The organism is Gottfriedia sp. OAE603 (assembly GCF_040543965.1).
GTDB lineage: Bacteria > Bacillota > Bacilli > Bacillales > Bacillaceae_G > Gottfriedia > Gottfriedia solisilvae.
Map to the genome: position 1 here is coordinate 642,501 of NZ_JBEUNN010000001.1, position 56,923 is coordinate 699,423.

56 protein-coding genes, 16 tRNA genes, 2 rRNA genes and 3 riboswitches (2 of these 77 only partly in view) are annotated in these 56,923 nt (G+C 34.2%); of the genes, 52 read left to right on the top strand and 22 right to left on the bottom strand.

Annotated features, from left to right (window positions below; all coding sequences use genetic code 11):
• The 24 genes from ABID96_RS03150 to yhbH all read left to right on the top strand — a co-directional run.
• Positions 1 to 1,650: ribosomal RNA gene (locus tag ABID96_RS03150) — 23S ribosomal RNA — on the top strand; it begins 1,289 nt to the left of the window's first position.
• A 130-nt stretch (positions 1,651 to 1,780) separates the two neighbouring features.
• Positions 1,781 to 1,896, top strand: a 5S ribosomal RNA gene (gene rrf, locus ABID96_RS03155).
• 9 nt (positions 1,897 to 1,905) lie between these two features.
• Positions 1,906 to 1,980, top strand: a tRNA-Asn gene (locus tag ABID96_RS03160).
• 4 nt (positions 1,981 to 1,984) lie between these two features.
• A tRNA-Ser gene (locus ABID96_RS03165) sits at positions 1,985 to 2,076 on the top strand.
• A 27-nt stretch (positions 2,077 to 2,103) separates the two neighbouring features.
• Positions 2,104 to 2,178, top strand: a tRNA-Glu gene (locus tag ABID96_RS03170).
• Between the two features lie 12 nt (positions 2,179 to 2,190).
• Positions 2,191 to 2,266 (top strand) — tRNA-Val (locus tag ABID96_RS03175).
• 50 nt (positions 2,267 to 2,316) lie between these two features.
• Positions 2,317 to 2,393, top strand: a tRNA-Met gene (locus ABID96_RS03180).
• 3 nt (positions 2,394 to 2,396) lie between these two features.
• A tRNA-Asp gene (locus ABID96_RS03185) sits at positions 2,397 to 2,472 on the top strand.
• A gap of 8 nt (positions 2,473 to 2,480) precedes the next feature.
• Positions 2,481 to 2,556 (top strand) — tRNA-Phe (locus ABID96_RS03190).
• A 30-nt stretch (positions 2,557 to 2,586) separates the two neighbouring features.
• A tRNA-Thr gene (locus tag ABID96_RS03195) sits at positions 2,587 to 2,659 on the top strand.
• 10 nt (positions 2,660 to 2,669) lie between these two features.
• A tRNA-Tyr gene (locus tag ABID96_RS03200) sits at positions 2,670 to 2,754 on the top strand.
• A gap of 8 nt (positions 2,755 to 2,762) precedes the next feature.
• Positions 2,763 to 2,836, top strand: a tRNA-Trp gene (locus ABID96_RS03205).
• Between the two features lie 14 nt (positions 2,837 to 2,850).
• Positions 2,851 to 2,926 (top strand) — tRNA-His (locus ABID96_RS03210).
• 63 nt (positions 2,927 to 2,989) lie between these two features.
• A tRNA-Gln gene (locus ABID96_RS03215) sits at positions 2,990 to 3,064 on the top strand.
• 3 nt (positions 3,065 to 3,067) lie between these two features.
• Positions 3,068 to 3,142: transfer RNA gene (locus ABID96_RS03220), tRNA-Gly, on the top strand.
• Between the two features lie 6 nt (positions 3,143 to 3,148).
• Positions 3,149 to 3,219 (top strand) — tRNA-Cys (locus ABID96_RS03225).
• 15 nt (positions 3,220 to 3,234) lie between these two features.
• Positions 3,235 to 3,318, top strand: a tRNA-Leu gene (locus ABID96_RS03230).
• A 94-nt stretch (positions 3,319 to 3,412) separates the two neighbouring features.
• Positions 3,413 to 3,495, top strand: a tRNA-Leu gene (locus tag ABID96_RS03235).
• 536 nt (positions 3,496 to 4,031) lie between these two features.
• Complete coding sequence (gene queG / locus ABID96_RS03240) at positions 4,032 to 5,156, top strand: tRNA epoxyqueuosine(34) reductase QueG (protein ID WP_192600793.1); 1,125 nt, start codon at positions 4,032 to 4,034, stop codon at positions 5,154 to 5,156.
• Between the two features lie 77 nt (positions 5,157 to 5,233).
• Entirely contained in the window at positions 5,234 to 6,148 is a 915-nt protein-coding gene (locus tag ABID96_RS03245; protein ID WP_192600794.1) for an amidase domain-containing protein, read from the top strand.
• Positions 6,149 to 6,210: 62 nt separating this feature from the next.
• Complete coding sequence (gene trmL / locus ABID96_RS03250) at positions 6,211 to 6,705, top strand: tRNA (uridine(34)/cytosine(34)/5-carboxymethylaminomethyluridine(34)-2'-O)-methyltransferase TrmL (RefSeq protein ID WP_192600795.1); 495 nt, start codon at positions 6,211 to 6,213, stop codon at positions 6,703 to 6,705.
• Between the two features lie 442 nt (positions 6,706 to 7,147).
• Positions 7,148 to 9,043, top strand: coding sequence for a PrkA family serine protein kinase (locus tag ABID96_RS03255; RefSeq protein WP_192600796.1), 1,896 nt, complete (start codon positions 7,148 to 7,150; stop codon positions 9,041 to 9,043).
• 103 nt (positions 9,044 to 9,146) lie between these two features.
• Complete coding sequence (locus tag ABID96_RS03260) at positions 9,147 to 10,049, top strand: aldo/keto reductase (RefSeq protein ID WP_192600797.1); 903 nt, start codon at positions 9,147 to 9,149, stop codon at positions 10,047 to 10,049.
• A 278-nt stretch (positions 10,050 to 10,327) separates the two neighbouring features.
• Entirely contained in the window at positions 10,328 to 11,515 is a 1,188-nt protein-coding gene (gene yhbH, locus ABID96_RS03265) for a sporulation protein YhbH (protein WP_192600798.1), read from the top strand.
• A gap of 337 nt (positions 11,516 to 11,852) precedes the next feature.
• On the opposite strand, the gene ABID96_RS03270 is transcribed toward yhbH, so the two are convergent.
• Positions 11,853 to 12,206 carry a winged helix-turn-helix transcriptional regulator gene (locus tag ABID96_RS03270; RefSeq protein WP_192600799.1) on the bottom strand — a complete coding sequence of 118 codons (354 nt, stop codon included), beginning with the start codon at positions 12,204 to 12,206 and terminating at the stop codon, positions 11,853 to 11,855.
• Positions 12,207 to 12,325: 119 nt separating this feature from the next.
• On the opposite strand from ABID96_RS03270, the gene ABID96_RS03275 reads away from it, so the two are divergent.
• From ABID96_RS03275 to ABID96_RS03290, 4 genes are all read left to right on the top strand, one after another.
• Positions 12,326 to 12,874: an NADPH-dependent FMN reductase gene (locus tag ABID96_RS03275; RefSeq protein ID WP_192600800.1), complete on the top strand. Its 549-nt coding sequence runs from the start codon at positions 12,326 to 12,328 to the stop codon at positions 12,872 to 12,874.
• Positions 12,875 to 13,453: 579 nt separating this feature from the next.
• Positions 13,454 to 14,842, top strand: a complete 1,389-nt coding sequence (locus ABID96_RS03280; protein ID WP_192600801.1) for a PepSY-associated TM helix domain-containing protein — start codon at positions 13,454 to 13,456, stop codon at positions 14,840 to 14,842.
• Between the two features lie 110 nt (positions 14,843 to 14,952).
• Positions 14,953 to 15,339 carry a FixH family protein gene (locus tag ABID96_RS03285; protein WP_192600802.1) on the top strand — a complete coding sequence of 129 codons (387 nt, stop codon included), beginning with the start codon at positions 14,953 to 14,955 and terminating at the stop codon, positions 15,337 to 15,339.
• A gap of 160 nt (positions 15,340 to 15,499) precedes the next feature.
• Positions 15,500 to 16,078, top strand: coding sequence for a hypothetical protein (locus ABID96_RS03290; protein ID WP_192600803.1), 579 nt, complete (start codon positions 15,500 to 15,502; stop codon positions 16,076 to 16,078).
• 57 nt (positions 16,079 to 16,135) lie between these two features.
• Here ABID96_RS03290 and ABID96_RS03295 read toward each other — a convergent pair whose 3' ends face one another.
• Entirely contained in the window at positions 16,136 to 16,588 is a 453-nt protein-coding gene (locus ABID96_RS03295) for a MarR family winged helix-turn-helix transcriptional regulator (RefSeq protein ID WP_192600804.1), read from the bottom strand.
• Between the two features lie 119 nt (positions 16,589 to 16,707).
• On the opposite strand from ABID96_RS03295, the gene ABID96_RS03300 reads away from it, so the two are divergent.
• Together ABID96_RS03300 and ABID96_RS03305 are read left to right on the top strand one after the other, a co-directional pair.
• Positions 16,708 to 17,148 (top strand): GNAT family N-acetyltransferase, encoded by a 441-nt coding sequence (locus ABID96_RS03300; RefSeq protein ID WP_192600805.1) that lies wholly within the window; start codon positions 16,708 to 16,710, stop codon positions 17,146 to 17,148.
• Positions 17,149 to 17,166: 18 nt separating this feature from the next.
• Complete coding sequence (locus ABID96_RS03305; protein ID WP_192600806.1) at positions 17,167 to 17,808, top strand: YczE/YyaS/YitT family protein; 642 nt, start codon at positions 17,167 to 17,169, stop codon at positions 17,806 to 17,808.
• Between the two features lie 108 nt (positions 17,809 to 17,916).
• Here the strand turns inward: ABID96_RS03305 and bioA are convergent, their stop codons facing one another.
• Complete coding sequence (gene bioA, locus ABID96_RS03310; protein WP_192600807.1) at positions 17,917 to 19,278, bottom strand: adenosylmethionine--8-amino-7-oxononanoate transaminase; 1,362 nt, start codon at positions 19,276 to 19,278, stop codon at positions 17,917 to 17,919.
• 121 nt (positions 19,279 to 19,399) lie between these two features.
• Between bioA and ABID96_RS03315 the strand changes: the two genes are divergently transcribed.
• The 5 genes from ABID96_RS03315 to ABID96_RS03335 all read left to right on the top strand — a co-directional run bounded on the left by ABID96_RS03315 (position 19,400) and on the right by ABID96_RS03335 (position 23,478).
• The gene (locus tag ABID96_RS03315) at positions 19,400 to 19,972 is read left to right on the top strand and encodes a biotin transporter BioY (RefSeq protein ID WP_192600808.1); all 573 of its coding nucleotides are present in this window, start codon (positions 19,400 to 19,402) and stop codon (positions 19,970 to 19,972) included.
• Position 19,973: 1 nt separating this feature from the next.
• The gene (gene bioD, locus ABID96_RS03320) at positions 19,974 to 20,672 is read left to right on the top strand and encodes a dethiobiotin synthase (RefSeq protein WP_192600809.1); all 699 of its coding nucleotides are present in this window, start codon (positions 19,974 to 19,976) and stop codon (positions 20,670 to 20,672) included.
• Positions 20,673 to 20,685: 13 nt separating this feature from the next.
• Positions 20,686 to 21,681 (top strand): biotin synthase BioB, encoded by a 996-nt coding sequence (gene bioB / locus ABID96_RS03325; RefSeq protein ID WP_192600810.1) that lies wholly within the window; start codon positions 20,686 to 20,688, stop codon positions 21,679 to 21,681.
• Positions 21,682 to 21,816: 135 nt separating this feature from the next.
• A complete protein-coding gene (locus ABID96_RS03330) occupies positions 21,817 to 22,668 on the top strand; it encodes an alpha/beta fold hydrolase (protein WP_192600811.1) in 852 nt (283 codons plus the stop codon).
• Positions 22,669 to 22,773: 105 nt separating this feature from the next.
• Complete coding sequence (locus tag ABID96_RS03335) at positions 22,774 to 23,478, top strand: polysaccharide deacetylase family protein (protein WP_192600812.1); 705 nt, start codon at positions 22,774 to 22,776, stop codon at positions 23,476 to 23,478.
• 68 nt (positions 23,479 to 23,546) lie between these two features.
• Here ABID96_RS03335 and ABID96_RS03340 read toward each other — a convergent pair whose 3' ends face one another.
• Both ABID96_RS03340 and ABID96_RS03345 read right to left on the bottom strand, forming a co-directional pair.
• On the bottom strand, positions 23,547 to 24,923 hold the full coding sequence (locus ABID96_RS03340; protein ID WP_192600813.1) for a DUF4179 domain-containing protein: 1,377 nt from the start codon (positions 24,921 to 24,923) through the stop codon (positions 23,547 to 23,549).
• Positions 24,904 to 25,443 carry a sigma-70 family RNA polymerase sigma factor gene (locus ABID96_RS03345; RefSeq protein WP_192600814.1) on the bottom strand — a complete coding sequence of 180 codons (540 nt, stop codon included), beginning with the start codon at positions 25,441 to 25,443 and terminating at the stop codon, positions 24,904 to 24,906. Before ABID96_RS03345 ends, ABID96_RS03340 begins: the two co-directional genes overlap by 20 nt.
• Positions 25,444 to 25,780: 337 nt before the next feature.
• Between ABID96_RS03345 and ABID96_RS03350 the strand changes: the two genes are divergently transcribed.
• On the top strand, positions 25,781 to 27,103 hold the full coding sequence (locus ABID96_RS03350) for an ArsB/NhaD family transporter (RefSeq protein ID WP_192600815.1): 1,323 nt from the start codon (positions 25,781 to 25,783) through the stop codon (positions 27,101 to 27,103).
• 169 nt (positions 27,104 to 27,272) lie between these two features.
• Here ABID96_RS03350 and ABID96_RS03355 read toward each other — a convergent pair whose 3' ends face one another.
• Positions 27,273 to 27,524 carry a hypothetical protein gene (locus ABID96_RS03355; protein ID WP_192600816.1) on the bottom strand — a complete coding sequence of 84 codons (252 nt, stop codon included), beginning with the start codon at positions 27,522 to 27,524 and terminating at the stop codon, positions 27,273 to 27,275.
• Positions 27,525 to 27,831: 307 nt separating this feature from the next.
• On the opposite strand from ABID96_RS03355, the gene ABID96_RS03360 reads away from it, so the two are divergent.
• Positions 27,832 to 28,287: a DUF4183 domain-containing protein gene (locus tag ABID96_RS03360; RefSeq protein ID WP_377896627.1), complete on the top strand. Its 456-nt coding sequence runs from the start codon at positions 27,832 to 27,834 to the stop codon at positions 28,285 to 28,287.
• A gap of 83 nt (positions 28,288 to 28,370) precedes the next feature.
• On the opposite strand, the gene ABID96_RS03365 is transcribed toward ABID96_RS03360, so the two are convergent.
• From ABID96_RS03365 to ABID96_RS03380, 4 genes are all read right to left on the bottom strand, one after another.
• Positions 28,371 to 28,751, bottom strand: coding sequence for a DUF4183 domain-containing protein (locus tag ABID96_RS03365; RefSeq protein ID WP_087999628.1), 381 nt, complete (start codon positions 28,749 to 28,751; stop codon positions 28,371 to 28,373).
• Between the two features lie 211 nt (positions 28,752 to 28,962).
• Complete coding sequence (locus ABID96_RS03370) at positions 28,963 to 29,109, bottom strand: hypothetical protein (protein ID WP_158093232.1); 147 nt, start codon at positions 29,107 to 29,109, stop codon at positions 28,963 to 28,965.
• Between the two features lie 206 nt (positions 29,110 to 29,315).
• Positions 29,316 to 29,885 (bottom strand): bifunctional transcriptional activator/DNA repair enzyme AdaA, encoded by a 570-nt coding sequence (locus ABID96_RS03375; RefSeq protein ID WP_192600817.1) that lies wholly within the window; start codon positions 29,883 to 29,885, stop codon positions 29,316 to 29,318.
• Between the two features lie 21 nt (positions 29,886 to 29,906).
• Complete coding sequence (locus ABID96_RS03380) at positions 29,907 to 30,677, bottom strand: isocitrate lyase/PEP mutase family protein (protein WP_192600818.1); 771 nt, start codon at positions 30,675 to 30,677, stop codon at positions 29,907 to 29,909.
• 334 nt (positions 30,678 to 31,011) lie between these two features.
• Here ABID96_RS03380 and ABID96_RS03385 point away from each other — a divergent pair, with 334 nt between their 5' ends.
• The 4 genes from ABID96_RS03385 (at position 31,012) to ABID96_RS03400 (ending at position 35,019) form a co-directional block, all read left to right on the top strand.
• On the top strand, positions 31,012 to 31,467 hold the full coding sequence (locus ABID96_RS03385; RefSeq protein WP_192600819.1) for an SRPBCC family protein: 456 nt from the start codon (positions 31,012 to 31,014) through the stop codon (positions 31,465 to 31,467).
• Between the two features lie 160 nt (positions 31,468 to 31,627).
• Positions 31,628 to 32,008, top strand: coding sequence for a MerR family transcriptional regulator (locus tag ABID96_RS03390; protein WP_192600820.1), 381 nt, complete (start codon positions 31,628 to 31,630; stop codon positions 32,006 to 32,008).
• Between the two features lie 2 nt (positions 32,009 to 32,010).
• Positions 32,011 to 33,672 carry an acyl-CoA dehydrogenase family protein gene (locus ABID96_RS03395; RefSeq protein ID WP_192600821.1) on the top strand — a complete coding sequence of 554 codons (1,662 nt, stop codon included), beginning with the start codon at positions 32,011 to 32,013 and terminating at the stop codon, positions 33,670 to 33,672.
• Between the two features lie 174 nt (positions 33,673 to 33,846).
• On the top strand, positions 33,847 to 35,019 hold the full coding sequence (locus tag ABID96_RS03400; RefSeq protein WP_377896629.1) for a murein hydrolase activator EnvC family protein: 1,173 nt from the start codon (positions 33,847 to 33,849) through the stop codon (positions 35,017 to 35,019).
• Positions 35,020 to 35,094: 75 nt separating this feature from the next.
• Here ABID96_RS03400 and ABID96_RS03405 read toward each other — a convergent pair whose 3' ends face one another.
• Entirely contained in the window at positions 35,095 to 35,643 is a 549-nt protein-coding gene (locus ABID96_RS03405) for a hypothetical protein (protein ID WP_192600823.1), read from the bottom strand.
• A 116-nt stretch (positions 35,644 to 35,759) separates the two neighbouring features.
• On the opposite strand from ABID96_RS03405, the gene ABID96_RS03410 reads away from it, so the two are divergent.
• The 4 genes from ABID96_RS03410 to ABID96_RS03425 all read left to right on the top strand — a co-directional run bounded on the left by ABID96_RS03410 (position 35,760) and on the right by ABID96_RS03425 (position 39,590).
• Positions 35,760 to 36,059, top strand: a complete 300-nt coding sequence (locus tag ABID96_RS03410) for a metal-sensing transcriptional repressor (protein ID WP_087999636.1) — start codon at positions 35,760 to 35,762, stop codon at positions 36,057 to 36,059.
• A gap of 15 nt (positions 36,060 to 36,074) precedes the next feature.
• Positions 36,075 to 38,465 carry a heavy metal translocating P-type ATPase gene (locus tag ABID96_RS03415; protein WP_192600824.1) on the top strand — a complete coding sequence of 797 codons (2,391 nt, stop codon included), beginning with the start codon at positions 36,075 to 36,077 and terminating at the stop codon, positions 38,463 to 38,465.
• Between the two features lie 14 nt (positions 38,466 to 38,479).
• The gene (locus tag ABID96_RS03420) at positions 38,480 to 38,680 is read left to right on the top strand and encodes a cation transporter (protein WP_192600825.1); all 201 of its coding nucleotides are present in this window, start codon (positions 38,480 to 38,482) and stop codon (positions 38,678 to 38,680) included.
• Between the two features lie 94 nt (positions 38,681 to 38,774).
• A complete protein-coding gene (locus tag ABID96_RS03425; protein ID WP_192600826.1) occupies positions 38,775 to 39,590 on the top strand; it encodes a hypothetical protein in 816 nt (271 codons plus the stop codon).
• Positions 39,591 to 39,635: 45 nt separating this feature from the next.
• Here the strand turns inward: ABID96_RS03425 and ABID96_RS03430 are convergent, their stop codons facing one another.
• Genes ABID96_RS03430 through ABID96_RS03450 form a run of 5 tightly spaced genes read right to left on the bottom strand, consistent with a single transcriptional unit; the run spans position 39,636 to position 43,333 of the window.
• Entirely contained in the window at positions 39,636 to 40,649 is a 1,014-nt protein-coding gene (locus ABID96_RS03430; RefSeq protein WP_192600827.1) for a ThiF family adenylyltransferase, read from the bottom strand.
• Complete coding sequence (locus tag ABID96_RS03435) at positions 40,646 to 41,413, bottom strand: thiazole synthase (RefSeq protein ID WP_192601996.1); 768 nt, start codon at positions 41,411 to 41,413, stop codon at positions 40,646 to 40,648. Before ABID96_RS03435 ends, ABID96_RS03430 begins: the two co-directional genes overlap by 4 nt.
• Before the next feature lie 2 nt (positions 41,414 to 41,415).
• Positions 41,416 to 41,619 carry a sulfur carrier protein ThiS gene (thiS, locus tag ABID96_RS03440; RefSeq protein ID WP_192600828.1) on the bottom strand — a complete coding sequence of 68 codons (204 nt, stop codon included), beginning with the start codon at positions 41,617 to 41,619 and terminating at the stop codon, positions 41,416 to 41,418.
• 23 nt (positions 41,620 to 41,642) lie between these two features.
• Positions 41,643 to 42,734, bottom strand: a complete 1,092-nt coding sequence (gene thiO, locus ABID96_RS03445; RefSeq protein ID WP_192600829.1) for a glycine oxidase ThiO — start codon at positions 42,732 to 42,734, stop codon at positions 41,643 to 41,645.
• Positions 42,731 to 43,333, bottom strand: a complete 603-nt coding sequence (locus tag ABID96_RS03450) for a thiamine phosphate synthase (RefSeq protein WP_192600830.1) — start codon at positions 43,331 to 43,333, stop codon at positions 42,731 to 42,733. Before ABID96_RS03450 ends, thiO begins: the two co-directional genes overlap by 4 nt.
• Before the next feature lie 118 nt (positions 43,334 to 43,451).
• Positions 43,452 to 43,561: riboswitch (TPP riboswitch) on the bottom strand.
• A 256-nt stretch (positions 43,562 to 43,817) separates the two neighbouring features.
• Positions 43,818 to 43,933: riboswitch (TPP riboswitch) on the top strand.
• Positions 43,934 to 44,065: 132 nt separating this feature from the next.
• On the opposite strand from ABID96_RS03450, the gene thiC reads away from it, so the two are divergent.
• The 3 genes from thiC (at position 44,066) to ABID96_RS03465 (ending at position 46,894) form a co-directional block, all read left to right on the top strand.
• Positions 44,066 to 45,841 carry a phosphomethylpyrimidine synthase ThiC gene (gene thiC, locus ABID96_RS03455; RefSeq protein ID WP_192601997.1) on the top strand — a complete coding sequence of 592 codons (1,776 nt, stop codon included), beginning with the start codon at positions 44,066 to 44,068 and terminating at the stop codon, positions 45,839 to 45,841.
• Between the two features lie 19 nt (positions 45,842 to 45,860).
• On the top strand, positions 45,861 to 46,031 hold the full coding sequence (locus ABID96_RS03460; RefSeq protein ID WP_192600831.1) for a hypothetical protein: 171 nt from the start codon (positions 45,861 to 45,863) through the stop codon (positions 46,029 to 46,031).
• Positions 46,032 to 46,354: 323 nt separating this feature from the next.
• The gene (locus ABID96_RS03465) at positions 46,355 to 46,894 is read left to right on the top strand and encodes a DoxX family membrane protein (protein ID WP_192600832.1); all 540 of its coding nucleotides are present in this window, start codon (positions 46,355 to 46,357) and stop codon (positions 46,892 to 46,894) included.
• Positions 46,895 to 46,961: 67 nt separating this feature from the next.
• Here the strand turns inward: ABID96_RS03465 and ABID96_RS03470 are convergent, their stop codons facing one another.
• From ABID96_RS03470 to ABID96_RS03485, 4 genes are all read right to left on the bottom strand, one after another.
• Entirely contained in the window at positions 46,962 to 47,087 is a 126-nt protein-coding gene (locus tag ABID96_RS03470; RefSeq protein WP_087999644.1) for a YjcZ family sporulation protein, read from the bottom strand.
• Positions 47,088 to 47,626: 539 nt separating this feature from the next.
• Positions 47,627 to 47,848: a hypothetical protein gene (locus tag ABID96_RS03475; protein ID WP_192600834.1), complete on the bottom strand. Its 222-nt coding sequence runs from the start codon at positions 47,846 to 47,848 to the stop codon at positions 47,627 to 47,629.
• A 141-nt stretch (positions 47,849 to 47,989) separates the two neighbouring features.
• Positions 47,990 to 49,396 carry a branched-chain amino acid transporter BcaP gene (bcaP, locus tag ABID96_RS03480; RefSeq protein ID WP_192600835.1) on the bottom strand — a complete coding sequence of 469 codons (1,407 nt, stop codon included), beginning with the start codon at positions 49,394 to 49,396 and terminating at the stop codon, positions 47,990 to 47,992.
• Positions 49,397 to 49,712: 316 nt separating this feature from the next.
• Complete coding sequence (locus tag ABID96_RS03485; protein WP_192600836.1) at positions 49,713 to 50,759, bottom strand: putative sulfate exporter family transporter; 1,047 nt, start codon at positions 50,757 to 50,759, stop codon at positions 49,713 to 49,715.
• 112 nt (positions 50,760 to 50,871) lie between these two features.
• Here ABID96_RS03485 and ABID96_RS03490 point away from each other — a divergent pair, with 112 nt between their 5' ends.
• Positions 50,872 to 51,762: a LysR family transcriptional regulator gene (locus ABID96_RS03490; RefSeq protein WP_192600837.1), complete on the top strand. Its 891-nt coding sequence runs from the start codon at positions 50,872 to 50,874 to the stop codon at positions 51,760 to 51,762.
• A 37-nt stretch (positions 51,763 to 51,799) separates the two neighbouring features.
• Here ABID96_RS03490 and ABID96_RS03495 read toward each other — a convergent pair whose 3' ends face one another.
• Positions 51,800 to 51,979 (bottom strand): H-type small acid-soluble spore protein, encoded by a 180-nt coding sequence (locus tag ABID96_RS03495; RefSeq protein WP_087999650.1) that lies wholly within the window; start codon positions 51,977 to 51,979, stop codon positions 51,800 to 51,802.
• Positions 51,980 to 52,253: 274 nt separating this feature from the next.
• Here ABID96_RS03495 and ABID96_RS03500 point away from each other — a divergent pair, with 274 nt between their 5' ends.
• On the top strand, positions 52,254 to 53,213 hold the full coding sequence (locus ABID96_RS03500; RefSeq protein WP_192600838.1) for a LacI family DNA-binding transcriptional regulator: 960 nt from the start codon (positions 52,254 to 52,256) through the stop codon (positions 53,211 to 53,213).
• An 81-nt stretch (positions 53,214 to 53,294) separates the two neighbouring features.
• Here the strand turns inward: ABID96_RS03500 and ABID96_RS03505 are convergent, their stop codons facing one another.
• Positions 53,295 to 54,185 (bottom strand): LysR family transcriptional regulator, encoded by an 891-nt coding sequence (locus tag ABID96_RS03505; RefSeq protein WP_192600839.1) that lies wholly within the window; start codon positions 54,183 to 54,185, stop codon positions 53,295 to 53,297.
• Between the two features lie 128 nt (positions 54,186 to 54,313).
• On the opposite strand from ABID96_RS03505, the gene ABID96_RS03510 reads away from it, so the two are divergent.
• Entirely contained in the window at positions 54,314 to 55,585 is a 1,272-nt protein-coding gene (locus ABID96_RS03510) for an APC family permease (RefSeq protein WP_192600840.1), read from the top strand.
• Positions 55,586 to 55,792: 207 nt separating this feature from the next.
• Positions 55,793 to 55,946: riboswitch (FMN riboswitch) on the top strand.
• Between the two features lie 238 nt (positions 55,947 to 56,184).
• Positions 56,185 to 56,923: the 5' portion of a bifunctional diaminohydroxyphosphoribosylaminopyrimidine deaminase/5-amino-6-(5-phosphoribosylamino)uracil reductase RibD gene (gene ribD, locus ABID96_RS03515; RefSeq protein ID WP_377896634.1), read on the top strand. Its footprint extends 347 nt past the window's final position; 739 of the gene's 1,086 nt are visible here — the first part of the coding sequence; it begins with the start codon at positions 56,185 to 56,187; its stop codon lies beyond the right edge, outside the window.

The following is a 56,923-nucleotide window of genomic DNA, read 5'->3' on the forward strand; positions in this document are numbered from 1 at the left end:
TAGAAGTGAGAATGCCGGTATGAGTAGCGAAAGACGGGTGAGAATCCCGTCCACCGTATGCCTAAGGTTTCCTGGGGAAGGCTCGTCCTCCCAGGGTTAGTCAGGACCTAAGCCGAGGCCGACAGGCGTAGGCGATGGACAACAGGTTGATATTCCTGTACCACCTGATTTCCGTTTGAGCAATGGAGGGACGCAGAAAGATAGGGTAAGCGCGCTGCTGGATATGCGCGTCCAAGCAATTAGGCTGATGTGTAGGCAAATCCGCACATCGTAAGGCTGAGTTGTGATGGCGAGGGAAATATAGTACCGAAGTTCCTGATTCTACGCTGCCAAGAAAAGCTTCTAGCGAGGAAATAGGTGCCTGTACCGCAAACCGACACAGGTAGGCGAGGAGAGAATCCTAAGGTGAGCGAGAGAACTATGGTTAAGGAACTCGGCAAAATGACCCCGTAACTTCGGGAGAAGGGGTGCTCTTTTGGGTGCAAGCCCGGGAGAGCCGCAGTGAAAAGGCCCAAGCGACTGTTTAGCAAAAACACAGGTCTCTGCGAAGCCGTAAGGCGAAGTATAGGGGCTGACGCCTGCCCGGTGCTGGAAGGTTAAGAGGAGGGGTTATCCCTTACGGGAGAAGCTCTGAATTGAAGCCCCAGTAAACGGCGGCCGTAACTATAACGGTCCTAAGGTAGCGAAATTCCTTGTCGGGTAAGTTCCGACCCGCACGAAAGGCGTAACGATTTGGGCACTGTCTCAACCATAGACTCGGTGAAATTATAGTACCTGTGAAGATGCAGGTTACCCGCGACAGGACGGAAAGACCCCGTGGAGCTTTACTGCAGCTTGATATTGAATTTTGGTACAGCTTGTACAGGATAGGTAGGAGCCTGAGAAGCCGGAGCGCCAGCTTCGGTGGAGGCGTCGGTGGGATACTACCCTGGCTGTATTGAAATTCTAACCTAGAGCCGTTATCCGGCTCGGAGACAGTGTCAGGTGGGCAGTTTGACTGGGGCGGTCGCCTCCTAAAGAGTAACGGAGGCGCCCAAAGGTTCCCTCAGAATGGTTGGAAATCATTCGAAGAGTGTAAAGGCATAAGGGAGCTTGACTGCGAGACCTACAAGTCGAGCAGGGACGAAAGTCGGGCTTAGTGATCCGGTGGTTCCGCATGGAAGGGCCATCGCTCAACGGATAAAAGCTACCCCGGGGATAACAGGCTTATCTCCCCCAAGAGTCCACATCGACGGGGAGGTTTGGCACCTCGATGTCGGCTCATCGCATCCTGGGGCTGTAGTCGGTCCCAAGGGTTGGGCTGTTCGCCCATTAAAGCGGTACGCGAGCTGGGTTCAGAACGTCGTGAGACAGTTCGGTCCCTATCCGTCGTGGGCGCAGGAAATTTGAGAGGAGCTGTCCTTAGTACGAGAGGACCGGGATGGACACACCGCTGGTGTACCAGTTGTTCTGCCAAGAGCATGGCTGGGTAGCTATGTGTGGAAGGGATAAGTGCTGAAAGCATCTAAGCATGAAGCCCCCCTCAAGATGAGATTTCCCATAGCGTTAAGCTAGTAAGACCCCTGAGAGATGATCAGGTTGATAGGTCAGAGGTGGAAGCGTGGTGACACGTGGAGCTGACTGATACTAATCGGTCGAGGACTTAACTAACAAGTTTGATAATGACATTATCTAGTTTTGAGGGTACAAAAAATCATTCAATCGTTAAAAAATATTAGCAAAAAGTCATTGACTTTAGTAGATATTTTGATATAATGATTAATGTCCCAAGGAAATTGAATCAAGTGATGATAGCGAAGAGGTCACACCCGTTCCCATACCGAACACGGCAGTTAAGCTCTTCAGCGTCGATGGTAGTTGGGGGTTTCCCCCTGTGAGAGTAGAACGTCGCTTGGTTCTGATTATTCCGCAGTAGCTCAGTGGTAGAGCACTCGGCTGTTAACCGAGTGGTCGTAGGTTCGAATCCTACCTGCGGAGCCATTTTGGAGAGCTGTCCGAGTGGCCGAAGGAGCACGATTGGAAATCGTGTAGGCGGGTAACCCTGTCTCAAGGGTTCAAATCCCTTGCTCTCCGCCACATTTAAATTAGGACTTCCAATAAATTGGCCCGTTGGTCAAGCGGTTAAGACACCGCCCTTTCACGGCGGTAACACGGGTTCGAATCCCGTACGGGTCACCACTTTTATATTATGGAGGATTAGCTCAGCTGGGAGAGCACCTGCCTTACAAGCAGGGGGTCGGCGGTTCGAGCCCGTCATCCTCCACCATATTATTAAATGAATATTCATGGAACTAAACTAATTAGTATCCACATTATCGCGGGGTGGAGCAGTCTGGTAGCTCGTCGGGCTCATAACCCGAAGGTCGCAGGTTCAAATCCTGTCCCCGCAACCAAATGGTCCCGTGGTGTAGCGGTTAACATGCCTGCCTGTCACGCAGGAGATCGCCGGTTCGATCCCGGTCGGGACCGCCATTTAAGTTGGCTCGGTAGCTCAGTCGGTAGAGCAGAGGACTGAAAATCCTCGTGTCGGCGGTTCGATTCCGTCCCGAGCCACCATCTTATTTTAAAAGATAAAAAATAAAAAATGCCGACTTAGCTCAATTGGTAGAGCAACTGACTTGTAATCAGTAGGTTGGGGGTTCAAGTCCTCTAGTCGGCACTCTTTAACCGGAGGGGTAGCGAAGTGGCTAAACGCGGCGGACTGTAAATCCGCTCCCTGTGGGTTCGGCGGTTCGAATCCGTCCCCCTCCACCATTTATTATAGGGGCATAGTTTAACGGTAGAATAGAGGTCTCCAAAACCTTTGGTGTGGGTTCGATTCCTACTGCCCCTGCCAATTTAATAATAATGGCGGTTGTGGCGAAGTGGTTAACGCATCGGATTGTGGTTCCGACACTCGTGGGTTCGATTCCCATCAGTCGCCCCATATAAATTATTGTAGCAATTAAGTGATATAAGTATATATTACTTTATATAATATATAAATTGATGGGCTATAGCCAAGCGGTAAGGCAACGGATTTTGATTCCGTCATGCCCTGGTTCGAATCCAGGTAGCCCAGCCACATGCGGAAGTAGTTCAGCGGTAGAATACAACCTTGCCAAGGTTGGGGTCGCGGGTTCGAGCCCCGTCTTCCGCTCCATATTACGGCGGTATAGCCAAGTGGTAAGGCAGAGGTCTGCAAAACCTTTATCATCGGTTCAAATCCGGTTACCGCCTTTTTAATTTTCCCATGCCGGGGTGGTGGAATGGCAGACACACAGGACTTAAAATCCTGCGGGGGTTGACCCCGTGCCGGTTCGAGTCCGGCCCTCGGTATCAAAAAAACCTCTTACAAATGTAAGAGGTTTTTATATTCAGATATAATTGGACAATTAATAGGTCATATACTATAATTGTTGTATATCGTTTTGGCGGTGTGGTGGAATGGCAGACACGGTAGACTCAAAATCTATTGTCTTCACGGACGTGCAGGTTCAAGTCCTGTCACCGCTATCATATAAAATAGAAAGAAGGATTTTGCTGTATGCAAGATCCTTTTTTTGTTTTATTTAGGAGTAAGTTGAAAAGAAGAAGATTTGTTAATGGGATAAAGGGGATTGCTCTACTTAATAAGTATTTATTCTGGCGGAAAATCATAATCGTTACACTTCCAAATAATCGTATTGATTACTTATTTTTACCAATATTTACTAAGACTAAAATTCGACAAAATATGATTTTTTTCTTGAGTTACTGACATATGTATGTTAAATTTATATACATAGTTCAGCAATCACTACTATTTACCTATAACTTATAGATATATAGTTAGTTGTATGAGCATTCAAAGATTTATTATAACTTGATAACAACGCAGTGTATTGATTCCATAGGAGAACGATACATTGCGTTTTTTTATGGTTAGATAAATAAATATCTAAAATATGTATTCTAGTGTATGATCATTTTATCTGTACTTTTTAAACTATGAACTTTCTGACTAGAATAGTTAATATATACTCGTACTAAAGAACTGTAAGGTGATAGGGATGAACATAAAAGAATTTCAAAAAGAATTGATATTATATAGTAAGGAAATAGGCATTGATAAAATTGGATTTACTACAGCAGATCCTTTTGTTACTTTGAAAAGTAGATTATATGAACAACAAGAATTAAACTATCAATCAGGTTTTGAAGCAAAAGATATTGAACGTAGAACAGATGCCAGAAAAATAATGAATGAAGCACATTCAATAATAGCGATAGCATTAGCTTATCCCTCTAAAATGAAAGATGCCCCGAAAAGTAAAAAGGGTTCTACTAGGGGGATATTTTGTCGTGCTTCATGGGGAGAAGATTATCACACTGTTGTTAAAAAGAAATTGTTACAGCTTGAGTCATTTATTTTATTACATTATCCAAATGCAAAAGTTCAATCTATGGTAGATACAGGTGAGTTAGTGGACCGAGCAGTAGCTGAGCGAGCAGGGATTGGCTGGAGTGCTAAGAATTGTTCGATTATCACACCAGAGTATGGGTCTTATGTTTATTTGGGCGAGATGATAACCTCGTTACCATTTGAGCCGGATACACCAATTGAAGATCAATGTGGAGAATGTACAAAATGTATGGATGTATGTCCAACAAGCGCAATTGTCGCTCCAGGACAGTTAAATGCTAAAAACTGTATTGCTTTTTTAACGCAATCAAAAGAAATGATTCCACTAGAGTTCCGAAAAGAAATAGGTAATCGTATTTATGGCTGTGATACATGTCAAACAATTTGTCCAAAGAATAAAGGTGTTAATTTTACTCACCACGAAGAGATGGAACCAGATCCTGAAACGGTTAAACCTTTATTACGTTCAGTATTGAAAGTAAGTAATAGGGAATTTAAAAGACAGTTTGGTCAAATGTCAGGTTCATGGAGAGGGAAGAATCCAATTCAACGAAACGCTATTATCGCATTAGCTCATTTTAAGGATGATACAGCATTAGATGACTTAAAGAATCTTGCTATTCATGATGTAAGGCCAGTTATCCGAGGAACAGCAATTTGGGCTATTTCAGAAATAGATCGTGAAAATGGAGCAATTTTTATAAATGAATGTCTCAAAACTGAAACAGATGAAATAGTAATAGAAGAAATTAATCGTATTCTTTCAAAGTAATAATAGAAGAGAGGTATAATCTCCTTCTTCTCAACATCGTATAGAATATAAGCGAATGTTGAGAAGGGGGGATTTTCTTGTTAAATCGAGACCTTTTTGAACGCTATGTTAAAGAGCGTTTACAATTATACTTTGGAGATGGATCAAGAAGCCATCTCATTCAAGAAAGTGAATTTTTAGCAATTCAACGTAAAGTTGAATTATATCATCAACGAAATATCTCACTTGTAAAAGCATACGGGAATGTAGAAGTAAAAAATATATGGACCGATGATGACATCACATATGTTAATTATACTTTGCATATTCGCTATTTTTTAAAACAAACAGACTTATATTTTGAAGAAGAACAACAAGAAAGACAGATGGCTTTAAATCATCATGAAATGGTGTATGATATAGAATTTCCTATTAAATATGAAGATGATCCTAATGAAATTGAAATAAAAGAAGATGAACAAGACACAACAATGGATCGGAATAATATATACAATCGATTCAATGCTGTTAAATATGCTGAAACATGGTGGGATGGGCATAATAAAGAGTACCCTCTGTACGCGAATGATTGTACAAATTTTATTTCGCAATGTTTAAGAGCGGGTGGATTGAAAATGAATGGTATGCCTAAAAACGCAGTTGGATGGTGGTATAAGAATTATTCTGCAAGTAGCTATAGTTGGAGAGTGGCACACGCATTAAGAAAATACTTACCTAAATCACAAACGGGGATTAAAGCCGAAGAGGTAGGAAATCCAAAGGAATTAAGTTTAGGTGATCTGATTTTATATGACTTTGAAGGCGACGGCAGATGGAACCATTGTACAATTGTGGTTGCCAAAGACGAGAATGGGGAACCTTTAGTAAATGCGCATACTCAAAATAGTCGAAAACGTTATTGGTCTTATTACGATTCAACAGCTTACACTGACAATATAAAATATAAATATTTCCATATCGTAGATGGATTAAATAAACCTAATATGGAATAATTCCATTCATAATACTGAATTGGTATAATAGAAGACATTGAAACAATTATAGAGGTGAAAACATGGGAATACACGTTGTATTATATCAACCACAGATTCCAGCAAATACAGGCAATATCGCACGTACTTGTGCAGGAACAGATACTAGTTTGCATTTAATTCGTCCATTGGGTTTTTCAACAGATGATAAAATGCTAAAAAGAGCAGGACTAGATTATTGGGAGCATGTGGATATTCACTATCACGATTCGTTAGATGAATTATTTTCTAAATATGAAAATGGAAAGTTTTATTTCATAACTAAATTTGGAGAAAAAACATATTCTAATTTTAATTATTCGAATCAGGATGATGAAATATTTTTCGTATTTGGTAGAGAGACGACGGGCTTACCAAAAGAATTAATCGAAAAAAATATGGAAACATGTTTAAGAATACCCATGACAGATCACATTCGTTCATTAAATCTATCTAATACAGCTGCAATTTTAATTTATGAAGCATTAAGACAACAAGATTTTCGTGAGTTGTTAATGGTAAAAGATTACTCGCAATAAAACAAAAAGTCACCGTTTTAGGTGCTTTTTTTTTACAAAAAAAGGTGCATTTTTTTTACAAAAAAAGATGCTTCATTAATATAGGATTTTAGCGTAACATAACTTTTAAATCCTTATTAAGAAGCATCTTCTACTTATTATTTGTTTTTTAGTCCAGGTCTGTCATTATAGCCAGCTGAAAAAATTGCAGATAAAAATGCAGCTATAACTAATAAAATTAATGTTAATCTCATCAGTATGTATCCTCCCAATTGAAAATTTCCCAATTCCCTAAACTTATTATACAAAAAAAACGTAGAAATATGAAAGTAAAATTATGTATTATGTGAAATTAGTCTCGATTAAAAAATATTTTCCCTCTTAAGATATAGCATGAGTACGGACATACTCGCATATCTTTTAATAATCTCTCTTACAGATGAGAAAAAGGAGGTACTTGTCCATGGATATATTAAAGAAACTTGAGCAGCATCGTGATATGGAACAACGATTGAAATGGGAAGGCACTTTTGCTGAGTATCTTGAAATGTTAAAAGAGGAGCCATGGGTTGCCCAAACTGCACATTCAAGAATTTATAATATGATTAAAGATGCAGGAATTGAAGAAGTAAACGGAAAGAAAACGTATAGCTTCTTCAGTAACAACCTTTATGGATTAGAGGAAGCATTAGAGAGACTAGTCGAAGAATATTTCCATCCAGCTGCGAAAAGATTAGATGTAAAGAAACGTATCTTATTGTTAATGGGTCCTGTAAGTGGTGGTAAATCGACACTTGTAACAATGTTAAAGAGAGGTCTAGAAGCTTATTCACGAACAGAACAAGGTTCAATTTTTGCTATTAAAGGATGCCCAATGCATGAAGATCCATTACATTTAATTCCAAATCACTTAAGAGATGATTTTTTCAATGAATATGGGATACGCATTGAAGGAAATCTATCTCCATTAAATTTAATGAGGCTTGAACAAGAGTTTGGTGGAAGAATTGAAGATGTCGTCGTCGAACGAGTATTTTTATCAGAAGATCGACGAGTAGGTATTGGTACATTTAGTCCATCAGATCCTAAATCTCAAGATATTGCAGATTTAACAGGAAGTATAGACTTTTCAACAATTGCACAGTTTGGTTCAGAATCAGATCCTCGTGCTTATCGATTTGACGGGGAATTAAACAAAGCTAACCGTGGAATGATGGAATTCCAAGAGATGTTAAAATGTGATGAAAAGTTCCTATGGCACTTATTATCCCTGACACAAGAAGGAAACTTTAAGGCAGGGCGTTTTGCATTGATTTCAGCGGATGAATTAATTATTGCTCACACAAATGAAACTGAGTACAGATCATTTATTAATAATAAGAAAAATGAAGCGTTGCACTCTAGGATCATCGTTATGCCGATTCCTTATAATTTAAGGGTAAGTGAAGAGGAAAGAATTTATCAAAAAATGATTTCTGAGAGTGATGTAAGTAATGTTCATATTGCACCTCATACTTTACGTGTAGCTGCGATGTTTACAATTTTGACTAGATTAAAGGAACCTAAACGAGGCGATATTGATTTAGTTAAAAAAATGCGTTTATATGATGGTGAAATGGTAGAAGGATATAATACAGTTGATTTAGAAGAGTTGAAAAAAGAATATTTGGATGAAGGAATGCACGGAATTGATCCGCGTTATGTAATTAACCGAATCTCTTCTACAATTATCCGAAAAGAAATACCTTCTATTAATGCCTTAGATGTTTTACGTTCATTAAAAGATGGTTTAGACCAGCATCCATCTATTTCGAATGAAGATCGTGAACGTTATATGAACTTTATTTCGATTGCAAGAAAAGAGTATGACGATATCGCTAAACAAGAAGTTCAAAAAGCATTTGTTTATTCATATGAAGAATCAGCAAAAACCCTTATGGATAATTATTTAGATAATGTAGAAGCTTATTGCAATAAAAACAAATTACGTGATCCGTTAACTGGAGAAGAAATGAATCCAGATGAGAAACTAATGAGATCAATTGAAGAGCAAATTGGTATTTCTGAAAATGCTAAAAAAGCCTTCCGTGAAGAAATATTAATCCGTATTTCTGCTTATGCACGTAAAGGTAAACGATTTGATTATAATTCACATGAACGATTAAAAGAAGCAATCCAAAAGAAACTTTTTTCGGATTTGAAGGATGTTGTTAAAATTACGACGTCCACAAAAACACCTGATGAGCGTCAATTGAAGAAAATAAATGATGTAGTAAGTCGACTAATTGATGAATATGGATATAATTCAACATCTGCAAATGAATTATTACGCTATGTAGGTTCATTACTAAATCGATAAATTCTTAAAGCGGCTATCAAATTCTGATAGCTGTTTTCTTTTGCATTTATAAATTTATATTTTTATAATAAGGTAATATGAAAAAAGAAGGGTGCTACTAATAATGAAAAGAATACCTTTAGCAGAAAATCTTGAGTTCTCACAAATAATCCATGGTTTATGGCGCTTATCAGAATGGAATATGTCATCAGAGCAATTAATATCATTCATAGAAGAATGTATTGAATTAGGTATTACAACATTTGACCACGCAGATATATATGGTGGTTATACTTGTGAGGAGATATTTGGGAACGCTTTAGCACTAAAACCAGAGCTTCGTGAAAAAATCCAAATTGTTACGAAGTGTGGGATTAAACTAAAATCTTCTAAGTTTCCTGATCTTAAAATGAATCATTATGATACAAGTAAGGAACACATTTTAATGAGTGTAAATAATTCATTAAAAAATCTACAAACAGATTATATCGATTTACTTTTAATACATAGGCCAAATCCATTCATGGATCCAAAAGAAGTTGCTGAAGCATTTAATCAACTTCAAAAAGAAGGAAAGGTTCGTTATTTTGGTGTATCTAACTTCTTACCTTCACAGTTCAATATGCTACAGGAGCATTTAGATATGCCATTAGTAACAAATCAAATTGAAGTATCGCCAATGCAGTTTGAGCATTTTGAAAAGGGAACAGTAGACTTACTTTTAGAAAAAAGAGTCGCTCCAATGATTTGGTCGCCTCTTGCTGGGGGCCAGATTTTTACTAGTCAATCTGAAGCTGCTGTTAGAGTTCGTTCAATGCTAGAAGAAATTGGTAATGAGATCGGTGCAAATTCAATAGATGAAGTAATGTATGCATGGTTACTAGTTCATCCTGCAAACATGATGCCAATCGTAGGGTCTGGAAAAATAGAAAGAGTAAAAACTGCTGTAGAAGCTTCAAAATTAAGTATGACATCTGAACAATGGTTACGAATCTATGTGGCCGGAATGGGTCATAATTTACCATAAAAAAAGAAGTGGGTATCCTTTTGCTAAAAGAAGGATCCCACTTCTTTTTTTATATTAATATACTGTATTTCAAAGACTTGTCCTATTTTCTGAAAAAATGGGTGCAAAAAATAAAAGAAAGATTGTCAATAATTGTGTCGTCTTGCATATGATAGAGTAATCCATAAAAAAGGGTAGAAATCCACCTACCGAATTAGTGTATGCATAGGTGTATTACTGTGTGACGATTTTTTTTATTTTTAAAAATAAATACAACGAGAGTAAGGGAGGGAAAGAAAATGAGTAATGAAAATATAGAACAAAAGCATAATTTTACCATTTCACAGGAAGACTGGACCCTCCATCGTAAAGGACATGACGATCAACAACGCCACCAAGAGAAGGTACAAGAAGCGATAAAAAAGAACTTAGCAGATTTAATTACAGAAGAAAGTATCATCATGTCCAACGGTAGAGATGTCGTAAAAATCCCTATTCGTTCATTAGATGAGTACAAGATTCGTTATAACTATGATAAGAATAAACATGTAGGTCAAGGAACTGGTGACAGTAAAATTGGTGATGTAGTCGCAAGAGATGGATCACAAAGTGGTCAGCCTCAAAAAGGAGCAGGAAAAGGGCAAGGAGCAGGAAAAGAATCAGGAGAAGACTATTACGAAGCAGAGGTTTCACTAATGGAATTAGAGGAAGCTCTATTTAGTCAGTTAGAATTACCAGATTTAAAACGAAAAGAGCAAGACTTAAATACCGTTGAAAATATAGAATTTAATGATATCCGAAAAACAGGGTTAATGGGAAATATTGATAAGAAACGGACGATGATGTCTGCATTTAAGCGAAATGCTATGAGAGGAACACCAGCATTTCATCCAATATCACCAGAAGACTTAAAATTCCGTACATGGAATGAGATTAGAAAACCTGAATCAAAAGCAGTTGTTCTAGCAATGATGGATACGAGCGGCAGTATGGGCCTATGGGAAAAATATATGGCTCGAAGCTTCTTCTTTTGGATGACAAGATTCTTAAGAACAAAATATGAATCAGTAGATATTGAATTTATTGCACATCATACAGAGGCAAAAGTTGTTACAGAAGAAGAATTTTTCACGAAAGGTGAAAGCGGAGGAACAATTTGTTCATCTGCATACCGAAAAGCACTCGAAGTAATTGACTATAAATACTCACCTGAACGCTACAATATTTATCCTTTCCACTTCTCAGATGGTGATAACTTAACTTCTGACAATGCACGTTGTGTTAAACTTGTGCAGGAATTAATGAAAGTAAGTAATATGTTTGGTTACGGAGAAGTAAACCAATACAACCGTCATTCTACTCTAATGTCCGCATATAAAAACATAAATGATGAGAAATTCCGCCATTATATCTTAAAGCAGAAATCAGATGTGTTCCATTCTATGAAGAGCTTCTTTAAACAGGAGCAGGAGAAAGCAGCGAAATAGAGGTAGGATAAGGAGCGGGAATCAGTAGAAATTTAAAACAGAAAAACCCCTATTGAGGGTTTTTTCTGTTTCATTATTGGACTAAGGCAATTTAACAAAATAAAAATGTATTAGTCGTTTGATGAAGTAAGATCAGCCCAAAAACTAGTTATAAATTTTATACAAAAAAAGCCTTTCTTGAATACAAGAAGACTCTTTTAATCTTATAGTTCACTAATCTAATATTTTACTAAGTAAAGATTATTAAGTTTATAAGTTATTAATTATATGTAAAGATCGACATTGTAAAATTCAAATAGTGTATTATTTTCGACATTCATTTTTGAAATAGATCAGTTTATTTGTGCTTTACGGCCTCTTCTCCGTAAAGCTCTCTTAAATGAGCTAAATGTAAATTTCCCCATTTATTTAATGATTCCAACATAGGTGTGATACCTTTTCCATATTCAGTGATTGAATATTCAACTTTAGGCGGGATTTGCGCATAAACTTTTCGATGAACAATATCATGATACTCTAATTCTCTTAGTTGAGAAGTCAGCATTTTTTTCGTTATTTCAGGAACTAAACGTTGTAATTCACTAAACCGTAATGTTTCGTGTTGAAAGATATGAAAAAGAATTACGGGCTTCCATTTTCCTACTAAAATATCTAGAGCCGTTTCAACGGAACCATTACATTCTTCAGTCATTAACATTCCTCCTAGGTATCATTTTGTAAACTAGGTCACATTTAAGTGTCTACTTCTAATGTGAATTCTTAGGGATTATTATAACAGTAGTAACAAATTTTAAACAAGGAGGAAGAAAAATGACAAGTGCAAAACTATCAATCGGAATTATTTTAGGGAGTACAAGACAAGGGCGAGTTAGTCCGCAAGTTGGTGAATGGGTAGAAGGTATTGCAAAACAACGTGGTGATGCGAATTACGAAATAGTTGATATCGCAGATTTTAAACTACCGTTTTTAGGTACAACTGATGGAACAGAGCCTGGAATAAAAGCTTGGTCTGAAAAACTATCAAGCTTAGATGGTTTTGTATTTGTTGTTCAAGAATATAACCACAGCATTAGTGGGGCATTAAAAAATGCGGTTGATTTTGCACGTGATGAATGGGCTAATAAAGCGGCTGGTATTGTAAGCTATGGTTCGACTGGTGGTGCTCGTGCAGCAGAGCATTTGCGTGGCATATTAGGAGAATTACAAGTAGCAGATGTAAGGGTTCACCCAACACTTTCTTTATTTACAGATTTTGAAAACTTTTCGACGTTCAAACCTGCCGAGTTACATAATAAAAATGTTAATGATATGCTTGACCAAGTTGTGGCTTGGAGCGGCGCATTAAAAACATTACGATAAGTAAATTTTTATAGAAAGAGGGATATGTAACATAGCCCTCTTTTTTTTTATGAATAAAATAAATTCTCTTTTATATTATAAAATTAGATGAATAGATTATTACTTTTAATAGTGGACTGACTCTTAATTGATATTCTAAATTAAATAAAGCAAATTTACGTCTAACATAAACATTCCAGGCTTATACTAAAATTGAACATAAAGGAGTGAACTAGATGGATTTTCGAACAATAGAACAAATCATGGCAGAGCAACCTTCAATAGAACGAAAGCTCAAGTTTAGAGGAAATACATATAAATTAATTAATACTACCCACGACATTTCCCATCGCGAATTCACAGATCTTACGTGTTATACATATCGAAATGAAGAAATTCAGCAAAATCTTTTACTGTATTGCCGGGTAGGGAAAATCGTCATTATTGAGATAGAATAGACTAATATTAGTATGAAAAAAATCGCTTCGGCGTTTTTTTTGTCTGAAATTAAATAATACTTTTCTTAAAACTTCATTAAGATATCACAATTGTATATTATACTGTCTCAGGTAGATGAAACTAATTTGCGAGGTATATGAAATGGAAGTAAATACAAATTTGGAATCACAGCCAGAGCAAGTGGTATCTAAAAAAATGTCATTGTATAAGACAATTTGGAGATGGCATTTTTATGGGGGGATGATCTTTGCACCGATTTTGATTCTGTTAGCAATTACAGGTTCGATATACTTATTCAAACCTTATGTAGAACCAATGTTGGACCCAGATTTACACTATGTTGAAAAAGGCTCAAAAGAATTAACGCCAAGTTTACAATTAAAAGCTGTAAGAGATAAATATTCTGTTGACGCGATTACATCTTTTACAAATGTGAAAGATCCTGAACGTGCAACAGAAATTGGAATTGCAAAAGGCGATGTTAGTTATACTGTTTTCGTGAATCCTTATACAGGAAAAGTATTAGGAGAACTGCAAAATGATAAACGGTTTATGGAGATTATTGTAAAACTACATGGAGAAGTAATGGTTGGTAAGATTGGGGATCATCTTGTTGAGTTATCAGCATCTTGGGCAATTATCTTGTTAGCAACTGGATTATATTTATATTTCCCTCGTAATAGGCAAACATTTCTTGATGTTATTCGAATTCGAATAGGTAAAGGTTCTCGTATATTTTGGCGAGATCTACATGCAAGTACCGGATTTTGGATGACAATTATTTTATTATTGTTAGTCTTATCAGGTCTACCTTGGGCTAGCTCATTCGGGGAGCGTTTAAATACATTTGTAGCAAAAGCTAATTTATCAAATGCGCCTGAGCATTTATGGGATGGCAGTATTCAATCGACTAAAGTGACAAAAGAAGTTGCAAAAACACCGTGGGCAGCTGAGAATATTCCAGTCCCTGAATCAGTTTATAGCAATAAAGGAATGTTACCAATCGAAAATGTGATAAAAATTGCTGAGAAGACAAATATTCATCCTGGCTATACAATTAATATGCCAGAAGGAGATACAGGTGTATATTTAATTTCTTCGTACGGCTTTGCAGCGGGTAGTGTAAAAAATTATGTAACTATGGATATAGATCAGTATAGCGGGAAGGTCTTACTTGATTATCGTTGGAAAGATTATAGTCTTTTCGATAAAACGGTTGAAACAGGGATCGCTTTACACGAAGGTCGATATTTTGGTGTAGCAAATTTAATCATTGATTTAATAGCTTGCTTATCACTAATCCTCATTGTTTTTAGTGGAATTACGATGTGGTGGAAACGTAGGCCAAAAGATAAAATTGGCATACCAAAAGCATCTGAGGGTAATAAATTCTATTTAGGTGTTTTATTGATTTCTGTCATTTGTGGACTTTTAATGCCAATGGTAGGTGCATCAATCTTCTTAATTGGTTTAATTGAGTTTATTGTTAAATTAGTAAAACAAAAAGTACGTCGACCAGGATTAGAATAAACAAACCATTTCTGTAATAGAATAATAGATTGCTAAGTTTTCGTAGTAACGAGTACTTAGCAATTTTTTGCTAATAAAAAATGAAAAATTTTGTTAACATGAGGTGCAAAATGAGAATAGGTAAAAAATATATAATTTATCCGTTATTACTTGTAACAATTTTGTCTGGATGTGGACAATCAAAAGAACCAGTTTCAAATAAATTCTTAGATAGTATTAACATTGAACTTTCAGATGAGCCAACATCAAAAAACTCTGAGCATACTTATCAAGTATCTTTAACAAACTCTAAAAATGAGTTAGTGAATGTTGATTCCGTAGAAATTATACTGACAATGAAAAGTATGAATCATAAAGCTGAAGGAAAACTGAAAAAAACTTCCAAGGGAGTCTACAAAGGCAAAATTGAATTGCCAATGGATGGTTCATGGAGTAAAACAATTGTTTTAAATCAAGGGGAACATACTCGGAAAGTTAACGGGACACTTATAAAGTAATAAATTAAAAAACATCTTTTAAATAGATGTTTTTTTGTTATAGAAAGAGATGGAATAACAGAGGAATTCGTTAAATGCGAGAGAATTAATAAGGAATGAAGTAAATAAATGAAAGATACAATGAATGAAATCACTTGATAAATCCAGTAGGAGGAAGAGGATGAAGAAAAAAGTATTCATTCCATTATCGATTCTAATCTTGATCGCCTTCTCTATCAAACTCATATTATCTGACTATGAATTTGGTAAGTACGATTCTTTTGAAGAGGCGATTGAAAAAGGAATTCCTTATAAAAACAAGCATATTATTCACACAGTATTACACGACAAAGTAACTGTTGTTTTTTATACAACTGTCCCAATTCTAGATGATTCTTCCCCTGCAAATTATGAAGTAATATCAGTTGCATTCTTTGAAGGAAGCAATCAAAAAGGCTGGGAAAATATTGGTCACAATGGATGGACACATTATGAAAATCATAACATGACAGTTTATGATGAAAATCTATATGTATCGAATGATGAAGGGAAAACACTCCATGATTTCTATGTGGTTTTTGGTGAAATTAATAATAACCTTATAGAAAAAGTAGAAACGAAAACAGAAGAAGAACAAGAGTTTAAACAGGCAAATATGATTACCGATCAAGGAAAACGTTATTATTATCAGTTTGGAAAGAATCATATTGTTAGAGGTCTTTCAAAAGATGGAGAAGTAATTGATAGACAAGGTGGCTAAATGTCTGTGAATAAAAAACAGAAAAACCAAATTCATGGTTTTTCTGTTTTTTTTTCATTAATATTCCCTTTTGTTCCCTTTTTTTACATGGTTCCAGTCGACTTCAACATTTTTTCTGATTTTTTGAAGGAGGTTAAAAACTGTCTCAATTTCGTCTGTAGAAAGGCCGGATAATGCAACTTGATTTGAATGATCGCCTTCTCTTTTTAGAAATGGATAGATTTGTTGTCCTTTATCTGTTGGAAATAATCCTTTGTTCTTTTTATTAATACCATCATTTTTCTTTTCAATTAATCCTTGTTGTTCAAGTTTTTGAATGGCACGGGCTGCAGTTGTGCGATCAACTTTTATCATTTCGGCTAATTTTTCTTGAATGATTCCTGGATTTTCACATATTCTGACAAGATATAAATATTGTCCTTTCGTTAGTTCAAGTTCTTTAAATTCAATATTACTAATAGAATCTAATGCTCTAGCGATCATGCCAATTTCGCGAAGTATTTCCTTCATTTATAAAACTCCTTATTATTTTGTTGTATTTACAACAAAAATGAGATTATACTGTTTAGTAAAGATATATATATTATGACTCACATATTGAAATAAATCTAGAAAAGGAATGATGAAAGATGAATGCAGTAAAAATAACTGAAAATCATGATTTGAATGTAGCTTTTGAAATACGAAAAAGCGTTTTTGTAGAGGAACAAGGAGTGCCCTTAGTGGATGAATTTGACCAGTTTGATTCACTAGATGGATTAGCAGAGCATATTTTAGCTTATTATGATGGCAAGCCAGTTGGCGCAGGAAGAATTAGATGGGTTGATGGTTTAGGTAAATTAGAAAGAATTTGTATTTTAGAGCCTTATCGAAAATTTGGCCTTGGAAAGGTCATCATCAAAGCTTTAGAAGCAATTGCGGTAGAAAAAGAGATCACCAAAGTGAAATTGCACGGTCAAACACATGCTGAGGGGTTTTATGAGAAGCTGGGATATCAAACTTCATCAGACGTATTTATGGAAGATGGAATTCCTCATATTTTGATGACAAAAGAGTTAGTTGCAAAGTAAGTATTACGTAATGAGAAGGTGAATAAGACGAGATATTTATTATATGGGTTAGGAATCACCATTTTAACATTAGGAGTAGCTTTAACGATTTTATCAGATTTAGGTACATCTCCCTTTGATGCACTTTTAGTCGGATTATCTAAGACTGTAGGTTTTACGGTAGGAACTTGGGAAATCATAATTGCACTGATTTTGATCTTTTGTAATTCAATTTTAAAACGAAATAGACCAGAATATTTGGGTTTAGCTACAGCACTTATTACGGGATTAAGTATAAATTTATGGCTATTTTTACTGGAGCATGTCATTTTGCCTGAGATTTTTATTAGTAAACTGATCTGCTTTGGAATAGGTTTAATTGTCACTGGAATCGGTAGTGCAATATATCTTCTTACAAACTTTGCACCGATTCCAGTAGATCAATCAATGTTAATTATTCGAGAAAGACTAAAAGTGAATTATATGATTTCTAAAACGATCCTTTATGTTCTCTTTTTGTTATTAGCATTCATTTTTAAAGGACCAATTGGTATAGGTACTGTTTTAACAGTTTGTTTAGGCGGTCCAATTTTAAATATTTGTATGCCTACTATGAAGAGTCGTGTAAACAAATTACTAATGAAAAAATCTAATCATGTAGAAAATAGTCATTCTATTTAGTTTGGATCTTTACCCAAGCAAGAATAAAGACAGAAAAACCCCCTCTTTTATTAGAGGGGGAACTGTTATATAAGCGGGGTATTATAGAATAAAAATAGAATTAGTAATTCATTGTTTTTCAGTACAATCAGAAATTGCTTTATATAATATATTTAGCATTTCCTCTAATTCAGATTTTGTTGATGCTAAAGGTGGCATAAAGACGATTACGTTTCCAAGAGGTCGAGTTAATAAACCTAATTCTTTTGCTCTTTTTGTAACTCGAACACCAACTCGATCATTCCAATGAAACGGCTCCTTCGTCTCTTTACAGAGGACAAGCTCGATTCCAATCATGACTCCGCTTTGACGAATGTCCCCAACATGCTGTAAGTCATAAAATGTTCTTAATGACTCTTCAATAAAGGAACTTATTTCTTCCACATGGTTTATTAATTGATTTTTTTCAAATAAGTCTAGGTTTGCTAATGCAACAGCACATCCAAGTGGATTGCCTGTATAACTATGACCGTGGAAAAAAGTTTTTTGTTCTTCATATGTTCCTAGAAATGCCTCATAAATAGTATTCGTCGTTAAAGTTGCGGAAACAGGGAGATATCCTCCTGTTAATCCTTTTCCACACGTAAGAATATCAGGTGTAATTCCTTCTTGTTCACAAGCAAACATTTTTCCCGTTCGGCCAAAACCAGTTGCTACTTCATCAGCGATTAATAATACCTCATATTTTTTACATAACGCATCCAATCCTTTTAAATATCCAGGTGGCATCACAATGATTCCACTTGCACCTTGAACAATTGGCTCAATGATCAATGCAGCGATTGAATCCGCTTTTTCAATAAATAGGTTTTCAACTTCATTTAAATAAGCTTTTGTTACATCCTTTCGTGTTCCTTCATACTTTGAACGATAAAGATGTGGATAGGAGAGTTTAATACTTGGAAATAGTAAATCACTATAGGCTTGATGAAATAAATTAATTGCTCCTACTGAAACGGCTCCAATTGTATCTCCATGATAAGCTTCCTTCATAGTGACAAATGTATTTTTTTCATTTTTTCCGATATTTCTCCAATATTGATATGCCATTTTAATAGCAATCTCAACAGCTGTTGCACCCGAATCTGAATAAAATACTTTCTCTAAACCATCAGGCGCAATATTGACTAATCTTTCTGCTAAAAGAATGGCCGGAATATTTGCCATCCCTAATAATGTTGAATGCGCAACCTTGTTTAATTGTTCATTAATTGCTTCGTTTAATTCTTTAATATTATGTCCGTGAACATTTAACCAGATTGATGAAACGCCATCGTAATATTCATTACCCAATACATCAAATAATTTTCTATCTTTCCCATGTGATATGATGAGCGGTTCCTCGTTTATGTAATCTTGCATTTGAGTAAATGGATGCCATACATATTGTTTATTTTTCAATGATAGTTCTTGATAAAGCTCATTCTCCATAAGTTAACCTCCTAATGCTATATGTTAACCTAAATAATTAATTTGGTTGACATATATTTTATTTGCATGGTAATTTAATTTTATTAGTTTGTCAATTTGAAAGATTAATAGGGAGGATGTTATGCAGAACAAAACTTTATCATTAACAGTCATATCTTTATTTGCATCATTAACATCAATTGGAGCATTTATAAAAATTCCTTTACCAGTCATTCCTTTCACTCTTCAAGTATTATTTGTATTTTTAGCTGGGTGTCTGTTGGGGAGTAAACAAGGATTCATTAGCCAGTCACTATATGTTGGAATGGGGTTAATCGGAATACCAGTTTTTGCTTCTGGGGGAGGTCCAGAATATATTTTAAAACCAACTTTTGGCTATTTAATTGGATTCATTGCTGCTGCATATGTGATTGGATTTATCATTGAAAAAATGAAAAAGCCAGATCTCAAACACTTTATGTTTGCTAATTTAGTTGGTTTACTGATTGTTTATAGCTTTGGAGTTCTATATGTTTATATTTCATTAAACACATGGCTGGACAGTCCGACTTCATTTAAAGCAGTTATGATGATGGGATTTGTTTATAGTGTTGGACAAGATATTTGCTTAGCCTTCATTGGCAGTATTTTAGCGAAACGATTATATGGACATTTTTCTAAAGTCAGAAGTAGTGAAAAGAAGTTGGCTGCGTAATATGGGAAAAGGATATTTTATTACAGGAACAGATACGAATATTGGAAAAACATTTGTTACTTCACATTTGGTTGCAGCCATGCAGCAGATAAGAGTTGATGCGATTCCTTATAAACCGATTCAAAGTGGAGTAGTGAAAAAGAATAATAGATTAGTAGGGGAAGATGTTGCATTTTATAAGGAATATTTAGACCTTAAAGAGGATTTTTCTTATTACAATACATATACACTTGAAACACCTGTATCACCACATTTGGCTAGTAAGCTAGAAAACATAACGATGAATGAAGAGGTTATACTTGAACGGTATAAAGAATTAGAAGAACAGCATGAAATCATATTTGTGGAAGGTGCTGGTGGAGTAGCAGTTCCTTTAAAAGAAGACTTTGACACAATTGATTTGATGAAAGAATTAAAACTACCTGTCATCATTGTTACAACGTTAAAGCTAGGTACATTAAATCATACATTACTAACAACTGAATACTTAAAATCTCATCAAATTGAGATCAAAGGGTTAGTCATAAACAAAGTACCATCCAGATTAAATGTAATGGAAAAAGATAATGTAATGATGATAAAAAAAATGACGGGTCTGGATGTAGTTGGTTTAATACCCGAATACAAACAGCCAGAGGATTTTACGAAAATCAGTAATCTTCAGTTTCAAAATATGATCATGACTGAAAAATTGATATAAAGTGAGGGATTTGATGAATTGGACTAAATTGGCGCAGGAAGTAATTTTGGGTAAAGAAATCACTGATGAAGAAGCAATGCAAATCATAACATGTGACGACGATGAGATTCTTCTTCTATTACAAGGTGCTTTTACAATACGAAAACATTATTATGGGAAAAAAGTAAAACTGAACATGATTATTAATGCAAAAAGTGGTTATTGTCCAGAGGATTGTGGCTATTGTTCACAGTCGTCTATTTCTAGCGCTACGATTGAAAAATATCCTTTTTTATCGAAAGAAGAAATTCTAGAAGGAGCAAAGCGTGCGTTTGAGTTAAAAGCTGGAACTTATTGTATTGTAGCGAGTGGTAGAGGACCAACTAATCGTGATGTTCATACAGTTACTGAGGCTGTAAAAGAAATAAAAGAGATGTATGGATTAAAAGTGTGTGCTTGTTTAGGGATCATTAAAGAAGAACAAGCAAGTGATTTAAAAGAAGCTGGTGTAGATCGATATAATCATAATTTAAATACTTCCAAAGAGCACCATGATTACATAACTTCCACTCATACATATCAGGATCGTATTGATACAGTTGAAAAAATTAAGAAGTCTGGTATTTCACCTTGCTCAGGTGCAATCATTGGTATGAAGGAATCGAAAGAGGATGTTATATCCTTAGCGAGAGCTTTACGTGAATTAGATGCAGATTCAATTCCAGTTAACTTTTTACATGCGATCAAAGGAACAAAGCTTGAAGGTGTGAATGAGTTAAATCCGCGTTATTGTTTAAAAGTGTTAGCACTTTTTAGATATATGAACCCAACGAAAGAAATAAGGATTTCAGGCGGTCGAGAAGTAAATCTTCGTAGTTTACAACCACTAGGATTGTACGCTGCAAATAGTATTTTCATAGGTGATTATTTAACGACAGAAGGTCAGGAAACAAATAGTGACCATAAAATGTTGGAGGACCTAGGCTTTGAAATAGAATTGGTACAAAAGCAAGAAGAGCTTTGTCTTTAAATTGAATAGAAGATACATAGTAAAGCTGCTAATTTATATGCAGCTTATTTTATTTCTCAAGATTAGAAGACAGGGATATTTTGAAATAAAAAGAATATCTTCATAACGGTACAAGTTGAAGAAAGGGTGAAGTTTATGTCATATCAATCTAGATTTAAAACGATTAATGGAATGGAAGTTCATTTCACTGAATGGGGGGACCCAAAAAAGCCCACTGTTGTATGTTGGCATGGCTTAACTAGAAACGGGCGTGACTTTGATATCATAGCGAGCAAATTTGCCAAAAACTATCATGTCATTTGCCCGGATACGATTGGACGAGGATTGAGCGAGTGGAGTACAAATCCTGAGAATGAGTATTGCTTTGAGCACTATAGTAATCTTGCTATCGCATTACTAGATCACCTTGAAATTGAACAAGTACGTTGGGTTGGAACTTCAATGGGAGGTGCAATTGGTATACGAATTGCGGGAACCACGACTCATCAAAAACGCATTAGCCACCTAGTATTAAATGATATTGGTGCAGGTGCATCTGAAAATAGTCCTAAGGATATTGAAGGTATAAAACGAATTATTCGCTATGTTGGGGCACCTCCAGTTTTCAATACGTTTAGTGAATTGATGAAATATTATAAAATGATTTATGCCTCATTTGGTCTATATAATGAAGATGAATGGAATCACTTTACTAAACATTCATGTAGAAGAAGAGACACGGGAGGGTTTAGTCCAGACTATGATCCAAACATTGCTTTACAATTTCAGCATGAAGAAGACTTAAACCTTTGGGGGTATTGGGAAAAAGTTCAGGCTAAAACATTACTGATTAGAGGAGAAATATCTGACGTTTTACCATTAGATGTTGCGTTAAAAATGGAGCAAAGACAAAATTGCCAATTAGTTACGATTCCAAAACTAGGTCATGCACCGGCATTAAACACTAATGAACAGATTTCTATTGTAGATAATTTTTTACAATCATAAACGCAGGGCGGACAACTTAGATAGGATTTTCTATTTAAGTTCGTCATAATTATGTCTATGATACAATGATTGGTAATTAAACACTTTAAAGGTAAGGTATATTTTATGAAGAAAAAATTAAGTAAAATTTTAATAAGAATACTATTTATCTTTCTAATTTTATTTGGGTTGTACAAATTAATGAATTCAAGATCGTTTCAATTATTTGGTGGACTAACTGACTCAGTGGAAACAAATCAAAAGGTGGTCGCTTTAACATTCGATGATGGTCCAACTAAAAATGTTGATAAAATTCTGCCACTGTTAGATCAATACAATGTAAAAGCAACTTTTTTCTTAATTGGTAATGAAATTGAAAAAAATCCTGAAGAAGCTAAAAAAATAGTGAGTGCTGGTCATCAAGTAGGTAACCATACATATTCACATGACCGAATGGTATTAAAATCACCATCGTTTATAAAAGAAGAAATTGAGAAGACAGATAAATTAATTAGAGAAGCTGCTGGATATAAAGGTGAAATAGATTTTAGACCGCCAAATGGCAAAAAAATGATTGGATTGCCATATTATTTAAACAAAGTACAAAAAGAGACGATCACTTGGAATATTGAGCCTGATACTTACTATAGTTCTGCTGCTGACAAAGTAGAGTATGTTAAGAAGAATATAAAACCAGGTTCAATCATTTTACTTCATCCAATGTATGATAAAACTGGAAATGAATTGAAAACAATTGAAGAAATCTTACAGTCATTAACTAAAGAAGGATATCAATTTGTGACTGTAGATGAACTTCAGAAAATGCAATAAATAAAAGTTATTCATACCTATAATGTAAAAACCACCTAATAAAAATTAGGTGGTTTTTTAATAAACTACTATTCGTTTTTCAAACTTACTTTTATAGGATCCAGTTTTACAGGAGGTGAATTCAAACCTAGTATGCCAAATGGAACCATTATTGAATAATCATTTTCATTAAATCCTTTTACGTGTTCGATTGAGAAGGTAGATTGATAATGTAACGATTCTTCATCAACAACACTAGCTTTTTTAGCGTAAAGTATGGAATCTGCTTTTAAATTTTCATAAAGAGCTTGGCCAGTGAGTCCATTTGTATCTTTAGTTTTGACTAGTTTAATCTGATCCGCGAAGCTTTGTAAGATGTCTTTTCTTATATCTGATGTATTGATATTTTTAAGTTTGTAATCGACAATAAAATACTGATTCTTTTTCTGTACATTATCAATGTTCATGCTATAGCCAAATCGCTTACTTACTATATTTTGAGGTAGTACATCTATTGATTTGATAGTATCATCTTCATTTTTCGAGAACTCAGGATAAATCATTAAATAATTAGCCTTTTTATCTATTTCACTTTTAAATGTAGCGCGCTGTTGATCTACTTGTTCTAGGTTAAGTTTTTCTCCATGATCATCATAAACTCTCATTGTTAATGTATCACTTTCATCAATTACTTTCGTTTGATAGTTAATGACGGTAGTTGCTTTTCCTTTGATGATGGACTGCATTTTTAAGGAATAAGTACCATCTTGTGATGAGCTTTTAGCATTCGAAGAAATTTCTTCTGCAAGTATTTGTTGGACAGGAACATGAAAACTCCATTTCCCTTTTTTTCCTCCCATATATGTAAAAGTTAACGGTAAATTAATTTTTGATGGTAAGGTTTTAAGTGGATATTCTAATGTCATTGCCCCAATGTATTCTTCACCTTTTTTCATCAACGGCTCTCTTGTACCAGACCACTGTTTTTGTTCAACGCCATCAAATTGTTGGAGTGTATAACCTGCTTCTGGTTCAACACTACTGGTCAGATTCTCCAATATTCCTTTTCCATCAGCTTTAAAAGTAATGCCAATATTATTTCCATCATAATACGCACTGGTCACCGTTACATCAATACCATGATCACTTGCCTTTTCGTTAAGTTTTCCAACCAGACCATTGGATTCTAGTTTTTTCCCTATGTCAGAATGGAAATTTTCATAGATAGAACCTATGATTGGAACGCTTGCCAAAACGGCTGTGATTGGTTGAAAAACAAAGCCTGACACAAATAAAAGTGAAGCAGCAATTGTTGCGATATATGCCATTTTCTTCGGTTGAAATTTTTTCTTTGTTTTTTTAATTTCATCTTTTCCTAAAGCAAATCCTCTATGTATTGCAGCAAATACTTCCTCTTTTGGTACTTCTATATCGGCTAATTGTTCATTAAACCATTCTTTGTTCATAGTTCTTCGCTCCTTCTATCACTTTTTTTAATTCAATTTTGGCACGCCTAAGGTAGGTTTTTATTGTACCTTCAGGCTTTTCCATCGCTTCAGCTATACTTTTAATGGATAGGTCGTGATAATAAAAGAGAATAATAGCCGTTTGATAGGAATTGTCCAAAGTGGAGAGGGCAAGTGGTAAGTCAATTTCCATTTCTACATTTTGATGATTTGTTTCTAAAATTTTATGAATGAGTGCATCACCAGACAAGACAGTTTTATTTTTCTTATTTAATAATTGATAAGAAGTATGAATTAAAATTCTAATTAGCCAAGTACTAAAATATTCAGGATTATTTAATTGATTAATAGAAACAAATGTTCTATATACAGTTTCTTGAATAACATCCAATGCATCTTCTTTATTCCGGACATACAAAATTGCGGTTTTATATAATTTATCGCTTTCTGCTTTTATAATTGTCTCGAAAGCTTCTTCATCTCCGTTAATCGCGTCCAGTATAAGGTTAATATCAATCACTTTTTAACCCCCTTTCATATATTAGAGTATTTATAGAAGGAAAAAGTTTCATAAATTTAAAAAAATATTAAAAAAGGCAGTAAGAACCATTTCTCACAAACAAAATAGAGAGCAATATAGTTCAAAAAGACTGAAGGGAGCTCCAACTCTAAGACTTATGCTAAAATATAGTTGCTTGGTCAAATACTTAAAATAGAACTTAGCGTTATAAGAGTTCTATAGTCTATCAAGCTAATATTTTGAGGCTCATATTTATTGTGTAAAAATAAATAATTGAATATGAAGAGAATTCGATTCATCAAGGGAACTTATTTAAAATACTATGGAGGAAATTTAGATGGAGCATTTAGAACACGCTTATAATTGGAGATATTATGCCGCAATCATCGTATTTTTAATTGCTTACGCATTTATTATTAGTGAAAAGATTAATCGAGCACTCATTGCACTATTGGGTGCGGGAATTATGGTGGCAATAGGTGTAGTTGATTTACATTCTGCATTAACAACACATATTGAATGGGAAACAATTACACTATTAATTGGGATGATGATCATCGTATACATAACAAGTACATCAGGATTTTTTGAATTTATTGCGATTAAAGCAGCAAAAATTTCAAAAGGACAACCTATCCGAATTCTGGTTACATTGTCATTATTAACGGCAATCGCTTCAGCTTTTTTAGATAATGTAACGACTATATTATTAATCGTTCCGATAACATTATCAATCACTAAAATTTTAAAAGTGGATCCGATTCCTTTTTTAATGCTAGAGGTTATTTATTCAAATATCGGAGGAACAGCAACTTTAATTGGGGATCCGCCGAATATTATGATTGGATCTGCTAATAAGCATTTAACTTTTAATGAATTTTTATTTAATTTAACACCTGTTATTGCAATCATTGTAGCTGTCATAACAGTTATTATTTATTTTATTTATAGAAAACGATTAGTAACAACGCCAACTGAAATTCAGAAGCTAATGTCAATTAATGAAGCAGATTATATAAAAAATCGTTTACTAATGTATAAATCACTTACTGTTCTTGGTTTTACTCTATTAGGATTTGTTTTACATTCGGTTCTACATTTAGATGCAGCACTTGTTGCAATGTTTGGAGCGACCATATTAATGGTAATCGGTGTAAAAGAGCATGATTTAGAAAAAGTATTTGCGAGTGTAGAGTGGGTAACAATCTTTTTCTTTGCTGGTCTTTTTGTTTTAGTAGGTGGATTAATTGATATCGGATTAATTGGATCGCTAGCAAAAAAAGTTTTGGAATTAACGAATGGTAATATGAATGTAGCTGCCCCGTTAATTTTATGGGTTTCAGGAATAGCATCTGCTACGATTGATAATATTCCTTTTGTTGCGACAATGATTCCGTTAATTCAGGATTTAGCTGTTGGAATGGGTTTTTCACCTGATTCATCTCAGGTTGAAGTATTATGGTGGTCGCTTGCTTTAGGGGCTTGTCTTGGTGGGAATGGTACTTTAATTGGAGCTTCTGCGAATGTAGTTGCAGCGGGGATTGCTACTCGAGAAGGATATAAGTTTGGATATTGGGATTTTTTAAAAATCGGTTTACCAATTACAATCTTATCACTAGTGATTTCACATATTTATATATTCCTTCGATATTTGGTTTAATAGAAAGATGATGAGCTTTAGCTTGTCATCTTTTTTAGTTTGTTTGGTAAAGAAGAGTGTTGAATTAAGACGTTAATTAGTTTATAAGAAATAAACTATATAAAAAAAATGCGGGGAACTAGCCCCCACAAATTAAGCAAATAAATCTCTTATTGAACAAGTTTTATACTTAGAAAAATTCAAACTGAAGCTGTTCTTTTTCGTTGTCTTTTTTCTTTTTTTGCGCTTTCGGCTTTTCGCTCGTAGTGTTAATCGGTTCTACATGTATACCCATTTTGGTTTTCTTTATTTCTAAAGAATGCTCTTCCTTACAGTTAGTACAAGTATAAACTGTATTAGGGATACGTGACTTTGCAAGTTCGTAACGGTCTTCTTTGGTCATCCCTGCTTCTTTTGAACATTTACCGCATAATTTCTCCATTTATATCACCTTCTATCATTATTATACATAACCTTTTTTAGTTGTGGTTAATGTTTTTCGCATTCGTCTTTTTAATGACAAAAGGAGATTTTGAAGGATCAATTAGTTTTTATTACAACAAGCATTCAAACAGAAAAGTTAGGACTTTACACTGCATTTACTTCAAATAAAGAAGTAGTACTTTTTTATATAGAAATTAGGATTTATCCTTTTAGAACATCATATATTTAGAAAAACGATGAATTCAAAGTATTGATGAAGGGAGTGGTAGAATATTATTAAAGATGACTTATCTAATATAGATTTTGTGATAAATGCAGGGGATATCCCATCAATTCAAGCTGGAACACTTTCTAAACGTCCAGTGAATCCGGAATGTGGGAGTCTATTTTTAGATACTAGAAATCGAGTTTTTTATCGATTTAATGGCATTCGCTGGGAATTATTAATTACAACTGTAAATCTTGGAACATACGGATATTCGGCTCCTCCAATTCCACTACAAACATCAAATTTATTATTTTTTACATACTCTGATGGTGAAAGATCAGTTTACACAAACAAAGATGGCTTAGTTGAATATGGAATTACAAACATCATGTCACCGAATGAGGTTTCATATATTAATTTATTTATTAATGGGGTTTTGCAACCTACTGTAAACTATAAAGTTGAAAAAGGTAAGCTAACATTACTGACAGAAGACATACCAATAAAGGGAGTTGTGATCATTCTTCAATTTATTTCAATTTATCAATTATAAATGCAAAGATAAAAAAGTTCCTTTGAGGAATCTTTCCGTTTGTATTCAGTATAAAAAACAAGAGATTCAGACTGAAAGTTTCATTATGTTGAAACTGTAATATCTGAAGTAGGTGCAAAGCTAACGATTTCTAATACGATTGGAGTGCCAGTCAAAATACTTCCCCCAACTGGAACTGCAATCTCTAGAGATCCAACACCTGTTGCTCCTGGAGTGTATGTTGAGATGCCATTCATTTGTAAAACACCGTTAATAAATACATTAAAGTAACTATTATTTGTAGGAAGTGTAGGAAGGGAAGTAACAGCTGCGCCAGTATCATCTAAGAAACTTGCAGCGTCTATATCTAAAGTAGCACCACCTGCTGTAGTTGAAGTAGTGATATAAAAGTATCTGGAAGAAGTCGGGTCAGTTTCAATTGTAGCAGTAGCATCAACAAGAATTTTCATTAATTGAAGTGCCATAGTATGTCTCCTTTCTTTGTAAGAAATTTACTCTGAATTATAATATTATGAACAATTCATATATTATGATTGGGGGACAAACTATATAGTAAAATCTTTTTTTTAAAGACAAAACATTTGTACAAATTGACAGTATGGAATGGATTTATTGAGAAAGAAGAAATCTTACTCTTACTTTTCTTTTAGGACCGTCGTCAAAGACGGTCATTTTTTATTGTTTTTTTACTTCATTGAGTGCCTCTGTATTTGATTTACTAGGAGCAAAATAACCTTCAGAATTTACCGCAGCAGGTTCTGGTTGACCATTATTTTGCTTTTTCTTTTTTACATGAGCATGTGGATTTTGATTGTGACCCATTTTTATCACCTCCACGAGTAGTATGTGCGATATTACGTATATATTTTCGAACAATTTCTTAACAATAAGTGGAAGGGATCAACTGAATAATTGTTGGTGTTATATTAGAAACTAAAAAGACAATTAAAATTGAAAGAAGAATCCCAAAAAATCTGGTTCGAATTTAAAAAGAATCCTCAACCCTAAAAAGGAGCTACTATAGTTCTCTAATTTCGATGTGCTAATACAAAATTTCTATACTCGTTAGGTGAACAGTTTTTAATTTGTCTAAAGATTTTATAGAAGTTTGATGGGCTTTGAAAACCTACTAGATAGCAAATTTCTAGATTCGATTGGTCAGTGTTTTTTAAAAGATAAGCTGCTTTATCTATTCTAATTTTTTCTAAATACGTGCGAGGAGTTTCTGTTGTTTCTTGTTTGAAAAGCCTTTCGAGATAGAAAGGGCTAATACCTACATGATCTGCAATATCTTGTAATATAATCTTTTTTTGATAATGGTTTACTAAGAAGGTAATTACATTTCTAATTAGGATCACTTGGGGTGAGTGATCGATTTCTGGCTGACATCTTTTACAAGCTCGAAAACCTGCTTTTTCAACTTCGTTTAAGTCATAAAAAAACTCTACATTTATTTTTTTAGGTTTCCTTGATCTACATGAAGGTCGACAATATATTTTCGTTGTTTTTACTGCAGTAAAAAATAAGCCATCATACTTGCGATCACATGCAATAATTTTCTCCCACATTTCTTCAAACGAAAGATTTATATTAGCCATCTATCAATCACCCTTTCATTTTTAAGCCTCATATAAAATCGATGTATCTTTACCTTCAATTAATTGTTCGACAGTCTTTTCCAAATATGAGATTATCATATCTGACAATGCGTTACCGAAACTAAAACGTTTCACACCAAGTTCTTTAAGCTTATTACAATTTGTTAATCCTGGTAAAGATAATATGTTAAGTGGTGCATCTACATGTAAGATGATTTCTTTTATTTCATGTTCATTTTTTAAACCAGGTACAAAAATTCCACTTGTGCCACTTTCGACATATGCCTTTGCACGATTCAGCGTATCAATCAGTGGATGTTCAAGTTGGAAATAAGTATCTATTCTTGCGTTAATATAAAAGTCTTGAAAACCATTATTATCTAAAGCAGTTCTAATCTCTGATATGAGTTTACTATGTTGTGAAATGCTCTTTAGCCCTTTATGACTTTTAAATGAATCTTCAATATTAATCCCAGCAACACCAACATCTGCAGTTCTTAAAACATTGTATACAATTGTTTTTATATCTTCACTATAGCCTGCTTCAATATCTGCTGAAACAGGAATGTTTACATTCTCTGCAATAGATTTGATGATTCGTAAATGGCGATCAAAATCAATTAATTCTCCGTCTGCAAGTCCGATTGAATTAGCAATACCCCAACTAGTTGTGCCAATAGCCTTAAATCCAACTTTTTCAAGTGTTAATGCTGACAGTAAATCCCATGCATTGCCTAAAAATAATAAATCATCTGATGTATTGAGCTCATTAAAAATTTGTATTTTATTCATGTTAGTTCCTCCTAAAATAAGTTATTTCCTATTTTAGCAATGAAGTATAGCTAAATTCGTCCTCATTCTTGCTCTTATAGTCAAAAATCAGCGGAATTTTTGCTAATAATTTTCAAAATGCAATCATTTAGTGCAAAAACAACTTAGTGACCTTCAAGAAATTTTCCACGTAGTTAATCGATTAGATAATACTGTAAATGGATTACAAGCAGTTATAGAGAAATTAACAAAGGGACAATAACTTAATTTATAGAATAGTAGAAGGAAAACCAAATTAAATTATGGTTTTCCTTTTTTAATACTAAAATATAGATAAGTAGAAGGAGTTAATAGGATGCCTTTCATAGAACATCAACAATTCATTAAAGCACCAATCGAGATATGTTTTGACCTTGCGAGGAATGTTACGATTCATACGTTGACAGCTACAAAAACAAAGGAAAGAGTTGTTGGTGGAGTAATGGAAGGTCTACTAGAGCTTGGTGACATTGTGATATGGGAAGCCTTTCACTTTGGTATTAAGCAAAGATTGACTGCTCAAGTCACATTAATGGAAAGACCATATAAATTTCAGGATGTAATGGTAGAGGGGACATTCCACTCGTTCACTCATACTCATGAGTTCAAAGAAGTTAAAGGGGGTACTTTAATGCATGACCATTTTGAATATAAATCTCCTCTCGGCTACCTTGGTGTATTAGCTGATCTATTATTTTTAAAGAAATATATGAAATCGTTTATTACAACTCGAGCAAATGAGCTGAAAAAAATTGCTGAGATAATGGTTTGAATAAATTAATTTACAATTCTGTTGTAGGATTGACAATTCAGTTTGTTAAATGAAGAGAAACGGATGATATTTGTTTGATTTTGTCGAAGTGTTTCATCTTGAAAATTACGTTTACGTAAACTTTATAATAAAAGTATGAACTAGAAAGGGGAGGGGATTTTTGGCGTTTTATACAATACGTGAATTATCAAAAGAGTTTGAAATGACCCCTAGAACGCTGAGATACTATGAAGAAATTGGCTTACTCCAACCTACTTATTCCGAAAGTGGAAGAAGAAAATACAGTCAAAAAGACCGAACACGTCTCTATTTAATTCAAAGAGGGAAACATTTGGGCTTCAATTTACAGGAAATAAAAGAAATGATTAATTTATTCACGATTGATCGTACTGGAGAAAAGCAGTTGAAAAAAACAATTGAATATGGCATCCAGAAAATTGAAGAACTAGAACAAAAAATAAAGGAGCTAACACTATTAAAAAAAGAGATAGTGAAAATGAAAAGTAAGTTTGAACGAACATTATCTGAGATGGAGGTGTAGAAATGAACTTTTATGAAGAAGATCTTCATTTACATGAGCTATTAAAAAAACATTTAGATAAAGAGTTTTTTAACTGGGCAAATAATGAATTGTTTGAATTCGGGAGACTATGTGCAAATGAATTTGATAAACGAGCAATTCACACAGACCGCGAAGGGCAGCCGCGTTTGATTAAATATGATGCATACGGAAATGATATTTCTCATGTGTGGGTAAATGAAGGTTATAAACAAACAGTTAAAGATACTTATTATAAAGGAATTGTAGGTTATCTTCACAAACCAATACCTGAATTAGGGATAAAAGGAAATTATATTTACTCATTTTCACAAGGTTACTTATTATCGCAAACTGAAGCAGGTTTCTATTGCCCTGTGACATTATCAATGGCTGCAGCATTTTTAGTAGAACGATATGCAGATGAAGCCTTGAAGGAAAAATACTTACCACATTTACTATCTACTGGCGAGACGGAATTATACGAGGGAGCAACTTTTTTAACCGAGCGACAGGGGGGTTCTGATGTAGGTGCAAACGTTGTAAAGGCGATAAAGGAAGATGAACATTATCGAATTTACGGAGAAAAATATTTTGCTAGTAATGCAGGGCAATGTGGAGTAACAACGATCCTTGCGAGAATTGAAGGTGCACCTTCTGGGAGTAAAGGTTTAAGTTTATTTTTAGTACCTTGGAAAAACGAGGATGGCACAAATAATGGATTAACCATTCGTCGTTTAAAAGATAAATTAGGTGTGAGAGCTGTACCTTCTGGTGAGGTAGAATTTGATGGGGCGAAAGCCTTTTTAATTGGGGATGCAAGTAGGGGCTTTTATTATATGATGGAAGCATTAAATTTATCTAGAATCTGCAATGCTGTAGCATCCGTTGGCATCATGAGAAGAGCTTATACTGAAGCAAAACAATATGCAGAAAATAGACCTGCGTTTGGACAGGTGTTAACAAATTATCCAATGATTCAAGAAACCTTATCGAAGCTTGCAACGATCCAAGAAGTACAAACAAGTGCAGTTTTTGATTTAATTGCTTTATACGATCGTGTCATTGGTAAAGAAAATGGAACAAATGAAGAACAAGCCCTAGTTCGTTTGCTAATTGCAATTTTAAAAATGCGTACAGCTGAAGAAGCAATTCATTTTTCTCATGAAGCAATTGAAATGCACGGAGGAAATGGATACATTGAAGACTTTGTTACACCACGTTTATTAAGAGATGCTCAAGTATTGACCGTTTGGGAAGGCTCTGCCAATATTTTAGGCTTAGAGGTTCTTCGATTACTTAAGAAAAACGTTTTTCCAATCTTTATATCATTTATTGAATCAAAATTAGTAGACACATCGGAATCTTTAGCAGATGAAAAAGAGTTAGTCATTCAGAAACTAAATGACTTAAAAGAAGTAGTAAATTATGCTTTAACAATAGATCTGAATACGCAAACTTTTTATGCCAAAAAAATTGCGAACAAAATGGCTGATTTACTAGAATCAGCGATCGCAATTGAGGATGCAAATAGAAATACTCGTAAAGTGTATATTGCAAAGGTGATTGTTCAAGAACGTTATCAAAGAGATGAATTGATCAGAGAGCCGTTTACTTTAAAATATTATAATGAAATCGTAAATAACAAAATGACTATTAAGAAATAAGTATTTGAAAGGATACGAAAACAGGAAACCCATCTAGTGGTCTCCTGTTTTTTTTCGTTGCATAGAAAAGGTCTTGTAAAAGAGTTGTAATATGAATGTTGTCTAATTGGCATGGCAACGTTACATTCCTGAGTTAACATGTATAAGTATATGTCAAGACTTAGGGAGAAGAAGATGAAACGAATTGTGAATAAGTTTGCACTAGTAGCAATTGCAAGTAGTTTGTCATTTGCTTTACTGCCTAATGGTGCATTTGCTTCAAGTAATAAAAGTACAGAGGTTAATAGAATTCAAGATAAAAGGATAAAAGTTCAAGAACAAACTCAAAAAGTGAAAAATGAGATTGAACAATTAAGGAATAAACAAGAAGTTTTAGTAAACTCTTTAGATTCTATCAATACTTCCATTGAACATGCCAAAGAAGTGATGAGAGAAAAAGAAATAGAATTAGTAAAAGGTAAAAAAGAAATTGCGATTATGCAAGATGAAATCATGAATCTTCAAAATCGTTTAGATCAACGTCATGTCATTATAGATAATCGGTTGAGAACACTTCAAAAATCGGGTGGAAATAAGAAGTACTTTGATATCTTATTTGGTGCATCTAATATTGGAGAGTTATTTCAAGGTATCAATACAATAGCGAAATTTATGGATTCAGATCAAGATATTTTAGTTGACCAACAAAATGATTTGAAAAAAGTTGAACAAAAAGAAAAAGATTTATATATTTCGCAAACAAAATTAGAGAACGATAAAGAAATGCTTCAAAATCTAAATCGTACTCTTGTGAATCAAGAAATTCAAATGAAGGCTATACTAGAAAAACTGAAATCTGAAATTCATGAAAAAGAACATGATGTACTAAGTTTAGAAGAACAGGAAGAACTTTTAGCAGAACAAGAAAAAGCAATAAAATCTGCTTCAAAAAATTCTCATTCAAGTGGTGAATTTATGCGACCTGCAGATGGTTATGTATCTTCTGGTTTTGGATACCGTTCATTTGATAACGAAGAACACTCAGGAGTCGATATTGTCAAAAAAGGCAATGTGCCAATCGTCTCAGTAGCAGATGGAGTGGTGATACGTGCATACAAATCATCTAGTTATGGAAATGTTGTATTTATTACGCATAATATTGATGGAAAAGTATTTACTTCTGTATATGCCCACATGAGTAGTTTTAAAGTGTCATCTGGTCAAAGTATTTCTAAAGGCCAAGCAATTGGAACAATGGGAAACACAGGTAAATCATTTGGTCAGCATCTACACTTTGAATTACATGAAGGACAATGGAATCAAGCGAAATCAAATGCAGTAGATCCAGCAAAATACATTCATTTTTAAAGCAATCAATTAATTTCAATATTTATATAAATTCTTTGATGAAAAAAGGCATCCAGTATGGATGCTTTTTTTCATTTATTGAGAGTGTGGATTATGAATATCACTTGAAATGAAATTACTTTCATCATGTGAAAAGGAATAGTAAACAGTAAAAATAATCAACAGGCTAGAAATAAAAATAGCTGGAAAGAATGAGGATAAAAGCTTTGGAAATTGATCGCTTAAGAACATGATTGAACAAAAAATAGAAGTACATGTGACAAGTAATAAACAAATTAACAATAGTGTTTTTGCTTCTGTTATTGAAAGCATAGAGACCATCATACTCCCCATCATACCCGACATCATCCCTGTAAATATTCCTTCTAACAATGCAAGAAAGTTAAGTCGCAGTCCAATAAATAAACCAATTGATGCTGAAAGCCCCATTGAAAGTAAAAGTGAATAGAAAAATTGTTGAGGCATCGTGAGAGTAATCAATACACCAATGGATAACCCAATTGTCATACTAATCATCATTGTAAACATCATTTGATTCATTCGATCATCCTTAGTTGGACGATTATAAATAGATAGAAAGGATATGAGAACTGATACGCATATGCAGATCCAACCCGTCAACATATTTAACACCACCTAATTAGTCTCTTTGTATCATCATATGGACAACTAAAAATAAATAGAATAAAAAATTGACACCTATACCCCCTATGAGTATATAATATGAGTGAGGTGATAAAATGGAAAATTGTCATGACGATTCTATGGTACCTAGAAGTGAAGAGGAAATTGAAAATTTAATGAAACGTCTTCGCAGAATCGAAGGTCAAGTACGAGGTATTCAAAAAATGGTCGAGGAAGACCGTTATTGTATAGATATATTAACTCAAATAATGGCGATCGAAGCTGCAATGAAAAAAGTAAGCTTTTCATTAATTGAGAGACATGCTAATCATTGTATGGTAAAAGCAGTGAAAGAAAACAATGGAGAAGCATCCGTAACTGAATTAATGGAGGTTATTAAACGCTACGTAAAATAAAGGGGTCTGATATATATGAGTGAAGCAAGGCAGTTAACACTCGGTATTGAAGGAATGACCTGTGCTGCATGTGCAACCCGAATCGAAAAAAGTTTAAACCGAATGGATGGCGTTGAAGCAAACGTAAATCTTGCTTTAGAAAAAGCGACTATTATGTACGATCAGAAGTATCAAACTACGGATATAATAGATAAAATTCATAACATCGGCTACGAGGTTGCTCTTGAACATGCAACACTTGATATTGAAGGTATGACATGCGCTGCATGTTCTGCACGAATTGAAAAGGTAATCGGAAAAATGGAAGGTATTACAAAAATTAACGTAAACTTAGCGATGAATACTGCGACCATTGACTATTTACCCGAAGTTCGTTCACTTCAATCAATTATAGATAAAATCCATCACATTGGTTATAGTGCCACTGTAAAAAATGAGGATGTAAATAAAGGAAATCATGCAACGAAAAAAAAATTATTACAATTAATGTTTTCAATTATTCTATCGCTACCTTTGTTGTACTCAATGGTTACACATTTACCAATTTCAACTAATATTTGGATGCCACATTTATTAATGAATCCTTGGTTTCAATTGATACTTGCAACTCCAGTTCAGTTTATCATTGGTTGGCATTTCTACGAAGGAGCATATCGGGCTTTACGGAATAAAAGTGCGAATATGGATGTGCTTGTTGTACTTGGTACTTCTGCTGCTTATTTTTATAGTTTAGTGGAGACACTTAAGACATTATCAGATTCTTCGTATATGCCTCATCTTTATTTCGAAACAAGTGCGGTACTGATCACACTAGTTTTGCTCGGTAAATATTTTGAGCATATTGCGAAGGGGAGAACAACTGAGGCCATTTCGAAATTATTGGAGTTACAAGCCAAGGAAGCCACTATTTTAAAAGATGGTGAAGAAGTAAAAGTATCATTTGAAGATGTCAAAGTTGGAGATCATCTTCTTGTGAAACCAGGAGAAAAGATACCCGTAGATGGTATGATTCTTTCTGGAATGTCTACAATAGACGAATCGATGATTACCGGGGAATCCCTGCCGGTTGATAAAAAGAAAGGCGATAAAGTAGTTGGTGCAACTGTAAATGGAAATGGTTTCTTGACGATAGAAGCTGAGAAGGTTGGGAAAGATACTGCATTAGCAAATATCGTGAGGATCGTTGAAGAGGCTCAAGGTTCAAAAGCGCCAATTCAACGACTAGCAGACCAGATTTCAAATATATTTGTTCCAATTGTCATAATCATTGCGACCGTAACGTTTCTGATTTGGTTTTTCATGATTGATCCTCAAAATTTACCGAAAGCAATTGAAGCTTCAATTGCAGTTTTAGTGATAGCTTGCCCTTGTGCACTTGGGTTAGCAACACCTACTTCTATTATGGTAGGAAGTGGAAAAGGTGCGGAACACGGTATTTTATATAAAGGTGGAGAATATTTAGAAACCACTCAAAAAATAGGTGCAGTCATTCTTGATAAAACTGGTACGGTTACAAAAGGGAAACCAGAAGTAACGGATGTGATCAGTCTTCATCAACGAGATGATTTGTTGAGTCTGGTTGCGAGTGTGGAAAAAATGTCAGAGCATCCATTGGCTCAAGCAATCGTTGATTATGCTAAGCAACAAGATTTGAAATTAAAAGAAGTTAAAGATTTCGTTGCAATTCCAGGGTACGGTGTAGAGGCAATAGTAGAAGATTCCTCAATTGCTATTGGTACACGTAAATTAATGCAGGAAAAGAATATAATTACATCTTCCATTGAAGAACAGCTAATTCAATTCGAAGCCTCGGGTAAGACTAGTATGATTGTTGCAATTAACGGTGAACTTGAAGGAATTGTTGCAGTTGCAGATACAATTAAGGATTCTTCAAAAGTGGCCATTCAATCATTAAAGAGTCAAAACATTGAAGTGTATATGGTAACCGGTGATAACGCTCGAACTGCAAAAGCAATTGCAGATACTGTTGGAATCGAGAACGTTTATGCAGAAGTGTTACCAGAAAAGAAAGCAGAAATAGTAGAGACACTTCAAAAACAAGGTAAAGTCGTTGCAATGGTTGGAGATGGAATTAATGATGCTCCTGCACTTGCGAAAGCTGATATAGGAATGGCAATTGGAACTGGTGCAGATGTTGCCATTGAAACAGCGGATGTCACACTTGTTGGTGGAGATCTATCTCATATTCCTAAGGCGATTTCACTAAGTAAGAAAACAATGCATAATATACGACAAAACTTATTCTGGGCTCTATTTTATAATAGCTTGGGTATACCAATTGCAGCTATGGGATTACTTGAACCATGGGTAGCAGGTGCTGCAATGGCATTTAGCTCAGTATCAGTTGTCATAAATTCACTACGATTAAAAAGGGTAAAAATTTAAGGAGGAAATATCAAATGGAAACAATTTTAAAAGTAAATGGAATGACTTGTGGACACTGTAAGGCTGCGGTTACTAAGGCTGTAGAAAGTGTATCAGACACAAACAATATAATTGTTAGTTTAGAAAATAAAGAAGTATCATTCAAACATGTAGATACAGAAACAGTAGAAAAAGTGAAAGAAGCAATTGAAGATCAAGGATACGATATCATATAAAAAAACAAAGGCGGACTAAGGTTCGCTTTTTGTTTGGCTGTAATTAGAAGAGAATGATGTTAATAGAGAATATACTTATAGGGAGAGTATTTCAATGAAAAAATTAATGTTAATACTTAGTACAATCACATTGATCGGTTTAAGCGGATGCGGAACCAATGGACATCATACGGAATCGAATCATCATGGAATGAATCATGAAAAGAAAGAAAAAGAAAAAGAAAAGCAGACTAAAGTAAGTTTTACATTCAATCAAAATCCAAAAAGTGGAGAGAATTCAGAACTAGCTATTAAAGTTAAAGATTCAGAAGGTAAAACAATCAAGGATTTTGAAGTCGAACATGAAAAGTTAATGCATTTAATCGTTGTAAGTAAGGATTTATCTTATTTTGACCATATCCACCCAGAGTATAAAGGAGATGGATTATTTACTATTACACCAAACTTTCCATCAGGTGGAAAATATACATTATATGCAGATTTTGTGCCTAAAGACTCTGCTAAAACAGTCAAAACAAAAACGATTCAAGTATTAGGTAGTGAACGAAATCCGGTGGTTCTAAAGGAAGACCAGCACCAAACAAAAGTAGTTGCTGGCAAAGAAATCTCATTTAAAACAGATGAGTTAACGACAAATAAAGATATCACTTTATCCTTTACTATTAAGGATGAAAAATCAAAAAAACCGATTAGAAATTTACAACCTTACTTAGGTGCAATTGGACATGTGGTTGCTATTAGTGAAGATACAAAAAACTACTTACATGTTCATCCAATGAATGAGGATTCAACAGGACCAGAAGCAAAATTTATGACAAGTTTCCCAAAAAGCGGCATGTATAAAATATGGGGGCAATTCCAACAAAACGGACAAAAGTTTACAGTCGATTTTACTGTAAAAGTAAAATAAATTCTTAGAAGAAGCTATCATATTAGCTTCTTCTTTTTATGATCCCTATTGGAAGTTTACTATTTTCTTATAAATAGACTTTGCCTGTGAAGGTTGATTTGTCCCATGAATAATTGCTCTACCATCTTTAAATAATACAATTCTATAATCCTCAAACGAACAAGAAAGTAAATAAGGATTCACAATTAAGTCATTCACATCTTTTATTAATTTTTTCGATAATTCCTCAAGCGAAAGTGAAAGAGAGGACATATTTCTTAATTGAATTGCATCCCTACCACATAATATATCTGTTTTCATTTCTGAGTCGCTTTGTAAGTACGGAAAAATAGGCAAATCACCGCATGTAGGACAATTTTTATGTTTTAACTTTTCAATGTTTATGTCAGCTTTTTCATTTTTCCAAACATCATAAGATTGCAATAGTGGTAATACTTTTGTACCAGTGATGAGCTTTAAAGCAGATGTAACTTGAAAAGCAGTAATAATTTGAACGATGGGGCTAATGACACCAACAGTATCACATGTATCTTGTAAACTGGGTATATGCTCTAATAAACAGTTTAAACATGGTGTTTTTCCAGGAATGATTGTAAATGTGAGGCCATAGCTAGCCACGCATGCACCAAAAATAAATGGAACACCAAATTTTATAGCTGCATCATTTACAATCATTCTAGTTTCAAAATTATCAGTTGCATCAATTAAAATAGTTTTCTCATTAACAAACTCCTCAATGTTTTTAGCATTGATGTCTGTAATAAAACTGTTAATGTTTATGCTACTATTTAATTCTAATAATCTATTTTTTGCTGCAATTGCTTTCGGTAATTTATTTTTAGCATCTTCTTCTGAATATAACTGTTGTCTTTGCAAATTACTCCATTCAACATAATCACGATCGACAATCGTCAGTTCTCCAATGCCTGCACGCACTAGCATTTCTGCTATTGATGAGCCGAGTGCTCCTGCTCCAATCACAAGTACACTTGCATGTTGTATTTTATCTTGTCCGTCATTCCCTAAAAATAATTGCTGCTTCATATATCGGCCAATCAAGAACTCACCAACCCTGTAATCGGACTACTTGCCACCCCATAATTTTTTTCACGAATTCTTCCAGCCTCGAAACCAAGCTTACCTGCTTCAATAGCCATTTTCATTGCAATAGCCATCTTTACTGGATCAGCAGCATCAGAAACAGCAGTATTTAGTAACACGCCATCCGCACCTAATTCCATAGCAAACGCTGCATCTTTAGGTGAACCAATTCCAGCGTCAATAATAACAGGAACGGACGATTGTTCAATAATAAACTTCAAATTTAAAGGATTTAAAATACCTTTTCCAGACCCTATTGGTGATGCGCCAGGCATGATTGCATGGACTCCAAGTTCTTCAAGTCTTCTTGCTAAAACGACATCATCGGATGTATAGGGTAATACGATAAATCCTTCTGAAAGTAACATTTCAGAGGCTTTTAACGTTTCTATTGGATCCGGTAAGAGCGACTTGTCGCAACCAATTACTTCAACCTTTACCATGTCACATAGCCCTGAAGCTTTTGCCAGTTTGGCGATTCTAACGGCTTCTTCAGCTGTTTTTGCCCCTGCGGTATTTGGAAGAAGCTTATATTTCGTTAAATCTAATTGTTCAAGAAAGTTTGGCTGAGATTCCTCAAATATATTCATTCTCCTAACAGCAAATGTTAATACTTCCGTTTCAGATGCCTCAATAGCCTTTTTTTGAATATCAAAAGAAGGGTATTTGCCTGTACCTAGAAATAATCTTGAATGAAATGAATGTTTTCCAATTGTTAACATCATTAACCTCCTCCTACAAAATGTATTAATTCTACAATATCTCCGTTTGAAAGAGCTGTAGTACCGTACAGTTCTCGATACAATATTTCTTTATTCACTTCTACTACAACGATTCTATTTTCTAGTTGATAAGAAAGAAGTAAATCTTTTACTGTGAAAATATTTTCAGCTAGCTGAATACTTTTGCCATTTAATTGGATGATCAAACGTTTTACACCTCGCCTTAAAATTATCGATTCACTTTAAACGCTTCTACCCACTCAGTTCTAATCTTTCTTTTAAGAATAAAATCTCGAATCATTTTGCCCGTTTCAGGAGCAAGAAGAATGCCATTGCGAAAGTGTCCAGTTGCAAAAAATATATTGTCATCATCAGGGTGTTTTCCGATATATGGTTTTTGGTCAATGGTTTGTGGTCTTAAACCTCCCCAAAATGATTCAATGGTCATCTTGGTCATATCAGGTAGCATCTTTTTGGCAGTTTCAATTAATGATTCAATACCTAGTAGGGTTGGTTTTTCATCCCATTCGTTATGAACCATCGTTGCACCAATAACAAGTTTTCCGTTGTTTCTAGGAACAATATAGTTATGATCATGGAAAATTGTGTGCTCCAACGTCAAATGTTCACTTGTAACCGATAGACATTCTCCCTTAACTGGGATAAGACGATTATTTAATCCGAGCTGCTTGAAAAAAGAAGTGCTCCAAACCCCATTTGCAATGACGATATTATCAGCTGTAAATTTTCCATTTGTAAAATGAATCATAAATGTATTTTCAATTTTTTGAATGTCTAAAACACAAGTATTTTCGTGTATTGTAGCTCCGAGCACTTGTGCACTTTTGCAAAAAGCCATACAAACAGAAATGGGTAGGACACTTACATCATCTTCTATATATGCTGCTCCAATTATATCTGTTGTTATATTAGGTATTTTCCTTTGAATTTCAGTTGGTTCATACCACTTGACCGTTGATTGAGAAAGAAGGGAAGCTAATTGGATTTTATCATCGTCATTATAAGCAAGTTTAAAAATCCCACCTTTTTTCAGCTCAATGTCGATATGACTTAGTCTCTTAAGCTCTTCATTCAGTTCAAAATAAGCTAGTTGACTGCTTCTTGCAAAAGGTAAGAAAATCTCTGAATCATTGCACTCAGAATGAGCTCCGAGCATGCCTGCTGCAGCGCTAGTTGATTTCGAACCAATCGTTTGTGCTTCGAGTATGGCAACGTCTATTTTTTCTTTTGCTAAGTAATAAGCGATGGAGCATCCAATGATTCCACCACCAATTACGATTACATCAAAATGTTGTTTCATAGATTACTAGTGCACCTCTCCATATATTTTAGAGCAGCATCACGCGAGTTTTCAGAAGAAAAAATACCCGACATGACTGCAATTCCATCTACCTGACACTCTTTTAGTATAGGAAGATGATCAGGAGCTATCCCACCAATTGCGTAAACTGGAATTGTAAGAACTTTTTTCATCTCAGTTAACTGATCAATTCCATTTGGACGTAAACCTTTTTTGCAATTTGTGTTAAAGCAATGTCCATAAATGACATAATTGGCCAGATCCTTCTCAGCTTGAATAGCCTCTGCTACTGAATGGACTGAGCGACCGACGTTCATTGTTGGATATTGTTCTTTCACTAACTTGACCGGATGCCCGTGAGTTGGCAAATGAATGTTTATTAGATTGGTAAGTAAAGCTATATCTAATCTGTCATTCATGACGATCTTGTTCATAGGAACTTTGTTATGCCTTAAAAGATTTAATAGGGTATGTAATTCCGAGCTGCATTTAGATTTTTCTCGTATATGAACTAAATCAACAACATCATGTATTTGAATAATCTTTGAAGCAAGTTCATGAACAGAATACATATTATTCGTTACTGCAATTAGCTTCAAATTTGCTCCTCCTTTTTGAAAAATAGGGTGTATGTATTGTAAATTTCGTTTTAAAACAAGAAAAACCACTTTCCTAAAACTGGAAAGTGGTTTGTAAGATACACAAATAAACGCATAAAAAGACATTGCGCCACTTTCCTACGCAGGTACGAACCTGTTCAGGTTATGAGGGTTTAAAAGTAACTACTTTATTCTCAGCCCTTATCAAGGGATCCCCTAGTGATGAATACACTATGAAAATTAAATTTAGCATAGCATAAAAATAAAATAATTCAAGATTAAAAAAATGATAGTTTGTAAATATTATGTCAAAAGTTAGCAAAATAGACACTTAAAGATATAATAAAAAATAATTTTTTTATGTGAAAATAGTGAATGTTTCCAGGTATAGATATGAATTTTCATCCAATCCTGTAAAATTTTAGGTAAATAAAATGATTTACAAGATTGCTTCATAGGTTTATATTAAGTCTGTACAAATGAATAGTTTGACTAGGGGTGTCCAATTAGTTGGGCTGAGAGAGAAACGCGCTTTAAGTTTCTTAACCCTCAGGACCTGATCTGGTTCATACCAGCGTGGGGAAGTTAGCGTTTATTACAGTAGTGATCATTTATCACTATTGTAGTCAAACTAACCATTAGCCGGGTCTTATATTTTTAAGATACGGCTTTTTTTCATGCTTATCGTGGATTGGATTTTGTTCTTTTTAATCACATTAAAAAGGGGAAATCATAATGAACAATTCTGTAAATGAAATGAATTTTTCAATCATGTCTAGCTTTTCGGGAAGTAAAAAAGTATATGTAGAAGGATCAAGACCTGACTTGTTGGTTCCAATGCGTGAAATCAAATTAAGTCCTACAACTGGATCATTTGGGGAAGAGGAAAACGCTCCTGTACGTGTTTATGATACAAGTGGTCCTTATACCGATGAAAGCGAAACAGTTGATATTCGTAAAGGACTTAAGTCTATAAGAGGAAAATGGATTATTGAGCGTGAAGATGTAATCGAGTATGAAGGTCGGAAAGTAAAGCCGGAAGATAATGGCTTTAAAAGTGAGGTTGTACAGAAAAATATAGAGGTCTTCCAAGGACTAGATAGAAAACCATTACGAGCAAAAGATGGTGCAAATATTACGCAGTTACATTATGCACGACAAGGTTTGATTACGCCAGAAATGGAATTTATCGCAATTAGGGAGCATGTTACTCCTGAATTTGTCAGATCTGAAGTAGCGAGAGGGAGAGCAGTTATTCCTTCAAATATAAATCATCCAGAGAGTGAGCCAATGATTATTGGTCGTAATTTTCATGTGAAAATCAATGCCAATATTGGTAACTCAGCTGTCACTTCCTCGATTGAAGAAGAGGTTGAAAAAATGACTTGGGCAACACGTTGGGGAGCAGATACTATGATGGATCTGTCTACCGGAAAAAATATTCACACGACTCGTGAATGGATTATTAGAAATTCACCAGTACCCGTTGGAACAGTACCAATATATCAGGCACTAGAAAAAGTGAATGGAATTGCTGAAGACTTATCATGGGAAGTATTTAGAGATACATTAATCGAACAAGCGGAGCAAGGTGTCGACTATTTTACAATTCATGCTGGTGTACTTTTACGCTATATACCGTTAACAGCAAAACGTGTAACAGGTATCGTTTCTAGAGGTGGATCAATTATGGCACAGTGGTGTCTTGCACATCATAAAGAAAATTTTTTATATACTCATTTTGAAGAAATATGTGAGATTATGAAACGATATGATGTTACATTTTCACTTGGTGATGGATTAAGACCCGGTTCCATTGCAGATGCAAATGATGACGCTCAGTTTGCTGAATTAGAAACACTTGGGGAGCTAACGAAAATAGCTTGGAAGCATGATGTCCAAGTAATGATTGAAGGACCAGGTCATGTACCAATGCATTTAATTAAAGAAAATATGGATAAACAATTAGAGATTTGTAATGAAGCTCCTTTTTACACGCTTGGACCACTTACGACGGATATCGCACCTGGCTATGATCATATTACTTCTGCAATAGGTGCTGCAATGATTGGCTGGTTTGGCACAGCAATGCTATGTTATGTAACACCAAAGGAACATCTTGGATTGCCGAATAAAGAAGACGTTAGAGTAGGAGTCATTACTTATAAAATCGCAGCACATGCAGCGGATCTAGCAAAGGGGCATCCAGGAGCTCAAAAACGAGATGATGCACTGTCAAAAGCAAGATTTGAATTTAGATGGAGAGATCAATTTAACCTATCACTGGATCCAGAAAGAGCGATGGAATATCATGATGAAACCTTACCTGCTGAGGGTGCAAAAACAGCCCATTTTTGTTCGATGTGCGGTCCAAAGTTTTGTAGTATGAGAATTTCTCAAGATATTAGGGATTTAGTAAATGAAAAGGATTTTGAGTTAGCGATTGATGAGGGTCTAAAAGAAAAGGCTGATCAATTTAGAAAAAATGGTGGGGAAATATACCAATGATTGAATGGGGGAGCCTCGAATGAACCGGGTGAACCAAATAGCAAAACAATTAAAAGAGCTAGAATTCGAAGTGAATCAACTGAAAAAAGAATTAATAAATATCCAAAAAATTTGTGAACATGAATTTCAAAAGAACGATTATATACAGGTATGTACAAAGTGCCACTATATTGAAAGTCTATATTGGTAAGCTTAACAAATAACCTATACTTAGTTTGCAAAAATAAACCTCCATTTTTGGAGGTTTATTTTTATTAACGACCTAACAGAACGTTAAGTCATTCAATATGAAAAATAAAATATATGAAAATGAGAAAGTAAGCACAAAAAACTAATTGACAATGATTATCATTATTGTTAATATTTTAACGTTATTGATAATCGTTTTCAATAAATGAGGTGGCAAATAAGACGACTTATATACTCTAAAAATTTACCAGATAGTAACAACATGATATTTAGATGAAGACCAAGAGGATTCTTTTTCTAGGCAAAAGAAATGGAGATTAATTAATGGAAAATATGATGCATCAATTAAAAGAAAAGGTATTTCAAGCTTTATTTACACTGATGAGAATTCTTTTTGGAGTAGGATGGTTATTTGCTGGTATCACAAAAATTTCAGAAAAAAATTGGTATAGCGAACCTGGCGTCTTTATTAAAAATTATTTTATAATGGCACTTGAAAAGCCTAATGTCCCAGTATTTTATAAGTATTTCATTCAACACTTTGCTTTAAAGCATTATATGTTTTTTAATTACACGATTCCAGTTGTACAAATTATAATCGGTATTTTATTGATCGTAGGTTTAATGCTACTTCCTTCAATACTGATTTGTCTTTTCATGCATATTAATTTTATTCTTTCAGGCAATATGAACTTAATCAGTCTTACACTTTATACCAGTGCTTTTGCAATTTTACTTTCTTTAGACCGTAGTTATGTATTAAGTTTAGATCGTTACATAGGATTTGAGAAATATATTCATGCTAAAAGACAAAAGATTGTGGTGGAAAGAAATTATCAACAATCAGAAGTTTTGAACGCTTAAATTTTTTTAAAAAATGTAAATAAAAAACCTCTTGAATATTTTCAAGAGGTTTTATAGTTTTTAGTTATTACCAAGCGCCATAGCCGCCTCCAAAATGATCACCTGCGAAACAAGCTGCTCCAACAATGATCAATAGGATGAATAATACAACAATCAGAGCAAAGCTGTTATGATGTCCATATTCACTACCCATTCGTTAAACCTCCTTCACTCTAAATTTTTAGGGGCTTTCAAAAACTTCCCTGTAAGGGGAATGTAGCAATATTACAATTAGGAGAGGTGGATAATGTATCGTATGTTTTTTTGATAACTATGGAACTAGTCTATACACTAAATAGGCTTTAACCCAATAATAAATAAGAAATGTTTGCGAAAAAAATAGACTGCATTTTATGCAGTCACTAATGTTTTGTGAATCTAAAACTTATATAAAAGGTATCCCATTATTAGTTTCTTTTGGTGTTGAAATTGCTGAATCTATAACATATCCGTTAGCGAATTTAACCGCTATTGTTCCTAAATATGTATCAGTAGGCTGAAGTGTTTCAGTACAAGTAAAATAGCGAATATGTACAACATCAACTGTATCTTTGCTAATCTTTTGACATGCAAGTTAAATTACTCAAACGTTTTAAAGCAACTTCTCTTTTCAGGCCAATGATGTCTTTTTTAATAAAAGATTCATAGTAATTTTTTAAGGGGAACATGTCATCAACTCCTGCTCTTCATCCTTCACGTTGATTCAAAATTATTTGTAGATTGTGGTGTTTCCTCGTATGGTATTTCATGTTTTGTTTCTACGATTGGTATTTGATCAATATGCTCAGGGATTTTGCCAGAATTGGTATGATCATACACTCCGAATTGACTAGAGGAAGATACATTCTTTTTGGTCAATTGATAGATCATTAAAATACTGATTGAAATAACCAAAATTCCTATAATATAACTCATTTCAATTCACTCCTACATTTGATTGGCATATATTTTCATTCTATTTTTCATATTTATTATAAATTCAACTATTAAGATATCATACCTGTTCAAACAAAAAAAATATCCCATTATAGTTGCCTATAATGGGATATTTTTTAATTAAGCTGAGTGTTCTGAATCATTTAGTTTGTTTTCTGGATTTAAACGGCTATTTCTGTAACCGTAAGCAGCGTAGATGATTAAACCAATTACTAACCAAACTACGAAACCTTTCCAAGTAAATGCTGACAGTTGAAGCATTAAATATACACAGAATACAACAGCTAGAACTGGGACTACAGGTACCCATGGAGTTCTAAAGCCACGTTTTAAATCTGGTTGAGTTTTTCTTAATACTAAAATACCAAGTGATACAGCTGAGAATGCGAATAGTGTACCAATATTAGTTAATTCTGCTAATTTACTTAATGGGATTAATCCAGCGAATGCAGCTACTAATCCACCTGTAATCCAAGTACTTACTACAGGTACTTGAGTTTTCTTGTTAACTTTAGACATTTTTTTAGGAAGTAAGCCATCTCTACTAATTGCGTAGAATAAACGAGTTTGTCCAAACATCATTACCATTAATACTGTTGTAATACCGATGATTGCGCCAAGAGAAATGAAACCTGCTGCCCAATCTTGATGGATGAAGTTTAAAGCAAATGCAACAGGATCTTTTACGCCTAATTGATCGTATGGAACGATACCTGTAAGAATTAATGAAACAACAATATAAAGAATCGTACATACTGCTAATGCAGAGATAATACCAATTGGTAAGTTTCGTTGAGGATTTTTAACTTCCTCAGCAGCAGTAGATACTGCATCAAATCCAAAATAAGCAAATACTACAACAGCTGCTCCAGCTGTTACGCCACCAAATCCTTTTGGCATAAATGGTGTCCAGTTCGTAGGCTCAACATACCAAACGCCAATTGCGATGAAAAGTAATACTACAGCTAATTTGATAATAACCATTATAGTGTTAAGTTTAGCTGATTCTTTAACACCTCTAGTAAGAACAAAAGTTACGATTAAAACAATGATTACAGCTGGTAAATCTATATAAGTTCCGTTACTAGGATCAAATGCACTTGTTAATGCAGTTGGAAAATGAATTCCAAATCCTGATAATAAACTTTGGAAGTATCCTGACCATCCACTAGCAACTGCAGATGATGCTAGTCCATACTCAAGTACCATATCCCAACCTAAAATCCAAGCAACTACTTCACCGAAAGCAACATAGCTATACGTATAAGCACTTCCTGCTTGTGGAATCATGGAAGCAAATTCAGAGTAACATAATGCAGCGAAAGTACATGCTAACCCTGCAATAATAAATGAAAGAATAAGTGCTGGTCCAGCATAATCAGCTGCTGCTACCCCTGTTAATACGAAAATACCAGTTCCTATGATAGCCCCAATTCCTAGCATTGTTAGGTCAAATGCACCTAGTACTTTGTTAAGTGAACTACTTGGAGTTGCACTTGCGACAGATTTTTTACGAAATAAACTCATATGAACCTCCTTAAAATTCTTGTTGTAATTTTCTAAAATTAATCTAACTATTTTAATAGTTTTGTATAAAAAATAGAAAATTCTGACAATTACTAACGAAAAAATATTATTTGTTAGGATTAATTGATTTTTATAATAACATACGTTTACGGTTTATACAAAGAATTTTTCGACTATTTTTTCAAAAAAACGCAAAAAAATATGGGTAATTAGTCATTAATTGGTTGAAAATTCAAAACAATGGATAAATATTATATTGTGCAATTGTTATCCAAAGATAATAATGAGAAAAAGACATGATCTATTCATGTCTCTCTTAAAAACAAAAAAAAGTAAAGATTGATAGAAATAATGAAGTAATCAAAATTGCAATGAAAGGACGAATTGCTTTCATTCGTAGCTCTTTTGTATTTATGTTTAAACCTAAACCAGTCATTGCCATCGTTAATAGAAAAGTTGTTAAAAAATCGATTGGAGTCTTTAGTTCCTTTATTTCAATTAATTCACTTATGAAGAAACTTCCTAAAAAGCTCATCAAAATAAAACCGACTAGAAACCAAGGGAATGTAAATTTGACTTCCGTGTCTTTTTTTATACCTTTTTTATTCATCCATAAAATAAATAAAAAACTAACAGGTATTAAGAGGAAAACTCTTGATAGTTTTGATAATAAAGCAAATGCTAATGCATTTTCTCCTGCTGGTGCGGCTGCTAATGCAACATTTGCAATTTCATGAAGGCTAAGGCCGGCCCAAGTTCCATATTCTGCAGTACTTAGATGTAAGAAAGGAAAGAGGATGGGATAAATAATTGAAAATATAGTTCCTACTAGGGCAATGATTCCAATCCCCATTGCTGTATCTTCTTCCTTTGCTTTCATAATTGGTGAAAGAGCGGCGATGGCAGCAGCTCCACATATTCCTGTTCCAATACTTAATAGTAATGAAAGATTCAAATCTGCCTTTATCAATTTTGCAATCAACATTAGTACGAAAAAAGAAAAGAGTACTGTTATCATACTTTTTATCATGATCATAAAACCCTGATTAAAAATAACATTCATATTTAATTTTAATCCATATAGAACAATTGCTAATCTTAAAAAGTATTTGGAGGAAAATTGAATGCCAATACGTATATGTTCTGGATATCCAAAAATTTGTCTATAAAGAACACTAACGAGTATGGCACATGCAAACGGACCAATATAACCAAGCTTAGGGATTTTCGATAATCCAATCCCGATGCACGCGATTAAAATTGTAAATCCGATTCCAAGAAACAACGAGTAAATTTTCTCCTTATTTACAATAGGTTCTTTTGGATTTTTTTGTACGAATAAATTCGGTTCCAAATCTATCATCCCCTAATCATCAATTCAATTTATATATTTATCGTATGCGATGATTGACGATAAGAAAAATAAATGATTATGATAGTTATCATAAGTAATAACGATACTAAGAGGTGAACAGATGGACCATTTACTTTTGGTTTTTATAGAAGTTGCTGAGAAAAAGAACTTTTCGCGTGCAGCAGAAGAGCTTCATATGACTCAACCATCCGTTAGTCAACAAATACAAATACTCGAAAAAAATTTAGGAACAAAGTTATTAAATAGAACGAACAAATTTGTTGAGTTAACGAAAGCGGGAGAAATAGTTTACTCACATGCGAAAGAAATTACAGGTCTGTATAAACGAATGTCGACATTAGTAGATGATTTAATGCATGAAGCAAATGGATTATTAAAAATTGGGGCTAGTTATACATTTGGAGAATATGTACTTCCGCATATATTAGCAAATTTAAAGTTGAAATTTCCAAATGTAATCCCATCTGTCCAAATTGGTAATACAAGAGAAATCGCTCAAGCTGTCTTAACTCATCAAATAGATGTAGGAATAGTGGAGGGCGAGTACGTTCATCAGAATGTATTTATGGAAACAGTTGCTACTGATGAGTTGTATATAATGGCTGGAGTAAATCATGCTTTATCAAAAAATAAAGAGGTAACAATTGAACAATTAGAACGTGAAACTTGGATTGTTCGTGAAGAAGGATCTGGAACAAGAGAGGCTACAGATCGTTTATTTGAAACATTGAACATTAGTCCAACCACATTAGTTGAGTTTGGTAGTACTCAGTTAATTAAAGAAGCCGTAGAAGCTGGTCTTGGAATCAGTTATTTATCCGATTTAACAGTGAAAAAAGAAAAATTACTCAATACCATTTTTATATTAAACGTAGAAGGTACACCAATCAAAAGGAATTTCTCGATTTTAACTGAACCAGTTCAATTGCAAACGAAATCAATGCAAGTATTCATCGAGCTAATACAAGATTTTTATAAGAAGAAAAAATAAAAACCTCCATTCATTAGTGGAGGTTTTAGGTAGTGATTTAGTGTTCAGTTAAATTACTTAATGAAACTTCTTTGTCATTATGAGGCTCATCTAGGGGATAAACTCTAGCGGTTGATTCATTCTTGTTTACATGCTGAATATAAATTGGAACTCCATCACATGTTACATTAATCATATTAGGTGAAGCTATTATTTCTAGTGCTCTTTCTGTATCCATAATAATGACCTCCTTTTATTAGAACCCATCATATTATTTGCGAATGCAATAAATAGTATTCAGCAAAGATGATTATTTCCAATCTTTCTTTTTAAACATTTGCTTTTCTTGTTGTATGATAGCGATAGAAGCAAAAAGTAAGATGGTACTGCACATAAAAATTAAACTAAATATACCAAATAAAATATTCATATTTGTTCCTCCTTTTTCATTAAAATTAGCGTAAAGTATGGAACTGGTTTCATAGCAAGAAAAATTTTGAAAAGGTGAAGTTATGTCTAATATTAAAGATATTGCAAGGATTGCTGGCGTTTCAGTTACGACTGTTTCAAGGGTATTAAATAATGAACGGTATGTTAGTGATGAAAAAAGAAATGCTGTATTACGAGCAATTGAAATAACAAATTATCAAAGAAATTTAAATGCTGTTAATTTGAGTAAAGGGAAAACTCATTTAATTGGGGTAGTTGTACCGTATTCAAATCATCCGTATTTTGGATTGTTGATAGAGGGAATTTCCATAGAAGCAATTAAGAAAAATTATAAACTTGTATTGTTTCAAACAGATTATCACAAAGAGCGAGAGTTGGAAGCACTTGAAATGTTGAAGCACAAACAAATAGATTCTCTCATTATTTGTTCAAGAATCTGCCCATTAGAAGTAGTTGAATCATATTTAGAATTTGGGCCGGTAATCTTATGTGAGGATACGAGGAATACTCGGATATCTTCGACTTTTGTAGACCACTATAAGAGCTTTACGATTGCATTAGAATACATGTACAAAAAGGGTCATAGAAAAATTGGTTATTGCATCGGACGCAGTAGTGGTACAAATAGCCTTCAAAGAAATTTAGCATATAAGGATTTCCTTCATAAATACAACTTACCTTATCATGATGAACAAATTATAAAAAAATGTAGTTATTTTGAAGATGGGGAACGAATCGTTAATACTTTAATTGAATCAAAAAATAGACCGACAGCTTTACTAGTTACTAGTGATCAAGTAGCAGCAGGGATTTTAACTTGTTGTAATGAGAAAGGCATCGTTATACCAGAGGATCTTGCAATCATTAGTTTCGATAATCAACCAATTGCAAAATACATGAAACTAACAACTGTTGAGATGCCGATAAAAGAAATGGGTCAAAAGTTATTACATCAGGCTCTACTTGATGAACAATCGCAAACAGAAATGTCAGTTAAATTAATTGAACGTCAGACAGTTTAAGTTAAAATTGAAATGAAAAAGCACAACAAATCCCGAATCAAAGCCTCAATTAGGTTTTGACTTGGATGAGTCGTGCTTTTACTATGAATTCCACCCTCGAGCATGCTCCCTTACAATTTCCAAAAATTTTCTAGCTGCATGAGACTGCCATCTGTTTTTATGCCATGACATAATCGTAAAAACACTCCCAAGACTGGTATCCCATTTAATAGATCGCATTTTCCCTTGTTCAATTTCTTGATTCGCTGTAACAAGTGGTAGCATAGAAATTCCTAATCCACACATAACGCATTGTTTAATTGCCTCGACACTCCAAAACTCAATTCCAGTCTTTGTTTGGATTCCTTTACTTAACAAAAATGCTTCAAAATAATCACGATAGCTTCCTTGTTCTGTTAAAAGAATATTTTCATTTTCATGTAACGAAAATGATGAAAGTGTTCTTGTTGAGTCAGAGTGGGGTGGTAATAAAATGACAAGTGGTTCTTCAACAAGTGTCTCCATCGTTAAATCTGGATCAGAAACACTAGCTTGTAAGAAAAATGCGATATCAAGATCGCCTCGTTTTAATGATTCTTGCAAGTCCCAGCATGAACCAGACTTCATTATGATGTTTACTTTTGGGTATTTTTTTCGAAAAGCCTGGATAATAAATGGAAGTCGATAAATCGTTAATGACTCAGGTGCACCAATTCTTAAGGTGGCAGTTTCTTCTTTTTCCATTTGAAAGACATCTTTCGCTTTTGAATATAATTGAATCATTTCGATCGCATGAGATAAGAAATGCTCACCAACTTCTGTCAATTGTACCTTTTTACCGATTCGATTAAATAATGGTACACCTAGTTCTTGTTCTAATGCTTGAACATGTGCTGTAACAGTTGATTGTGCATATCCTAAATGAACTGCAGCCTTTGAGAATCCACCCATATCTACAATTGATTTAAAAGTAATCAAATGGCGAATTTCCATAATAACCTCCAATTATCGGAAAACCCGATGGTTTATATCGTAACTATTCATTTTACCGATTTATTGATGTTTCATATACTTAAAGTATACGAGATTAGTATTAGATTCAATAACTTTTGAGGTGATGTATGAAAAATCGTAAAATTGGATTTTTATTGCTCAGTGGCTTAATGGTAGGGCCTATTCTAGGTTCGGGTATCATTATATTACCTCCAGCAGTTTTTGATACAGCTGGAAATTACGCAATTTTTGCTTGGATGATTATGTTAGGTTTGAGTATGCTATTTGCTCATATGTTTGGAAAACTAAGCTTGATGATCCCTGGAGATTCAGGCGTACCTTTAGCAGTTGAAAGAGCGTTTGGGACCCAAATAAAGAATTTATCAGCCATTTTCTTTTTACTTGCAGTTTGTTTCGGACCAGTAGCTGTGTTAGGAACTGCAGGACATTATTTACAGCTACTTACTTCACAATCACTGTTTCATGAAAAATGGTTAGCACTCGGACTTTTATGTTTTGTGTATTTAATCTTAACAAGAAACATTACCGATGTTGGTAAATTTGCATTTATCATGTCCACGTTTATTGTTGTAACTTTATTAGTCGGAAGCTTGCACACATTATTTACAGTAGAAGGAAATATCACATTATCGAATCCGATTACTGTTTCTGATTTTGGTCAAAGCTTACTTCTGTTATTTTGGGCACTAATTGGGTGGGAAGTCATTGGTAGTTATTCCTTAGAAGTAAAAACACCTGAACGGACCATTCCAAAAGCAGTTGCTTTAAGCTTTTCAATTATTGCAGTTGTCAGTCTAACGGTTGCACTCGCTTTCCAATGGATTCACTCGGATTCAAAAAGTGCAGCAAATCAATCGTTGGCGCCATTACTTGAAAGCTTATTTGGCAATTGGGCGACTCCAATCATATCAACTATAACAATCGCACTCTGTATTAGCACTGTCTTACTTGTTATAGGAGCAGTATCAAGATTGATTTCGGATCAAGCTAAAAACGGATTGTTGCCATCATGGTTATCGTACAAAAATAAAAATAACGTTGCTACCCGTGGCTTACTTAGCTTGTTTTGTATTCATATTATTGTGTTTACATTATTCTTTTTGAACATTATTTCCATTCAGCAGCTAGTTGCAATTGCGAATGCTTTCTTCTTATGTAACGCTTTACTTGGCGTCTTAGCATGTATGCGTATTTTTGATTCATTATGGCTAAAAATAGGGTCAGCTATTCTAGCGATTTGTTTTTTTAGTATATTATTATTTTCGTCAATTTATATTTTATTAGCAATTGTAGTAGTAGCAGTCTATTTTGGTTGGCTGCAAAAAAAGGAGTCAATCAAGGAGCAAAAAATGTTTAGTCAGGTTGGAAATGACTTATAAGAAGTGCTGAATTGACAAAAAAATGATAAGTAATGTATAGAAAAGATCACCAATTTTAGGTGATCTTTTTCTTTTTTTATCTCAGAATTTTACTAGAAAAATATAGGAATTCACTAATATTTTGCTATTTCTTTGATAAAACTTGAAATCTATAATACTTTACTTTGAATAATTTGCTAGTTATAATGAAACAAATTTGATAATTAGTGTGTCCTTCGGGGTCGGGTGAGAGTCCCAACCGGCGGTGTTGTATAAAATTATTTTTATACTAAGCCCGTGAGCTGCATATGTTTTTTTATATGTTTGCTGATCTAGTTAGAATCTAGAGCCGACAGTATAGTCTGGATGGGAGAAGGATGGAGTGCATATATCAATACGAGTTTGATTTTTTTCAAATTATCGTTTGATATAGGCTTAGTTTGTTGTGTTTTTTAATCAATTGCACAACAATAAATGCGTAACAATCATGTAAATTTTATGAATTGTTTCCGCGTTTATTTAAGTATGCTTCCTTTCTTAAACATCTAAAGCCCCTTAAGTACATTCTTAAGGGGCTTTTTCACTTTTTCAAATTAATTTGAATTAGAGGGTGTGATAAGTTGGATCAACTATTTATGAAATTAGCTATTGAACTTGCAAACTCAACAATTGGGCAAACAAGTCCTAATCCACCAGTGGGAGCTGTAGTTGTAAAAGACGGTTCTGTTGTTGGCGTAGGGTGTCATGTAAAAGCAGGTGAACCACATGCTGAGGTTCATGCTTTACATATGGCTGGAACAAAATCGATAGGCTCAACCGTGTATGTAACATTAGAGCCATGCAGTCATCATGGTAGAACGCCACCATGTGCCGATTTATTAATTGAGAAAAAGGTTAAAAGAGTCGTCATAGCAGTGCAAGATGACAATCCCAAAGTTAGTGGAAAAGGATTTTCAAAGTTGAAACAAGCTGGTATAGAGGTCGAGGTCGGAGTTTGTCATGAGGAAGCAAAGAATTTATATAAAGGCTTCTTTACATTTATAAACAAAAAAAGACCGCATATTACTTTAAAAGCAGCGCTTAGCTTAGACGGAAAACTTTCCACATACTCAGGAGACAGTAAATGGATTACTGGTGCAAAAGCTAGAGAAAAAGTGCATGAGGAACGTCGAATACATGATTGTATATTAGTAGGTGTTGGAACTGTTCTTCATGATAATCCATCTTTAACAGTACGATTGGAAGAAGAAACTAGACAACCTGTTCGAGTCATTTTAGATTCGAGTTTAAGAACGCCAATTGATTCGAAAATAGCAAATACGATTGATGCTAAAACAATTATTTTTGTTGGTAATCAAA

What these genes read in the sequence shown, in the direction of transcription:
- ABID96_RS03365 (WP_087999628.1), bottom strand. Translation starts at nt 28,751, where the DNA reads ATGGCACTTCAATTAATGAAAATTCTTGTTGATGCTACTGCTACAATT.
- ABID96_RS03255 (WP_192600796.1), top strand. Translation starts at nt 7,148, where the DNA reads ATGGATATATTAAAGAAACTTGAGCAGCATCGTGATATGGAACAACGA.
- ABID96_RS03340 (WP_192600813.1), bottom strand. Translation starts at nt 24,923, where the DNA reads ATGAACAAAGAATGGTTTAATGAACAATTAGCCGATATAGAAGTACCA.
- ABID96_RS03285 (WP_192600802.1), top strand. Translation starts at nt 14,953, where the DNA reads ATGAGAATAGGTAAAAAATATATAATTTATCCGTTATTACTTGTAACA.
- ABID96_RS03395 (WP_192600821.1), top strand. Translation starts at nt 32,011, where the DNA reads ATGAACTTTTATGAAGAAGATCTTCATTTACATGAGCTATTAAAAAAA.
- ABID96_RS03460 (WP_192600831.1), top strand. Translation starts at nt 45,861, where the DNA reads ATGAACCGGGTGAACCAAATAGCAAAACAATTAAAAGAGCTAGAATTC.
- ABID96_RS03415 (WP_192600824.1), top strand. Translation starts at nt 36,075, where the DNA reads ATGAGTGAAGCAAGGCAGTTAACACTCGGTATTGAAGGAATGACCTGT.
- trmL (WP_192600795.1), top strand. Translation starts at nt 6,211, where the DNA reads ATGGGAATACACGTTGTATTATATCAACCACAGATTCCAGCAAATACA.
- ABID96_RS03495 (WP_087999650.1), bottom strand. Translation starts at nt 51,979, where the DNA reads ATGGATACAGAAAGAGCACTAGAAATAATAGCTTCACCTAATATGATT.
- ABID96_RS03485 (WP_192600836.1), bottom strand. Translation starts at nt 50,759, where the DNA reads ATGATAGATTTGGAACCGAATTTATTCGTACAAAAAAATCCAAAAGAA.
- ABID96_RS03330 (WP_192600811.1), top strand. Translation starts at nt 21,817, where the DNA reads ATGTCATATCAATCTAGATTTAAAACGATTAATGGAATGGAAGTTCAT.
- bioD (WP_192600809.1), top strand. Translation starts at nt 19,974, where the DNA reads ATGGGAAAAGGATATTTTATTACAGGAACAGATACGAATATTGGAAAA.
- ABID96_RS03410 (WP_087999636.1), top strand. Translation starts at nt 35,760, where the DNA reads ATGGAAAATTGTCATGACGATTCTATGGTACCTAGAAGTGAAGAGGAA.
- ABID96_RS03470 (WP_087999644.1), bottom strand. Translation starts at nt 47,087, where the DNA reads ATGGGTAGTGAATATGGACATCATAACAGCTTTGCTCTGATTGTTGTA.
- bcaP (WP_192600835.1), bottom strand. Translation starts at nt 49,396, where the DNA reads ATGAGTTTATTTCGTAAAAAATCTGTCGCAAGTGCAACTCCAAGTAGT.
- ABID96_RS03300 (WP_192600805.1), top strand. Translation starts at nt 16,708, where the DNA reads ATGAATGCAGTAAAAATAACTGAAAATCATGATTTGAATGTAGCTTTT.
- ABID96_RS03275 (WP_192600800.1), top strand. Translation starts at nt 12,326, where the DNA reads ATGACAAGTGCAAAACTATCAATCGGAATTATTTTAGGGAGTACAAGA.
- ABID96_RS03405 (WP_192600823.1), bottom strand. Translation starts at nt 35,643, where the DNA reads ATGTTGACGGGTTGGATCTGCATATGCGTATCAGTTCTCATATCCTTT.
- ABID96_RS03370 (WP_158093232.1), bottom strand. Translation starts at nt 29,109, where the DNA reads ATGGGTCACAATCAAAATCCACATGCTCATGTAAAAAAGAAAAAGCAA.
- yhbH (WP_192600798.1), top strand. Translation starts at nt 10,328, where the DNA reads ATGAGTAATGAAAATATAGAACAAAAGCATAATTTTACCATTTCACAG.
- ABID96_RS03260 (WP_192600797.1), top strand. Translation starts at nt 9,147, where the DNA reads ATGAAAAGAATACCTTTAGCAGAAAATCTTGAGTTCTCACAAATAATC.
- ABID96_RS03465 (WP_192600832.1), top strand. Translation starts at nt 46,355, where the DNA reads ATGGAAAATATGATGCATCAATTAAAAGAAAAGGTATTTCAAGCTTTA.
- queG (WP_192600793.1), top strand. Translation starts at nt 4,032, where the DNA reads ATGAACATAAAAGAATTTCAAAAAGAATTGATATTATATAGTAAGGAA.
- ABID96_RS03295 (WP_192600804.1), bottom strand. Translation starts at nt 16,588, where the DNA reads ATGAAGGAAATACTTCGCGAAATTGGCATGATCGCTAGAGCATTAGAT.
- ABID96_RS03350 (WP_192600815.1), top strand. Translation starts at nt 25,781, where the DNA reads ATGGAGCATTTAGAACACGCTTATAATTGGAGATATTATGCCGCAATC.
- ABID96_RS03375 (WP_192600817.1), bottom strand. Translation starts at nt 29,885, where the DNA reads ATGGCTAATATAAATCTTTCGTTTGAAGAAATGTGGGAGAAAATTATT.
- ABID96_RS03380 (WP_192600818.1), bottom strand. Translation starts at nt 30,677, where the DNA reads ATGAATAAAATACAAATTTTTAATGAGCTCAATACATCAGATGATTTA.
- ABID96_RS03290 (WP_192600803.1), top strand. Translation starts at nt 15,500, where the DNA reads ATGAAGAAAAAAGTATTCATTCCATTATCGATTCTAATCTTGATCGCC.
- ABID96_RS03435 (WP_192601996.1), bottom strand. Translation starts at nt 41,413, where the DNA reads ATGTTAACAATTGGAAAACATTCATTTCATTCAAGATTATTTCTAGGT.
- bioB (WP_192600810.1), top strand. Translation starts at nt 20,686, where the DNA reads ATGAATTGGACTAAATTGGCGCAGGAAGTAATTTTGGGTAAAGAAATC.
- ABID96_RS03355 (WP_192600816.1), bottom strand. Translation starts at nt 27,524, where the DNA reads ATGGAGAAATTATGCGGTAAATGTTCAAAAGAAGCAGGGATGACCAAA.
- ABID96_RS03510 (WP_192600840.1), top strand. Translation starts at nt 54,314, where the DNA reads ATGAAAAATCGTAAAATTGGATTTTTATTGCTCAGTGGCTTAATGGTA.
- ABID96_RS03400 (WP_377896629.1), top strand. Translation starts at nt 33,847, where the DNA reads ATGAAACGAATTGTGAATAAGTTTGCACTAGTAGCAATTGCAAGTAGT.
- thiO (WP_192600829.1), bottom strand. Translation starts at nt 42,734, where the DNA reads ATGAAACAACATTTTGATGTAATCGTAATTGGTGGTGGAATCATTGGA.
- ABID96_RS03270 (WP_192600799.1), bottom strand. Translation starts at nt 12,206, where the DNA reads ATGACTGAAGAATGTAATGGTTCCGTTGAAACGGCTCTAGATATTTTA.
- ABID96_RS03475 (WP_192600834.1), bottom strand. Translation starts at nt 47,848, where the DNA reads ATGAGTTATATTATAGGAATTTTGGTTATTTCAATCAGTATTTTAATG.
- ABID96_RS03335 (WP_192600812.1), top strand. Translation starts at nt 22,774, where the DNA reads ATGAAGAAAAAATTAAGTAAAATTTTAATAAGAATACTATTTATCTTT.
- ABID96_RS03425 (WP_192600826.1), top strand. Translation starts at nt 38,775, where the DNA reads ATGAAAAAATTAATGTTAATACTTAGTACAATCACATTGATCGGTTTA.
- bioA (WP_192600807.1), bottom strand. Translation starts at nt 19,278, where the DNA reads ATGGAGAATGAGCTTTATCAAGAACTATCATTGAAAAATAAACAATAT.
- ABID96_RS03280 (WP_192600801.1), top strand. Translation starts at nt 13,454, where the DNA reads ATGGAAGTAAATACAAATTTGGAATCACAGCCAGAGCAAGTGGTATCT.
- ABID96_RS03505 (WP_192600839.1), bottom strand. Translation starts at nt 54,185, where the DNA reads ATGGAAATTCGCCATTTGATTACTTTTAAATCAATTGTAGATATGGGT.
- ABID96_RS03420 (WP_192600825.1), top strand. Translation starts at nt 38,480, where the DNA reads ATGGAAACAATTTTAAAAGTAAATGGAATGACTTGTGGACACTGTAAG.
- ABID96_RS03490 (WP_192600837.1), top strand. Translation starts at nt 50,872, where the DNA reads ATGGACCATTTACTTTTGGTTTTTATAGAAGTTGCTGAGAAAAAGAAC.
- ABID96_RS03500 (WP_192600838.1), top strand. Translation starts at nt 52,254, where the DNA reads ATGTCTAATATTAAAGATATTGCAAGGATTGCTGGCGTTTCAGTTACG.
- ABID96_RS03385 (WP_192600819.1), top strand. Translation starts at nt 31,012, where the DNA reads ATGCCTTTCATAGAACATCAACAATTCATTAAAGCACCAATCGAGATA.
- ABID96_RS03315 (WP_192600808.1), top strand. Translation starts at nt 19,400, where the DNA reads ATGCAGAACAAAACTTTATCATTAACAGTCATATCTTTATTTGCATCA.